The following is a 42,929-nucleotide window of genomic DNA, read 5'->3' as shown; positions in this document are numbered from 1 at the left end:
TTGAGTTCTCAAGGAACGGACGCTTCCTTTGTACTCACCCTCGCGGGTTTTCCTCCGGGCTTTCGTTCTGTTCTTGCGTTTCCGACTCTATCAGACTCTTTCGTGTCCGACTTCCTCGGTGCTTTCCAGGTATTCGCTTTCGCGTTTTCCCTTTCCGGCGGTCCCGACTCTATCAGTGGTTTTCCGTCTCCCTGACCACTCGCCGCATTGCCGAATAGGCATACGAAAAGAGGGAAGAGATCAAGATCGATACTGAAGAGGAGGAGTCCCGTCCATCGGCCGTTCGCGAGAAGTTCACACGAGGCGTCCTGGCGGGAGTCACGACAGTACAGCTCTGGGGGTGCCCAAGCAAATCGATTAAGGCGTATGGTCTAGTCCACCGGTCTAGTCCACTAGTCTCCGTGCCGAAGGGCCAGCCCGGATCGGGACCAACATCGGGCGAACCCAAACATCTTGTGCCATATCCTTCTGAAGAGTACGCCGTTCGCGACAGGTAGTGACGGCGACACGAAGAGCCCCACCCCTGGGAGGCCCCCATGACCAGCGTGACGTCCCCACTTGCCGGGCGCGCCATCGGACTCGCGGCAGTGCCCGATCCGGTGTTCTCCGGCGCGATGGTGGGACCGGGCACCGCTATTGATCCCGTGCGCGAGCCCTCGGAGGCGGTGTCCCCCGTAGATGGTGTGGTCGTCTCCCTGCACCCGCACGCGTACGTAGTCGTCGACGGCGAGGGTCACGGTGTACTCACGCACCTCGGGATCGACACGGTTCAGCTCAACGGCGAGGGCTTCGAGCTCCTCGTGAACAAGGGCGACACCGTGACCCGCGGCCAGACCGTCATCCGCTGGAACCCCGCTGCGGTCGAGGCAGCCGGCAAGTCGCCGATCTGCCCCGTCGTGGCGCTCGAGGCAACGGCCGATTCCCTCTCCGACGTCGTCGAGTCCGGCGACGTGAAGGCTGACGACGCTCTCTTCAGCTGGCAGTGACGCGTCCGCCTGTACGGGCGGGTCGGACATCCACCGCGGCGGCTCGGCCCGCCGCTCAATCGGAGACGGGTGAAATGGAGACAACGCTGCGAGGCGTCGGCGTGAGCCACGGGGTGGCGATCGGCGAGGTGCGGCACATGGGCACGGCGGTTCTGGAGCCGCCGGCCAGGCAGATCACCTCGGATGAGGCGGCGCGCGAACAGGGGCGCGCCCGTCAGGCCGTGAGTGCCGTGGCGGCCGATCTGATCGCGCGTGGCCAGCTGGCCGGTGGCGAGGCCCAGCACGTGCTCGAGGCCCAGGCGATGATCGCCGAGGACCCCGAGCTGATGGCGGACGTCGACCGGCGGATCGCCGTCGGGAGCACCGCCGAACGCGGTGTGTACGACGCGTTCGCCGCGTACCGCGACCTGCTCGCGGGGGCCGGGGAGTACATGGCCGGCCGCGTGGCCGACCTGGACGACGTGCGCAACCGCATCGTGGCGCGGCTGCTGGGTGTCCCGATGCCAGGTGTGCCGGACAGCGACGAGCCGTACGTGCTGATCGCGCGGGACCTGGCGCCCGCCGATACCGCTCTGCTCGACCCGGCGCTGGTCCTCGGTTTCGTGACCGAGGAGGGCGGGCCGACCAGCCACAGCGCGATCCTCGCGCGGGCGCTGGGCGTGCCGGCGATCGTGGCGCTGCCGGGTGCCGGTGAGATCGCCGAGGGCACGGTGATCGCGGTGGACGGCAGCACGGGTGACCTGTTCGTCGAACCGTCTCCGGAGAAGCGGGCCGAGCTGGAGGCCGCGGCCGCCGAGCGCCGGGCGGCGCTGGCCGCCTCGTCCGGTCCCGGTGCGACCTCCGACGGTCACAAGGTGCCGCTGCTGGCCAACGTCGGCGGGCCCGCCGACGTGCCGGCCGCCGTCGAGGCCGGGGCTGAGGGTGTGGGTCTGTTCCGCACCGAGTTCCTGTTCCTGGACGACAGCAAGCAGGCGCCGTCCGAGGAAAAGCAGGTCGAGTCCTACCGCAAGGTGCTCGAGGCCTTCCCCGAGGGCCGTGTCGTCGTCCGGGTGCTCGATGCCGGCGCCGACAAGCCGCTGGACTTCCTGACTCCGGGCGACGAGCCCAACCCGGCGCTGGGCGTGCGCGGGCTGCGCTCGCTGCTGGACCACCCCGACGTGCTGCGGACGCAGCTCACCGCTCTGGCCAAGGCGGCCGAGGGGCTGCCGGTCTACCTCGAGGTCATGGCCCCGATGGTCGCCGACCGCATCGATGCCAAGGCCTTCGCGGACGCCTGCCGGGAGGCCGGTCTGAAGGCGAAGTTCGGGGCGATGGTGGAGATCCCCTCCGCCGCGCTGCGGGCGCGCTCGATCCTCCAGGAAGTCGAGTTCCTGTCGCTGGGTACGAACGACCTGGCCCAGTACGCCTTCGCCGCCGACCGCCAGGTCGGCGCCGTGTCCCGGCTCCAGGATCCGTGGCAGCCGGCGCTGCTCGACCTGATCGCCATGTCGGCGGATGCCGCCAAGGCGGAGGGCAAGAGCTGTGGTGTCTGTGGCGAGGCCGCTTCCGACCCGCTGCTGGCCTGTGTGCTGACCGGTCTGGGTGTCACCTCTCTTTCGATGGGTGCCGCTTCGATTCCCTATGTGCGGGCGACGCTCGCCAAGTACACGCTGGCGCAGTGTGAGCGTGCCGCGGCGGCCGCCCGTGCGGTGGACAGTGCCGAAGAGGCCCGTAAGGCCGCGCAGGCGGTGCTGTCCGGCGAGTAGCCGGGTGGTGCGGTGTCGTTTCGAGGGGCCTTCGCCGGTGGCGAGGGCCCCTCGGTCCGTCCGGGACCGGTCAGTGGTGGGGTCCGGGTGCGTCGACCTCGTACCCGGGGCAGTATTCGACGCCCGGTTCGGGGGCGACGGGGTCTCCGGTGTCGGCGTCGGTGCAGTAGGCGTTGAAGACGGCCGCGGCCGAGAGGGCGGTGAGCCGGCCGCGGTCCAGGCGCCAGCCGTGGACCCGGTCCCGGTGGCCTTCGGCGGTGGTGCGCACCACCAGTCCCCCGGGTCCGCCGAGGGCGAGCCCGGCGGCGAGGACCGTCACGAAGTCGAGGCCTTCCCGTCCCTCGATGCGGGGTGGGGCGTCCGGGTCGTCGGTGGTGTCGGCGTGCAGGACGGCGACGAGTTGCTGTGCCTCGGTCGGGACGCTGCAGACGAAGTGGTGGTGGCCGGGGCCGGCGCCGGCCACGAGGCGTTTGAGGGCGTCGGTGGCGCGTTCGAAGGAGGCCTGGCCGATGTCCTCGCCGCAGTCGGCGCAGCGGCCGACTTCCGCGAGGAGCCCGGTGGCGTACTCCCAGGTGGCCTGGCGGACGGCCTCGTCGACGAGGAGCGGGACGAGCTCGTCGATGGGCTGGCCGGCATAGGGAAGGACGGCGCCGCTGCCGGCCAGTTCGGCGGTGAAACGGGCGCGGGTCTCCACGGTGTCGGGGTCGAGGCCGTGCTCCCCGCAGTACTCGGCGTACTCGTCGGGATCGAAGAGGGCGACGGTGGTGTGGATGCCTTGGGCCGCGAGGGACCGGAGGAGGCCGTCCACGTGGTGGAGGTAGTCCTGGTGGTCGTCGAAGGTGAAGCTGCGGTAGCCGCGCATGGCCGCGAAGTCCCCGGCGTCGGCCAGCAGGCCGATGGTGCCGGGGACCTCGCGGCGCAGTGTGCGGCGCCGGTCGGTGGTGCGGGTCCGGTGCGTACCGGTGGTGTCGTTCCTGCGTGGCATGGCTCCCCCTGAGTGACGCAATCGCTTGCTCACTCAGAGTAGTCAACGCCACTGACAGTGACCTCAGCCGCTGGTGCGGGTGCGGGCCAGCTCCTCGTAGAAGGGGAGGAGGTCGAGGTTGTCGACGGAGCCCGGGTTGACGGCCTTGGCCAGGGGCGCGCCCTGCAGGAGGCGCTTGACCGGGACCTCGATGCGCTTGCCGGTGAGGGTGTGCGGGATGCCCGGGACCTCGATGACCTCGTCGGGGACGTGGCGCGGGGAGAGTTCCTCGCGGATCGTCGCCTTGATGCGGGCGCGCAGGTCGTCGTCGAGGGTGGCGCCGGGGACCAGGTGCACGAAGAGCGGCATCCAGTAGCCGCCGTTCGGCTCCTCCAGGCCGATGACCAGGGATTCCTTGATCTCGGGGAGGCGTTCGACGGCCTCGTAGATGTCAGCGGAGCCCATCCGGACGCCCTGGCGGTTGAGGGTGGAGTCGGAGCGGCCGTGGATGATCACCGAGCCGTGGTCGGTGATCGTGATCCAGTCCCCGTGGCGCCAGACGCCCGGGAACATCTCGAAGTAGCTGTCGCGGTAGCGGCTGCCGTCGGGGTCGTTCCAGAAGTGGATCGGCATGGACGGCATGGGGTTGGTGACGACGAGCTCGCCGACCTCGCCGATGGCGGGCTTGCCGGAGGGGTCCCAGGACTGGAGGTCCGTGCCGAGGCAGGCGGCCTGGAGTTCGCCGATGTGCACCGGGAGGGTGGGGACGGCGCCCGCGAAGCAGCTGCACACGTCGGTGCCGCCGCTGACGGATGCGATCCAGAGGTCCTCGGCGACCTCCTCGTGGAGCCAGCGGAAGCCGTCGGGCGGGAGCGGGGAGCCGGTGGTGGCCACGCACTTCACGGCGGAGAGGTCGAAGTCGCGGGCCGGGTGGACCTCGGCCTTGCGGCAGGCCATGACGTAGGCGGCGGAGGTGCCGTACAAGGTGGCCCGGGTGCGCTCGGCGATGCGCCACTGGGCGCCCGTGTCGGGGTAGCCCGGGCTGCCGTCGTAGAGAACGACGGTCGTACCGGTGAGCAGTCCGGAGACGAGGAAGTTCCACATCATCCAGCCGGTGGAGGTGTACCAGAAGAACCGGTCCTCGGGGCCGAGGTCGCAGTGCAGGCCGAGCTGCTTGAGGTGTTCGAGGAGGATGCCGCCCTGGGACTGGACGATGGCCTTGGGGAGGCCGGTCGTACCGGAGGAGTACAGCACCCAGAGCGGGTGATCGAAGGGGACCGCCTCGAAGACGGGCTCGGTGTCGCCCGAGGTGAGGGCGGACCACTCCAGGGCGTCTTCCGGGGCCGGCGTGCCGAGGAGCGGGATGTGGACGACGGCGCGCAGGGAGGGGAGCTCCGCGCGGAGCTCGGCGACGGTGTCGCGGCGGTCGTGCTCCTTGCCGCCGTAGCGGTAGCCGTCCACGGCGAACAGGACGACCGGCTCGACCTGCTGGAAGCGGTCGAGGACGCTGCGGGCGCCGAAGTCGGGGGCGCAGGAGGTCCAGACACCGCCGACGGCGGCGGTGGCGAGGAGGGCGACGGCGGCCTCGGGGATGTTGGGTAGGTAGCCGCTGATGCGGTCGCCGGGGCGTACGCCGAGGGCGCGCAGTTCGGCGGCGAGCGACCCGACCTGGCGGCGGAGCTCGGCCCAGGTGACGGGGACGGTCTCGTGGGTCTCGTCGACGTACAGCAGGGCGGGGGCGTCGGCGCGGGCCGGGTCCTCGGCGGCGCGCAGCGCGTGCTCGGCGTAGTTGAGGGTGGCTCCGGTGAACCAGCGTGCGCCGGGCATGGAGCGGTCGGCGAGGACGGACTCGTAGGGGGTGGTGAAGCGGACGTCGAACCACTCGGCGACGGCCTGCCAGAAGGTGTCGAGTTCGTCGACGGACCAGCGGTGCAGGGCGGGGTAGCCGCCTTCGGCGGGGGCTCCGTGGCGCTCGGCGGCCCAGGCCTGGAAGGCGGTGATCCGGGCCGCGGCGATCCGGTCGGGGCCCGGCGCCCAGAGGGGTTCCGGCTGCGTGGCTGAGGTCATGGGTGGGCTCCCGGTCAAGTCTGCGGCTCGCGCTTCGTGTGCGTACGGTGCCATCGCGCGGGGGTGTGGGCGCGGCGGCTCACAGGGACCATGCCATGTGATCGTCCGCTGCACCAGGGCTGTCCTGGCGGGTCGGGTGATCGGCGCGGGGGCACCGCTGCCGGGTGAACGGCAGCTGAACGCCGTCCCCTCGGCCGGGGGCCGGTGGCAGGGTGAGCGGCATGAACGGTCGTGATCTGGTACGTGCGGTGAAGGACTTGGGTACGGAGCGCGGGCGGCGCGCCTGGCGCTCGGCGTGGCGCCACCGGCGCGCGGACGCGGTGGGGCTCCAGCGCCGGGGCGCGGAGCGGGCGCGCGTGCCGGGGCTGCTGACCGGTACGGAGGCCCGTCCGGGCGGGGGTGTGCTGCGGTTCGCGCGCTCGGAGCTGCTGGTGCGGGTCACGGTGGGCGGCGCGGTGTTCTGGAGCTGGGACGGGGCCGGGCCGACGCCCTCGTACGCGGTGGTGGGCGACGGGCCCGAGCCGGATCCGCGGGCCGGGCTGGAGCCGGACACCGGGGGCGGCTGGCGGGTGGTGTCGGAGCGGGTGACCGTGGCGGTGTCCCGGCACGGGGCGGTGGAGGTGCGGACGCCGGGCGGGGCGGTGCTGCGGCGGGAGGCGCCACCGCGGTGGTGGGAGCCGGTGGATCCGCGGATGGGCGGGGCGCGGTGGCTGCAGCGGAGCGAGGTGGCGGCGGACGCGCGGTTCTTCGGGCTGGGCGGGCGGGCGGCGGGGCCGCGGCTGCGCGACGGGGCGTACCGGCTGTGGAACACGGATCCCAAGGGGGGTTTCGGGCCGCGGGTCGATCCGCTGTACCTGACGATGCCGGTGCAGATGGTGGTGGCGGACGCGGGGACGCACCTGGTGTTCCACGACAACTCGTGGGACGGGCGGGTGGTGCTGCGCGAGGGTGAGGAGGGCGCCGGTTCGGGCGCGGACCGGCCGGGGACGAGCGTGCTGCGGATGGAGGGCGGGCCGCTGCGGTGCTGGGTGCTGGTCGGTACGCCGGCGCGGGTGCTGCAGGGGTGGTCGGGGCTGACGGGTGCCGCCGCGGTGCCGCCGGAGTGGGCACTGGGTTACCAGCACGCGCGGTGGGGGTTCGGGAGCGCGGACGAGGTGCGGCGGGTGGTGGCGGGGTACGCGTCGCGCGGGCTTGCGCTGTCGGCCGTCCACCTGGACATCGACCACTACGACGGGCACCGGGTCTTCACGGTGGACGAGGAGCGGTTCCCCGATCTGCCGGACCTGGCACGGGAGTTGCAGGAGCTGGGGGTGCGGCTCGTGTCGATCGTGGACCCGGCGGTGAAGGCGGGCGACGGGGTGCACACGTCGGGGCTGGCGGTGGGGACGGGCGGCGCCTTCGTACGGGACGCGCGGGGTCAGGAGGTGCGCGGTGAGGTGTGGCCGGGCGAGTGCGCGTACCCGGACTTCACGGATCCGGCGGTGCGGGAGTGGTGGGGCGGGCTGTACGAGGAACGGCTCGCGCAGGGCTTCGCCGGCTTCTGGCACGACATGAACGAACCCGTGTCCTTCGCGCCGTTCGGGGACAACACGCTGCCGAGGTCCGCGCGGCACGCGCTGGAGGGGGCGGGCGGCGACCACCGCGAGGGGCACAACGTGTACGCGCTGGGGATGGCGCGGGCGGGGTGGGAGGGGCTGGTGCGGCTGCGGCCCGCCGAGCGGCCGTTCCTCTTCTCGCGGTCGGGGTGGGCGGGGGTGCAGCGGTACGGGGGCACATGGTCGGGGGATGTGGAGTCCAGCTGGGAGGGGTTGCGGGTCTCGCTGGCGCTGGTGCTGGGGCTCGGGCTGTGCGGGGTGCCGTACTCGGGCCCGGACGTCGGCGGCTTCGGGGGGTCCCCGTCGCCGGAGTTGTACGTGCGGTGGCTGCAACTGGGGGCCTACCTGCCGCTGTTCCGGACCCACTCGGCGATCTGGGCGGGGCGGCGGGAGCCGTGGGAGTTCGGGCCGGAGGTGGCGGAGCAGGCCGCGGCGGTGATGGCGGAGCGGGAGCGGCTGCGGCCGTATTTCGTGACGCTGGCCCATCTGGCACGGCGGACGGGCGCCCCGTACGTGCGGCCGGTGTGGTGGGGAACGCCGGAGGAGCGGCAGTTGCGGGACTGCGAGGACGCGTTCCTGCTGGGCGATGCGCTGCTGGTGGCGCCGGTGCTGGAGTGCGGGGCGGACCGGCGGGCGGTGCGGCTGCCTCGGGGCCGCTGGTACGACACGGCGACGGGGGCGGCGTACGAGGGCCCGGGCCAGATCCTGCTGGACGCCCCGCAGGGCCGGATCCCGGTGCTGGCACGGGCGGGGGCCCTGCTGCCGGTGCGTGCCGCCTCCGGCGACGGGGTGGAGCTGGAGGTCTGGGCCCCGGCGCGGGGGCGTACGGGGGGCGGGGTGGTGATCCGGGACCCGGGGCCGGGCTTCGGGGCGGGCGAGGTGGAGCGGTACACGGTGCGGTGGGTGGGGGACGCGGTGCTGGTGGAGGACGAGGCGGGCGCGCCGGTGGCGGGGGTCACCGTACGGGGGCTGTAGCGGGACGGGCCCGGGGCCCTGTCCCGCTGCACCGTCGCCGTGCCGGCGTACCCAGCCGATCACGCAACCATTGGTTGCACATCAGTCGGACGTGGGCTAGCTTTATATGCAACCGAAGGTTGCGAAAGATGGAGACGGCCATGGACTACGAGAGCACGGAGTACGGGAGCATCGAGCGCGAGCTGCACATCGACGCCTCGCCCGAGGTGGTGTTCGAGGTGCTCAGCAGCCCCGAGCACATCCGGGAGTGGTGGAGCGCCGAGACCGCCTTCGAGCCGGCCGCAGGTGCGACGGGCCGCCTCACATGGACGGACGCGGAGACCGGCCGGCACGAGACCGCACCGTTCACGGTCGTGGCGGCCGACCCGCCCCGGCTGTTCTCGTTCCGCTGGATCTACGACGAGGCGGAGGCGGCCGCTCCCGGCAACTCGCTGCTGGTGACCTTCGAGCTCGTCCCGGAGGGTGCGGGGACCACGGTCCGCTTCCGCGAGAGCGGTTACCGCGAGCGGGGCTGGGAGGCCGCCGTGCTGGAAGCCCACTACAACGACCACCGGCAGGGCTGGGACCTCTACCTGCCGCGCCTGGTCGCGACCGCAGACCGGCTGGCGGCCGCGCGATGAACACCTCCGTCGACGACGACCTCTGGTCCGCGATAGGGGACCCGACCCGGCGCCGCATGATCGACCTCCTGCTGGCCGAGGGCCAGGGGACCGCGACGACGCTCAGCGCGCAGCTGCCGGTGACCCGGCAGGCCGTGACCAAACACCTGACCGTGCTCGACCGGGTCGGACTCGTCCGGTCCGCGCCGTCGGGACGGGAGAAGCGCTACCGGGTGGACGAGGCCCAGCTGGCCCGTGCCGTGGCACAGCTGAACTCCGTCGGCGAAACGTGGGACGCCCGCCTGCGGCGCGTCAAGAGCCTGGCCGAGGCGATCCAACGAGACAGGAACACGCAGAGGCAATCCGAGGAGTAAGGAGACGGAGATGGTGGACATCCTGCACCGGGTCGGAATCACGGCGAGCCCGGAGAAGGTCTACGAAGCGCTCACCACGGTCGAGGGTCTGGCCGCGTGGTGGACGACCGACACGAGCGGGAACGGCGACGGCGTCCTCGAGTTCCGCTTCGGTGACGTCGGCGGCTTCGACATGAAGGTTCTCGACCTGCGGCCGAACGCCCGGGTGCTGTGGGAGGTGGTCGACGGCCCGGCCGAGTGGGTGGGGACCACGGTGGGATTCGAGCTGGCCCGGGAAGGCGAGTGGACGATCCTCCTGTTCACGCACGCGGGCTGGCGCGAACCGGTCGAGTTCATGAACCACTGCAGCACCAAGTGGGCGGTCTTTCTGATGAGCCTGAAGTCCCTGGTGGAGACGGGCACCGGCGCGCCGCATCCGCGCGATGTACAGATCGGCAACTGGCACTGATCCGGCACCTGCCGCTGTCCCCCTGGCGCCGTCGCCGGACTCAGGCGTACGAGCCCGCGAACCAGGATGCCGCCGCCTGGGTGTGGAGGGGGAAGGCCAGGACGGACGGGGAGCGCAGGATGCGCCAGCCCGTGGTCTCCTCCGTCGGCTTCGAGGCGGGGAGGTCGGCGGCCGGGCGGGGCGGGAGGAGGCCGAAGAGGAGGAGGTGGCCGGCCGGCGAGCTCAGGGCGTCGGCCAGGGTGACCTCCGCGGCCGGGGCGGTGATGCCGGTCTCCTCGAAGAGTTCGCGGACGACCGCGTCGCGCCAGTCCTCGCCGAAGTCGATGAAGCCACCGGGGAGGGCGATACCGCCGAGGGCCGGTTCGATGGTGCGGGTGATGACCACGAGGCCGGTGCCTTCCGCGTCCTCGACGGGGAGGAGGGTGACGGCCACCGGGAGCGGGTTGCGGTAGGCACTCGCCCCGCAGGCCTGGCAGGAACGGGGCCACGTAGGGGTGGAGTACGGCGCTCCGCAGGTGGAGCAGTGCGAGTCCTTCAGGTGTGCCGGCATTCGGCGATGGTATGCCAAGGGATATGCGGATGACGGCTGTTGTGGGGCTGCTCGCGGTGCTGGCCGGCGGGGCGGCGGCGCCGGACGGGTTCGTGGTGCTGCGCGAGGTGGATCCGAGCATCGGGCAGGACATGCGGTACGCCGGAGTGCGGAATTTCACCGGCGGGGTGGTGGACGGGTATGACGAGCCGGAGTGCCTGCTCGCGCGGCCCGCGGCCGAGGCGTTGCGCCGGGCGCAGCGGCGGCTGCTGCGGCGCGGCTACTCACTGCGGGTGTACGACTGCTACCGGCCGCAGCGGGCGGTGGACCGGTTCGTGCGGTGGGCGGGCGCGGCGGACGGTCCGGGCGACCGGGAGGCGAAGGCGGAGTTCCATCCGCACGTGGAGCGCAGTCGGCTGATCCCCGAGGGGTACATCGCGGAGAGGTCCGGGCACAGCCGCGGGAGCACGCTGGATGTGACCCTGGTGGAACTCCCGGGCCGGGAGGTCGACATGGGGACCCCCTTCGACTTCTTCGATCCGCTCTCGCACACCGACGATCCGCGGGTCACGGGCGCCGCCCGCGCCAACCGGCAGTTGCTGAAGCGGGTGCTGGGCGAGCAGGGCTTCGTGAACCTGCCCGAGGAGTGGTGGCATTTCACGTACCGGCCCGAGGCCTATCCCGACACGTATTTCGACTTCCCCGTCGCTGTCGCCGCCGTGCGGCCGTGAGTACCGTGCCCGCATGACTTTCAGCTCGTACGAGGAGTTCTGGCCGTACTACGTCGCGATGCACTCGCGCGCCGCCACCCGCTGGGTCCATCTCACCGGCACGCTCACCGGTCTGGCCGTGACCGCCTACGGGCTGGCGCGCGGCCGCAGGCGCTACCTCGCCGCCCTTCCCCTGATCGGGTACGGGACGGCCTGGCCCGCGCACTTCCTGATCGAGAGGAACAATCCGGCGACCTTCGGCCATCCGGGCTGGTCACTGCGCGGGGACGCGCAGATGATCCGGATGATGCTGGCCGGGCGGGACGCGGAGCTGGGCGTGATCGCCCGGAAGTGGCTGGCGGAGAACGGGTGCCCCTGAGACGCCACCCGTGACAGACTTCTGACGCTCCGTCAGTTGTCTGGCATGGGAGGGATCTTGACACGCACACGTACACCCGTGGTGAGCGGGTGGTTCACCGGGTCCGCCGCGGACGGCGGCTTCCGGCTGCTCGGCACCCGGTGCTCGGCCTGCACCGCGGTGTTCTTCCCGCGCGAGGACGCGCACTGCCGCAATCCGCACTGCGGCGGCGACGGCGAGCTCCTCGAGGTGCCGCTGTCCCCGCGGGGCCGGGTCTGGTCCTACACCGACGGGCGCTACCGGCCGCCCGCGCCGTACGTGTCCGACCCGGCCACGCCCTGGGAGCCGTACACGCTGGTCGCGGTCGAGCTGGCGGCCGAGGGGATCGTGGTGCTGGGGCAGGCCGCGCCCGGGGTGGGCGTCGCCGATCTGGCGGTCGGGATGGAGGTCGAGGTGGTCGGGGGCGTGCTCGGCGAGGACGCCGGGACCGTCTGGACCACCTGGCAGTTCCGGCCGGTGGGAGGCATCGGGTGAGCGCCGACATCGCCGTCCTCGGGGCCGGTATGCACCCCTGGGGCAAATGGGGCCGCCGTTTCGTCGAGTACGGGCGGACCGCCGCGCGGGCGGCACTGGCCGACGCGGGACTGGACTGGACGGACGTGCAGTCGATCGTCGGCGCCGCCACCGTGCGCTCCGGCTACCCGGGCTACGTGGCCGGAGCCACCTTCGCCCAGGCCCTCGGCTGGCAGGGCGCACGGGTGACCAGCGTGTACGCGGCCTGCGCGTCCGGCGCCCAGGCGATCGGGGCGGCCCGCGCGCAGATCCTGGCGGGCCTGGCCGACGTGGTGCTCGTGGTCGGCGCGGACGCCGCCCCCAAGGGGTTCTTCGCACCGGCGGGCGGCGACCGCCCCGACGATCCGGACTGGCTGCGGTTCCGCGTACTGGGTGCCACGAATCCGGCGTACTTCGCGCTCTACGCCCGTCGCCGGATGGCGCTGCACGGGGACACCCTGGAGGACTTCGCCCGGGTCAAGGTGAAGAACGCGGCGGCCGGGCTCCTCAATCCGCATGCCCGCTACCGCAAGAGCGTCACCGCCGAGGAGGTCGCGGCCTCGGCCGTGGTCGCCGATCCGCTCCGGCTGCTCGACATCTGCGCGACCTCCGACGGGGGCGCGGCGCTGGTGCTCACCAGCATGGACTTCGCGCGGGCGCGCGGGGTGGCCGATCCGGTGCGGATCCGGGCCGTGTCGACGGTGACGCCCACGTATCCGCGGACGGTGCTGGACCTGCCGGACATCGCCACCGACTCGGCGGTGGCCGTGGCGCCGGCGGCCGGGTCCTTCCGGTCCTCGATCGCACGCGCCGCCTACGAGGAGGCGGGGCTCGGCCCGGACGACCTCTCGCTCGCCGAGGTGTACGACCTGTCCACCGCCCTGGAACTGGAGTGGTACGAGGACATCGGGCTGTGCGGGGAGGGTGAGGGGGCCAAGCTCGTCCGGGAGGGGGCGACGGCCCTCGGCGGCCGGATCCCGGTCAACACCAGTGGCGGGCTGGCCTCCTTCGGGGAGGCGGTGCCGGCGCAGGCGATCGCTCAGGTGTGTGAGCTGACCTGGCAGTTGCGCGGTTCGGCCGGGGACCGGCAGGTGCCCGGCGCGCGGGCCGGGATCACCGCCAACCAGGGGTTGTTCGGGCACGGGTCGGCCGTCGTCGCCGTGCGCTGAACAGCCGGTGTCGTCCGAACGCTTGACGGCCCCCGGCGGCAGGTTCACACTCGCTCCACAGTCCCGCGCCGCGACCGGGACCCGAGACCCCCCGTGAGAGCTGCGGCCCGTACCCCAGTCGGCGGGGGTACGGGTCGCCTCCATGTCGGGCCCGCTGTACGGGCCCTCGTACTCGGCCGCCCACGGGGCGCGGGGTCAGGCCCCCGCCGAGAGGCTGCGGCGCCGCTCGCGCGCCAGGGACATCGCGTGCTCCACGACCCCCACCAGCACGTCCTTCACGGATTCCCGGTCCCGCGCGTCGCACAGCAGCACCGGTACCCCGGGATCGAGGTCGAGTGCCGTCCGTACGGTCACCACGGGGTGCCGGTCGGCTCCGTCGAAGCAGTTGACCGCGACCACGAACGGGATCGCGCGCCGTTCGAAGTAGTCGATGGCGGCGAAACAGTCGGCGAGGCGACGGGTGTCCGCGAGGACGACGGCGCCGAGCGAACCCTGCGCCAGCTCGTCCCACAGGAACCAGAAGCGGTCCTGTCCGGGCGTGCCGAACAGGTACAGCACCAGGTCCTCGCGGAGCGTGATGCGCCCGAAGTCCATGGCCACGGTGGTGGTGCTCTTGCCCTCCACTCCCCCGGTGTCGTCGACACCGACACCCGGCTCGGAGAGCCGTTCCTCGGTGCGCAGGGGTCTGATTTCGCTCACCGCACTGACCAGGGTGGTCTTGCCCACCCCGAAGCCGCCCGCGACCAGGATCTTCAAGGTCAGCGGTTCGACCGGCGACACCGCGTGCATGGCACCGGTGCGGCTAAAGCGCCCGAAGGCCATCGATCACCTCACGCAGAATGGATTCATCAGGCAGTTCGGCCGGCGGTACCGGCCTGGTCACGTGGACCAGTTCCTCGTCGGCCAGGTCGCCGATCAGGACGCGGACGACCCCGACGGCGAGGTCGAGATCGGCCGCGAGTTCGGCGACCGACTGTGGTCGGCCCCGGCACAGCCCGAGGATGTGGGCGTGTTCCGGGGAGAGGGTCATGTCCCAGACCGGATCGTCGGCCGCCGGTTCGGCGACGACGAGCGCGATCAGGTCGAGGCGGTGCTGGCCCGCGTGGCTGGTCCGGCCGCGGGTCATGGCGTACGGGCGGACGACGGGCCCCGCGTCGTCGTCGAACCAGTGCGCGTGGTCGGGGTCCAGCTGGTCGGGGTCGGAGTAGGACGGGTCGACGGGGAAACCGGCGGGGATGTCCGTGGGGTGGTCCTGGCCTGAATCACTCATGCCCTACGACTCACCCTCCGGCTGGCAGCCCGGTGCGCGGGGCGGTCGCCAGGTGGTCGCCGACGCGCTTGACCATCAGCGTCATCTCGTAGGCCACCTGACCGACGTCGGAGTCGGCGTCGGCCAGAACGGCCAGGCAGCTGCCGTCGCCCGCGGCCATGACGAAGAGGAAGGCCTCGTCGAGCTCGACCACGGTCTGGCGGACCCGGCCGGAGTCGAAGTGCCGGCCGACGCCCTTGGCCAGGCTGTGGAAGCCGGAGGCGACCGCCGCCAGGTGCTCGCTGTCCTCGCGGGTCAGGTCCTTGGAGCTGCCGGTGGGCAGGCCGTCGCCGGAGAGGACCACCGCCTTGCGGATGGAGCCGACCCGGTCGACGAGCTCGTCGAGGAGCCAGTTGAGCGGGCCGGAGCCGCGGCCCCTGGTGTCGTTGCCGGTCTGCGGTGCGGTCATCGACCGTCCCCTTCGTTCTCGTTCGCGGGACCGCCGGCGGCGGATGTGCCTGCCCCGGTCTCGGACTTCTGCTGTGCGTGCTGGTTGCGGCCCGCGGTCCAGCCACGCTGGAGTGCGGACATGCGCGTACGTACGTCTTCCGCGTCGCGGTCGGCCACCTGGTCGGGGGCGGCTTCGGCGGGGGCGGCCGACTGGGTCTTCTTGAGCTGGGGCGCCAGGCTGGCCTGGCGGACCCGGCGGGGCAGCCCGCCGATGCCGGGGCCGGGTGCGGCGCCGGTGTCATCGGATCCGGCCGCGGAGGCCGGGGAGGGCTGCGGGACCACGGACACCGGGCGCTCCACCCGGCGGCCGTGATCGGCCACCAGGGTCGGGGTCGTGCGGCGCCGCGGCAGCGGTACGGCTCCCTGGGAGCGGGCGCCGTCCGGCCGTGAGGCCTCCACCCGCTGGGTGTCGAGCCGGACCGGCCCGGTGGGGGCGTGCGACTCGCGGTCGCGGTCCCCCTTGCGGGAGTCGTCGCGCGAGCCGCTGCGGGAACCGCCGCGCTCCGCGTGCCGGTCGGTGTGCGGCCGGTCCGCCGGGCGCAGGCCCAGGAGGGCACTGCGGGGGGTGCCGTTCGGCGGGGTCTCGTCGTCGAGGGTCGCCATGACGGGGCGGCCGGCGGCCCCGGTGCGGCTCGTGATCGCCGTGGGGGCGTCCTCGCGCACCGTGGGGTCGTCGAGGCCGTCCAGCCGGTCCAGGCCGCCGCCCACGAGCGGGGCCTCCAGTTCGACCGGGCCGCGCAGTTCGGCGACGGGCAGCGGGCGTCCGGACGGCGCACGCTCCATGACGGCGGGCGAGGGCCGCTCGGACGCGGTCCTGCCGAAGTGGCCGGGCTTGTCGGACCTGCCGGGCTTGACGGCGGCCCGGGCTCCGTCGAACCGTGCGCCCGAGCCGTTGGTCTCGGGAGCCTCGGTCAGCAGGGTCACGGGGAGGAAGACCACCGCGGTGGTGCCCCCGTACGGGCTGGGCTGCAGGACGACCTTGACGCCGTGGCGCTGCGCGAGGCGGCTGACGACGAACAGGCCGAGCCGGTCGGTGTCGGAGAGTTCGAACTCGGGGGTCTCGGCGAGCCGGAGGTTCGCGTCGAGCAGCGCTTCCGGGGTCATGCCGAGGCCGCGGTCGTGGATCTCCAGGGTGAAGCCGTTGGCGACGCGCTCGCCGTGCACCTGGACCGCGGTGTGCGGCGGCGAGAACACGGTGGCGTTCTCCAGGAGTTCGGCGATGAGGTGGGTGATGTCGGCGACGGCCGGGCCGACGATGCCCAGGCGCGTGAGGCGGCGTACCTCGATGCGCTCGTAGTCCTCGACCTCGGCGACGGCGGCGCGTACGACGTCCATCAGCTGGACGGGCTTGCGCCACTGGCGGGAGGGCGCGGCGCCGGACAGGATCACCAGGCCTTCGGCGTGCCGGCGCATGCGGGTGGTCATGTGGTCGAGGCGGAAGAGGTCGGCCAGCTCCTCGGTGTCCTCGGTGCGGCGTTCCATGGTGTCGAGGAGGGTCAGCTGGCGGTGCAGCAGCACCTGGTTGCGGCGGGCCAGGTTGACGAACACCTCGGAGACGCCGCGGCGCAGGTCGGCCTGCTTGACGGCGGCCTCGACGGCGGCGCGCTGGAGGGTGTTGAGGGCCTGGCCGACCTGGCCGACCTCGTCCTTCTCGTACTCGAGGTGGGGCGCCTCGGTCTCCACGTCCACGTGCTCGCCGGCGGCGAGGCGGCGCATCACGCTGGGCAGCCGGACGCCGGAGGCCTCGTGGGCATCCTTGCGGAGCCGGGACAGGTCGCGGACCAGGTCGCGGCCGATGCGCACGGAGAGGATCAGGGACACGATCAGGGCGAGGAAGCCGAGGACACCGGCGGCGGCGGCCTGGACCATGACGTTCCGGGCGACGGGCTCGATGCGCTCCTGGTAGCGGTCGCCGGCGGCGGTGTTCATGGCCGCCAGGTCGTCGAGGACCTTGGCGGAGGCCTCGTCCCACTGGGCAGCGGTGACGCTGCGCGGCTTGTTGACCGCGCCGCCGGCTATGAACCGGTCCTCGGCGTCGCGCAGGGGCTTGGTCTCGGGGTCCTTCCAGTACTGCTCGAAGCGCTCGCGGTCGTCGGCGGGGAGGGTCACGAGGTTGAACTCGTAGAGCAGCGTGCGGTTGGCGACGAAGTCGGAGACGTGGCGGACGTCGGGAGCGGTGACGTTGCGCGCGGCGAGGGCGGAGGCGACGACGGCGTCCTCGCGGGAGAGCAGTTCGCGGGCGCGGCTGATGCCGACGAGGGCGCGGCCTTCCTTGTCCACCTCCACGTTGTCGAGACCGTGGAGGTTCATGAGGAAGTCGTAGCAGGGGTCGACCAGCCGGTTGTAGAGCTCCAGGGCCTGGGTGGGGTCCACGGCGTTCTGGTCGACGGAGCGGCGCATGGAGCCGATGCCGTGGAAGGCGGAGACGATCGAGCGCAGGCGCTGGGCGCTCTGCGGGCTCAGCTCGTCGATGACCTTGGGGTCACGGGCACTGACGCTGATCTGCTCGACGGCCTCGTCGGTTTCGGCGCGCCGCTTGGTGAGTTCGGCCGTGGCCGTGGCGGCCCGGGGGTCGCCGAGGACGACGAGGGTCTGGCGCCGCTCCTTCTGGATGACGCGGACGACGTCCTCCACGGGGTAGCCGACCTTGTCGATGATGTAGGCCACGTCGAAGAGCTGAACGGCCTCACGGCCGGTGATGACTGTGGCGAAGCCCCAGAGGGCGGTCAGGGAGACGAGCGGCACAAGGAGCAACGCCACGATCTTCCGGCGGATGGACTTCCCGCGAAAGCGCATGGCCTCCCCAGCCTCCCCCAGGTCAACCCCGTTACCGGGGGTCGGTGTTCCGTCATTTAAACGGCGTGAGCCTACTACTGCTCCGGAGCAGCTTCGAAGGGGTGTCCGGACGTTTTCGGCCTGACCCCGGTGCGAAGATCACCAGTTGTCCGACACTTCCGGTCAAGAGCGGCCCGATATGTGGCAGATGACACTTGGTGGGGCGTCAGTTCCTGCAACCCGATGGATGGCTGGAATTATTCGTTCCGCGATCGTTCCGGCCCTGTGAAGGTATCCGCGATTCGGGAATCTCCGGGCGCCGCCGAACGTCTGTCTGTTCGAGGGGGCACGTCGGAGCGGGCGTTGTGGGTAGACGTGATGCGTGGACGTGGTGAGTGGACGTGACGAGCGGGGACGGCGGACCGCGCGGTGGGGAGTGAGCGGACCATGAGCAGTGATGCAGGCGGCGCAGGTGTGAGTGCGGGTGCGGGTGCGGGTGCGGATGCCGACACGGGGGACCGGGGACTGTGGGTCGAGGAGCCGGCCCGGCGGCGCCGGATGCCGGACCCGGTGCGGACGTCCGCGGTGCGGGCGATGCTGATCGTGGCCGTGACCCTGACGCAGGCGACGATCACGTTCTTCCTGACCCTGAGCGGGTCCTGGCTGGCCCTCCCGATGGGACTCGGGGCGATCGCCGGGACGATCGTGGCCACCTGGGGCGTGCTGGACGTGTGGATCACCCGGCAGACCTGGAACCAGCGGTACGGGGTCCTGTCGGAGCCGAGCAGCACGGCGCGCAGGCGGCGCCGTGAGGCCCGCCGGGCGGCCCGTACGGCCCGGACCGCCCGGGAGCCCGCCGCGGGCCGAATACCCCGCGAGGACGGCCCTCTGGCGGCCTCCGGCCGGTACTCCACGCGCTGACGCCCCCGGGGCGGTGCCGGGCGGCGTCAGGCACCGACCCGGGGGGTGCCGGGCGTCAGGAGACGGCGCTGCGGCGGAACATACGGGTGGCCGTGATCTCGCCGTGGATCGTCTCCGCCTCCGCTGACTGCTGCGGCAGCCCCGGGCGCAGGTGTTCCTCGACGCTGATGTACTTCAGGCCCGCCCGCAGGTCCGCATCGTTGCGCAGCCGGATCACCAGCGGGAACTCGGCGAGCGCCGTGGTGTCGAAGAGGCCCGTCGTGTAGAGCAGTTGGACGCCGAGCGCGTCGGAGACGGCTCGCTGGAGCTCCAGCAGGTACGTGGCGTTCGCGCGGCCGATCGGGTTGTCGAGGAACAGCGTGCCCGCGTGCCGGTGCTTGTCGCGGCCGCGGTCGTTGCTGCGCAGCGCCGCCATCGTGCAGTACAGCGCGATCGCGGCGGTCAGCAGCTGCCCGCCGGAGAACACGTCGCCCATCTGCCCCACCGGCACCCGCTCGGCGCGCAGCACCGCGTCCGGCTTGAGGATCTCCACCGAGATGCCCTTGGGCTCCAGGGCCGCCTGGACACCCCGCAGCAGCAGGGACATGCCGTCACGGCGGCCCTCGCCGAAGGAGGCCGTGCTGTTCTTCTTCACGGCCGCGCGGGTCGCCTCGTCGATGACCTCGCCGAGCCGCTCGGTGAGCGTGGCCTGGTCGGGCTCCTCGAAGCGGATCCGCAGGAACTCCTGGCCCGACCATTCGCCCAGGCCCTCCGGGAGCTGCGAGAGCCGCTGCGCGGAGCGGAGCGTGGCCAGGGCCGATTCGACGAGCCCGCGCAGGCGGTCGACGATGCTGTCGCGGTTGCGCTCCAGCTGCGCCAGCTCGTCGGTCAGGACGCGCAGCCGGGGTGCGAAGGCCGCGGCCCAGGCCGCCGCGTGCTCGGGCAGGGCGGAGGCGGGCAGTTCGCGGATCTGCTGGCGTGCGGGGGTGCGTACCTGCTCGTAGCGGGTGGCATTGGCGTGGCGGACCAGGATGTCGCTCGCCTCGCGCACCGCGGACTCGGCCGCCGAGAGGTCGGCCGCGCAGCCGCGCAGGGAGCGGCGGGCCTCGGTGGCCGACTGGCGGGCCTCCTCCAGGGTGCCCTGGTGGGGCACCGGCTCCTGCTCGTCCTCGGCGTGCGCGTGGTCGCGCAGCAGGTCCCGCAGCAGCGCCGCGGTCTCGTCGAAGCCGCCGGCCCCGTCCTCGGCGGTGCGGTGGGCGCGCAGCAGGTCCGCGTGGGCGGCCCGGGCGCTCTCCACGGCGGCGGTGTGCGCGCCGAGCTGGGCGGTGGCCGTCCGCAGCAGGGCCTGGGCCTGCTCGACGTCCTCGGGGACGAGCTCCTCGGGGAGTTCGGTGTGCGCCTCCCCCTCCGCGGGGGCGTGCCGTTCGGCCTCGCCGCGCAGTCGGCCGAGCTGCTCGCTGGCGGTGGACGCGCGGGTCTCCAGCATCTGCACGAGGGCCTCGGCCCGGGCGGCCGCGGCCTGCCGGGAGGGGCCGTCGGCGCCGTCGGTGCCCTCGAGGAGCTGGGCGGCCCGGGTACGGACCTTGTTGGTGAGGCGGTCGAGTTCGGCCAGGGCAGCGCTCTCGTCGCTCTCGGCGCGAGCCTGTTCGGCGCGCAGGTCGGCGCCGACGCCCACCTTCTCGTAGAGCTGAGAGGCCGCCCGGTAGGCCTCGCGCAGGTCGGGCAGCGGAGCACGCGGGCCGTCGCCGTCGGGCAGCTGGTCGGGGGCGCCCGCGATCTCGGCGCGTTCGGCGCGCAGGGCGCGCGCGGTGCGGCGGGCGTCGTCGGCGGCGCGCTGGGCGGCGCGGCGGTCCTCGTCGGCGGCGCGGGCCCGGTCCAGGCACACCTCGGCACGGGCCTCGGACTCGGCGGCGTCGTCGGCGAGTTCGCGGAGCTTGGCCTGCCAGCCGGCGCGCTCGCGCAGCCGGAAGGCGAGCCCGGCGAGGGCGTCGGCGACCCGGCGGGCGCGCTGGGCGGTGTCCTGGCGCTCCTCGCGGACGCGGGCCGCGTCGGCGGCGGCCTCGTCGGCCTCGGCGCGTGCGGTACGGGCCTCCGCGAGCTCGGCGTCGGTCTCCTCGGCGAACATCCGGGCGGCGGCGGCCTGTTCCGCGAGCTCGGTGAGGCGGCCGGGCGGGCAGCCGGTGCGCCAGGAGGCAAGGCGGGCGGCGAGCTCGCGGTCCCCGGCGAGGCGGGCCGCGAGGTCGCGGATCTCGGTGTCGCGGGCGGCGGCGCGGCCACGCAGCGCCTGGCGCTCCTCGTCGGCGGCGTGCTCGTCGTGCATGGCCGGGTTCGGCGGTACGAGGAACACCCCGGAGTCCGTGTCGGCGCCGGCCGGCGGCAGCGGGGCCAGCAGGGCGGCGGCCGTGCCGACGGCGACGGTGGAGCGGGGCAGCAGGGCCGCACCGGTGAGGACCTCGCGGGCCCGGCCGTGGGTGTCGGGGTCGGTGATGACGACGCCGTCGACGAGTTCGGGACGCGCGGCGAGGACGGCGGCGTGGTCGGCGGGGTCCACGGACTGGGCGAGGTAGCGCCAGCCGGGGAGGGCGGGAATGCCGTGTTCGCCGAGGTACTCGACGGTGGCGAGGACGTCCGGGCCCGGCGGCAGCAGGCCGCCGTCGCCGAGGGCGCCGAGGATGCGGGCGTCGTCGGCGGCCGCGGTGCGCAGCTCGAAGAGCTGGCGTTCGGCGGCGGCGACGCCGTCGGTGAGCAGGGTGCGCAGGTCGTCGGCGCCGCGGTCGAGGTCGGCGACGGTCAGGCCGCCGGCCGTGGCGGTCCCGGTGTGGCCGGCGTCGATGGAGCCGGTGGTTCCGCCGTGCCCGGCTGCGCCGGAGGCGGTGGCTGCGACGGCCGCGTCGGCCTGCGCACCCGCGCGCGGGTGCGGGAGGAAGGCGTCGGGGACCGCCGGGAGGCCCAGCAGGGCCGCCAGGCGGGGGGATTCGGCGAGGGAGGCCGCGGCCCGGTGCTCCGCGTCGTGGGCGGCCTCGGCCGCATCGGCGGCGTCCGCCGCCCGGGCGGCGGTCAGCTCGGCGCGGGATTCCGCGGCGGCGGCCTCGCGGGCAGCCTCGGCGGCGGCCCGGGCGGCTTCCCGGGACTCGTCCCAGGCGGCCACGGCCGTCTTCTCGGCGTCGGTGGCGGCGAGGGCCGCGCGGGCCGGGTCGGCGTCGGGGGCGGTGTCGTCGAGCCAGCCGGCGCGGACGGCCTCGGCGGTCTCCTGCTGGACCTCGGCGAGCCGCGAGCGCAGGTGCTCGGCCTCGCTGCGGGCCCGCTGGGCGGCCGTGGCGGCGGCGGTGGCGTCGCGGTGGGCGGCCTCGCCGGTGTCCTGGAGGGCGGCGGAACGCTCCTCCTCCTCGTTGGCGAGCCGCTCGCCATGCTCGGCGGCGGTGTGCAGGGCCCGGACGAGCTCGCCGGCCGCCGTGGCGCGGGCGGCCAGCGCCGGGGCGGCGTCCCGTTCGGCCTCGAGGATCGCGGCGGCGACCCGGGCGGAGCGGTCGGCGGCGGCCCGGTGGCGCAGCACGTTCTCGGCGGCCTGCCACGCGGAGTGCAGCGTGCGGGCTTCGAGGAGTTCGCGGCGCTGGGCGGCGGCCGCCTTGTCGGCGACGGTCAGGGCCAGCGAGGCGTGCCGGTAGGCGAGTTCGGCGGAGACGGCGGCGCTGCGGGCGCGCGCGGACTCCGCGGCGGTGACCTGGTGGGCGGCGCCGGTGACCTGCTGGGCGAGGTCGGCGGCCCGGCCGCGCTCCTCGGCGGCGCGGGCGGACAGCCGCCGGGCGAGGGTGCGCGTACGGCGCTCGGCGCCCGCGTGGACGTCGCGCAGCCGGGCGCGGGCCTGGGCGGCCTCGACGATGCGGGTGAGCAGGTCCACCGAGCCAGCGGTGAAGTCCCGTTCGGCCATCAGCTCGGCGCGGCGGCCGAGCTTGTTGCCGAAGCCGTGGACGAGGTCGGCGAGGCCGTCCGTGTCGCGGGTGTCGGTGACGGCGCGCAGCAGGAGGTCGGTGAAGTCGGAGTCCTTCTTGACCGCGAAGAGGCCCGCGGCCTCGCCCTCGTCGGCGTTCATCTCGCGCTGGTAGCGGAAGAGTTCGGGGTCGAGGCCGAGCTCGGTGAGGTGCTCGTTCCAGCGGTCGTGGATCTCCTCGAAGTACACCTCGAGGTGCGGGTACGCCTTGCCCGCCTCGGTGAGGGCGTCGCGGAAGCCCTTCATCGTGCGGCGGCGGCCCTGGGCGCCGGAGACGCCTTCGACGGGCGGCCGTACGGAGGTGGCCTCGGCGACGGGCAGGCTGTCGAGGCTCAGTCCCGGGCCGGGGCGGAAGGAGTACCAGGCCTCGGCGAACTTGCGCGGGTCGTTGGAGACCTGGCGGCCGCGCCATTCGCTGACCTTGCCGACGACCACGCACTCGCCGGTCTGGGTGTGCTGCCACTCCAGGGCGACGTGGCCGCAGTCGTCGGCGAGCAGGAACTTGCGCAGGACGCCGGAGCTGGCGCCGCCGAGGGTGTTGCGGTGGCCCGGGAGCATCACCGAGAAGATCAGCTTGAGGAGGACGGACTTGCCGCCGCCGTTCTCCAGGAAGAGCACACCGGCGGGCGCGGGGCGGCGCGGCGGACCGGTGGGCTCGTCCTCGAAGAACTCCGCCTGGGCCGGCGCCGGGTGGGGCACCGGCTCGCCGACTCCGCGCAGGTCGAGCACGGTGTCGGCGTAGCGCGCACCGGCGGGCCCGATGGAGTAGAGGCGGATCCGGGACAGCTCGTACATGGCGGCGGACTCTCGTGGTGTCTGGGTGAGGCAGGGCGTACGGGGACGGGGGCTCGGGCTCGGGGCTCAGGCGTGGAACGGGAGCCCGGCGTCGGCGGCCAGGTCCAGGTCGTCGCCCTCGGGCGGCGGCAGCAGGGTGGCGCAGCCGTCGCCGACGGGGACCACGCCGAGCTCCAGGAGCTCGCCCATGGCCGCGCTGCCCGCCATGTCACGGACCTGGAGCTGGTAGCGGGGGGTGGTGCGGTAGGTGCCGCCGGCCTCGTCCCCGGTGCGCTGGAGGAAACCGGAGTCGGTGAGGAAGGCGGCCGCCTTTCCGACGATGCCGGTGGTGGAGCCTGCGAGGCGGCGGGCGTCCTTGGTGGCGCCGGTCGCGCTGCGGCGGGCGTAGACGCGCCAGGCGGCTTCCAGGCCGGGGGCGTCGGAGGCCGGGTCGGTGTTCTCGCCGAGCTCCTCGGCGCGCTCCTCCAGGCGGCGGCAGGTCTGCCGGACGAAGGCGTCGACGCCGTTGACGGTGATGCGGCCGATGTAGCCGTCGTCGGCGAGGTCCTCGGGGCGCGGAAAGGCCAGGGCGGCGACGGCGAGGTGGGCGAGGCCGTGCAGGAAGCGGTCGGCGGAGTCGGCGGCGGTGCGGCGGGCGTAGTCGCCCATACGGACGGCGAAGACGGAGTCCTCGCCGGCGGCCACGGCCATGCCGGCGCGCGGGGACACCTCCAGGACGACGAGGCCGAGGCCGGTGGCGACGGCATCGGCGAGGCGGCCGAAGGCGGGGTCCTCGCGGTAGCGGCGGAGCAGCTCCGTGTACTCGGCGTCCCGGGCGGGGAGCAGCTTGGGCTGCAGCCCGAAGGCGACGAGCCGGGCCGCGTCGGCGGCGTCGGCGGGGGTCACCGCCGGGCTCGCGGCCGCGACGGGGGCGGTGGTGAGGGAGGCGGGAGCCGCGGGCTCGCTCCACGCGGGGGGCTCGGCGTGGTGGTCGCTCACGGGTGGGTCTCCTCGGCGGTACGGGTACGACGGGCGGTGCCAGCGGTGCGGGCGGGGTCGGCGGTGCGGACGGTGCCGGCGGTGCCAGCGGTGCGGGCGGGGTCGGCGGTGCGGACGGTGCCGGCGGTGCGGGTGGGGTCGACGGGTCGGCTGCGGCGCGCTGCGGCGGCGGCGCTGGTCGGGTCCGCCCGATTCAGCCCCGCCGGCGTTTGAGGCGCGGGTCCGGGCAGAGCCCGGTGCCCGGCGGAGCCGGGTTTCCCGGGGCGCCGCCCCAGACCCCGCGCCCCAAACGCCGGCGGGGCTGAATCCGGAGCCGGCGGGGCTGAAATGGCCCGGTGCGGCAGCGCAGCCGCGTGCGCGCGCATCCCGCGCCAGGCCGAGGCGACGCCGGTCACGACGCCTCCGCGCGGTCCGCCGCCATGCCGGCGGCGTCCAGGAGGGCGGTGCCGACGATGAGGTCCGCGCCGCCGAACTCGGGGTCCTCGAGCTGGGTACCGTCGTCGACCGCGAACAGCAGCCGCTCCTCCCCCTGCCGGTAGGCCGTCCCGACGGCCGGGCTCGCCGCGTGGACGGCCAGCAGGGCCACCAGGTACGGCAGGTCCGGATCGCTGCGGCGGGCCTCCGCCAGGAGGCCGGACAGCCGGCGCGGTGCGTCGTGCGGGAGGTCCAGGAGCCCCATCGCGGCGGCGAGCTGCTCCTCGCTGAAGCGGCTGTCGTCCGGCGTGGCGATGAGGTCCGGCTCCGGCATCTCCGCGCCGAGGTGCTCGCGCTCCACCGGCGGGGTCAGCAGGATCTCGACCAGGTCCGCGACCCGCACCGAGACGGGCGTGCGCAGCCCCGCGCCGGAGGCGAAGAAAGCGGTGGTCACCCGGCTCGCCTGCGCCACGGGGAGCGGCAGGAGCGGGGCGACGAGCTGTCCGTACAGGTCGATGCCGGAGCGCGGGGCGGGGGCCGCGAAGGCCTGGCGGTCCTGTTCGGCGCGGAACAGCGGGCCGGCGTCCAGCAGCCTGGACTGGAGCTGGGTGTGGCGGCGGATGCAGTCCTTGACGATGTCGACGAGCTCGGCCGCACGCCGCTTGTTCTCCGGCTCCTCCGCCTCGTCGCGCGCCTTGCGGATGTTGGTGAGGATCGCGTTCTCGTGCCGGTAGCGGTCGGCGACGTGGTCCAGCGCCTCGGCGATCATGTCGGGCACGGCCTGGAGCCAGTCCACCGCCCGGACGTTGCGGCGCGTCGCGTCCAGCGTGCGGCGCAGGGTCTCGGCGTACTGGACGGTCCGGTAGCGGGCCTGCTCGGCGGCGAGCTGGGCGTCCGCCAGCCGCCCGCGGCTGATCAGCACCTCCAGCTTCACCTCGGCGGCGATCTGGGCGCTGGTGACGTCGGTGTCGAGCGCGCCGACCAGGACGTTGACGGCCTCGTCGGTGGTGCGCAGGTAGACCGCGCCGCCGTAGCCGGGGACCTCTTCGATCAGCTTGAAGTCGTAGTCCCGGCGCACGTAGACGCCGTCGGGGCCGAAGGTGCCGTAGATCGCGCGGAAGCCGCGGTCCACGCTGCCGACGTTGATCAGGTTCTCCAGCACCCAGCGGGCCACCCGCTCGTGCTCGGCCGCCGGGCGGGACGGGGCCTGGGCCGCGACGCGCGGCAGCAGCCTGGCCACTATCTGTTCGTGGTCGGCGCCCGTGTCGAAGTCCATGTTGAGTGTGACCAGGTCGATCGCGGCCAGCGCGACCTCCGCCATCGCGTAGACCCCGTACTCGCCCGCCAGATTGGCCTTGCGTACGTCGAGGTCGTGCAGCGGGGCGGTGCAGGCGAGGGCGCGCAGCCGCCGGGCCAGGCCCTCGTCGGCGGCCGGGCCCGGCGCCGGGGAGGGAAGGGTCTTCGCCGGGGCGGGGAGAGTCACGGACAAAGACTAGGTCCTGTTGCTGACAACATCCCAAACGGCATGGTTCGGCCGGATCGTCCCCGACCCGGACCCCGAGGCGCACCCGGCCCGGACCCGGTGGCTCCGCCGGCCCGCTGCTCTACGCTCAGCGCATGGATTCCATGATCGCATCCACTCCGGTGATCGACCTCAACGCCGACCTCGGCGAGGGCTTCGGGCGCTGGACGCTCACCGACGACGAGGCCCTGCTCTCCGTCGTGACGAGCGCCAATGTGGCCTGCGGCTTCCACGCCGGGGACCCGTCCATCATGCGCCGGGTCTGCGAGCTGGCAGTGGAGCGTGGCGTACGGATCGGCGCGCAGGTGTCCTACCGCGATCTGGCCGGCTTCGGCCGGCGCTCCATGGACGTGCCGCCCGGTGAGCTCGCCGACGAGGTGGCCTACCAGATCGGGGCGCTGGAGGTGTTCGCGCGGGCGGCCGGCTCCCGGGTGTCCTACGTGAAACCGCACGGCGCGCTCTACAACCGCACCGTGCACGACGCCGGCCAGGCCGCCGCCGTGGTCGCGGGCGTCCGGCTGGCCGCCGGATCCGGTGCCACCGGGGGCCTGCCCGTGCTCGGGCTGCCCGGGTCCCTGCTGCTGGCGGCGGCCGAGGAGGCCGGGCTGACCCCCGTACCGGAGGCCTTCGCCGACCGCGCCTACACGCCCGCCGGGACGCTGGTCCCGCGCGGCGAGCCGGGTGCGGTGCTGCACGACCCGGACGTGGTGGTGGCGCGGGCCGTCCGGATGGCGGCCGAGGGGGCGGTGACGGCCGCCGACGGGGCCGCGGTCCCCGTGGCCGCGCGCTCCCTGTGCCTGCACGGGGACACCCCGGGCGCGGCCGGGATCGCCCGCCGGGTCCGGGAGGCGCTGGCCGCGGCCGGGGTCCGGGTGGAGGCCTTCGCGTGAGGGCGCTCGTGGTGGGCGGTGACGGGCTGCTGCTCGAGCTGGACTCGGCGGAGGAGGTGGCCGCGCTCCACGCCGAGCTGCTGCGCCGCCGGGACACGGGCGAGCTGGGGCGCGTACGGGACCTCGTACCGGCCGCGCGGACCGTCCTGCTGGACGGCGTACAGGACCCGGCCGCCCTCGGTGCCCGGATCGCACGGTGGGAGGTGCCGCCGCTCGCGCGGACGGAGGGGCCGCAGGTCACCGTCCCGGTGCGGTACGACGGCCCGGACCTGGCGGAGGTGGCCCGGCTGTGGGGGGTCACCGCCCGGGAGGTCCCGGAGATCGTCGGGGCGACCGTCTTCCGGGTGGCCTTCTGCGGGTTCGCACCGGGCTTCGGCTACCTGACGGGGCTGCCGGAGCGGTTCCACCTCCCCCGCCGCGAAACGCCCCGTACGACGGTCCCGGCGGGCTCGCTGGCCCTGGCCGGGGAGTACGCGGGGGTGTACCCGCGCTCCTCCCCCGGCGGCTGGCAGCTGATCGGCTCCACGGACGCGGTGCTCTGGGACGCGCAGCGGGAACCGGCGGCGCTCTTCGCGCCCGGGGTCCGGGTGCGGTTCACGGAGGACGGCCGTGACTGAGCTGCTGGTGGTGCGGCCGGGGGCGCTGACCACGGTCCAGGACCGGGGGCGCCCGGGATACGCGCACCTGGGGGTCCCGCGCTCGGGAGCGCTCGACACGGCGGCGTACGCGCTGGCCAACCGGCTGCTGGGCAACCCGCCGGGCGCGGCGGCGCTGGAGACGACCCTGGACGGGGTCGGGCTGCGGGCCCTGGCTGCGACCGGCGTGGCGGTCACGGGCGCGCCCTGTGAGGTACGGATCTCCGGTCGCCCGGTGGCCTGGGGAGCGCCGGTCCGGCTCCCGGCCGGGGCGGAGCTGGAGGTGGGCCGGGCGGAGTCGGGAGTGCGCAGCTACGTCGCGGTGCGGGGAGGCCTGGGCGTTCCGCCGGTCCTGGGCAGTCGCTCGACGGACCTGCTGTCGGGGCTCGGGCCGCCGGTCCTGTCGGCCGGGATGCTGCTGCCGCTGGCTCCCGCCGGTCCGGAGCCGTACCCGGCCCTCGGGGCGGACGCCTGCGGCCTGCCCGGGGCGCCTTCGGAGCTGGTGCTCCCGCTGCGGCCGGGGCCGCGGGCGGACTGGTTCACGGAGGCTTCGCTGGCCGGGCTGTGGCGGGCGGCGTTCCGGGTGTCGGCGGAGTCGAACCGGATCGGGCTGCGCACGGAGGCGGGCTCCGCGCTGGTCCGCGCCCGGGTGGGCGAACTGCCGAGCGAGGGCATGGTGCTGGGCGCGGTCCAGGTGCCGCCGGACGGGCTGCCGGTGGTGTTCCTGGCGGATCACCCGGTGACGGGCGGCTACCCGGTGGTGGGCGTGGTCCCGCCGGGCCCGGCCCTGGACGCGGCGGCGCAGGCCCGGCCGGGGGTTCCGGTGAGGTTCGTGAGGGCCGGATGAAACGTTCGGGGCGGCTTCGGCCAAGTACGGGGTGAGGGGGCCGCCCGGGTCCCCGCCTCAGGGGAGGAACCGGGTGCGCAGCCCACGACAGGAGACCGGTCCGCCGGATCTCACCACGCCCGAGGGATTCGGCGCGTTCTACGAGGAACACGTCGACGCCGTGCTCGGCTTCGTCACCCGCCGGGTCGCCGATCCGCACCTGGCGGCGGATCTGACGGCGGACATCTTCCTCGCGGCGATGGGATCGGCCAAGGGCTACCGGCAGCACAGGGGAGTGCCGGTCGCCTGGCTGTTCGGGATCGCCCGGAACGTCCTCGCCGGCCACGCCCGCGGGCGGGCCCGGGAGAGCGGCGCGCTGGCGCGCCTCAGCGGGCGCCGGCTCCTCGACGACGAGGACGTGGCCGCGCTGGAGGAGCGGATCGACGCCCAGCGGGCCTTCAGGGACCTGGCCGAGCGTCATGCCGCGCTGTCCGAACCGCTGCGGGCGGCGCTCGACCTGGTCGTGGTCGACGAGCTCACCCCGGCCGAGGCCGCGCAGGCGCTCGGCGTCACCCAGGCGACGATACGCGTCCGCCTGCACCGGGCCCGCCGCGCGCTGCGCGGAGCCGGGCCCGCCGCCGTTACCGAACCGCATGTGGAGGCAGCCCGATGAGCACCAGGCCCAGCGGGTTCGAGAACCGGCTCAAGGCCGCGCTCCTGGCCCGCCTCCCGGAAGTGACACCGGCCCCCGCCCCCACGCGTGCCCGCCGGTACGGCATCCCGCTCGCCGTGGGCATCGCCACGGCCGTGGTGGTCGCCGTGATGGCCCTGCCGGGCAGCACCCACCACGGCTCCCGGCCCGCGGACGGCCCGACGAAGCGGCCGGCGAACGAGCCGGAGATCAAGAAGGACCCGGACGGTTCCCTGCGCTTCAAAATGCCCGAGCACGACCAGATCCCGTCGCTGGTGGACCAGCTGAAGGCCCGGGGGGTCTCCGTCGCGCTGGTCCCGATGCGTCCGCGCTCGCAGTGCTCCGAGCTCGGCGGCGGGTACCGCGGTCCGCAGGCCGACCGCGAGGCCGAGGTCCTCCAGCACAACGACGACGAGTTCGTCTTGAAGGTGAATGCGAAGACGGTCCCGCCGGGCCACACGCTCACGATCCGGTGGTCGGACTACTACCCGCTGGGTGAGCAGGGGTTCGGCTTCGGCGTGGTCGAGTCCTCCAAGGTGCCGTCCTGCTCGATCGACTACTCCGAGGGGCTGGAGGAACTGCTGAGATCGGGGGCCGCGAGCAAGGACCCGGGCCCGACCGTCGAGGTCCCCGTGCCCACGGCTGCCGAACTGCCCGAGGTGGTCAGAACGCTCCAGGCGCAGGGGGTCAGCGTCATGGTGACCGAGAAGAAGCCCAAGTCGGAGTGCACGCACGAGGGTGGCGGGTACCGCGGCCCCCAGGCCGATCCCGAGGCCGAGATCAGCGGCAGGCGGCCCGAGGGACCGCTGAGGATCAACTCGAAGACGGTCCCGCCGGGATACACCCTCGTGTTCACGAAGTGGGCGCGTGCGTCGGGCCCCGGCGTCGGGTACGGCGTGAAGGAGACCTCGAAGGTCACGCCCTGCGAGATCGACTACTTCGCCGGTGACGGGGCGCCGCCCGCTCCGCCGTCCCAGTAGGTCCCGCACCTCCGCCCCGGCCCCCTCAGGGCCGGGGCGCCCGTGCGTCAAGCAGAAACGACGCCCGTGGCCGTGGGGCGCAGGGGGCGCCCGTGCCGCTTCGGCCACGGGCGTCGCCCGTGCGTGCGTGGACCGTACGGCGGCCCGTCGGCTACACCGCGGACTCCGGGGCGATGCGGCTGCGGACGGCCGACTGGACGTCCTCCTCCTCCGCCGGATCGGTGGCCAGGCGGCGCAGTCTGGGCGCGACGCGGGCGTCGGCCGTCTCGGCGTGGCGGGCCGCCACCTCGCGGGTGGTCTCCTCGCAGTCCCACAGGCACTCGACGGCGAAGCCCGCCGCGAAGGAGGGGTCGGTGCTGGCCAGGGCCCGTGCGGTCCGGCCGCGCAGGTGGGACGAGGCCGTCTCGCGGTAGATGTGGCGCAGCACGGGGGCCGCGCAGCCGATGGCGAGGCGGCCGGCCCCGTCCACCAGGGTGAACAGGCGCCGGGTGTCCGGGCCGGAGCCGCGGACCGTGGAACGAAGGGCGCCCAGGACCAGGCTCGCGTCCTCGGCCCCGCCGCGGGCGGCCAGGGTGGCCGCGGCGGCCTCGCCCAGCGCGTCGGGGCGGTGGACCCAGCTCCGGGCCCGTTCGACGGCCCCGGGTCCGCACATGCGCTCGAAGGCGGCCACGGCGGGCTCGTCGGCGGCGATTTCGATGAGGTCGAGGACGGCCGGGTTGTCCGGTTCGGCAACGACCAGGTGGTGCAGGGCGGTGGCCCGGGCGGCCTCGCCGTCGGCGCCGGCGGCGGCCGCGAGGATGGCGGAGCGGTCCTCGGGCTGGGCCACTGCGGCCAGGCAGCGGGCTGCGGGGACGTGCAGCGGGGTGCCGCGGCGCAGTCCGTCGGCGGCCCAGTCGAAGACGGCCTGGACTCCCCAGCCGGGCCGGGGCCCGCTCGGGGTCATCTGCCGCTGCCAGCGGTCGAAGGAGCCCTGCTGACGGGCGGCGCGCAGGCGCTCCCCGTACTGCGGGGTCTCCTCCCACAGGCACCACGGGCGGGGCTCGTAGGCATCGCGGACGGCGGCGGCCAGCCGCGCCTCGCCCTCCGCCGTGGCGGGAAAGCGGGCGAGGACGGCCGCGGCCAGGGACCGCAGGCCTTCGTCGTCGTCGCGCAGTGCCAGCTCGTCGAGTGCCCAGGCCCAGTTCGCCCCGGAGGCCGCGTAGCGGCGCAGCAGCATGAGCGCGTCGTCGCGGCCGTACGAGGCCAGGTGGCCCAGGACGGACAGGGCGAGGCCCGTGCGGTGGTCCTCCTCGTCGACGAGGTCGTCGGCGCTGAAGAGGTGGGCCTCGATCTCGCCCAGGGGACCGCTGAGGTCCAGGTACAGCCGGGCGTAGTACAAGGAGCGGTTCTCGACCTGCCAGTCCTGGCGCGGATCGCGGAGCACGCACTGGTTGAGGGCCTCGAGGGCCTCCGCCCTGGGTGCCGCGAGTGCGTGCAGCGTGCCGTCGCCGCGGCCCCGCTGAAGGAGCCCGAGCAGGGTACCGCTCGGCGCTATGACTGGTTCGAACATGGGAATGGCCTCAAATCAAGCTGGGGACGCAACCGGGAATCGGGATTCACAGGGCCGCGTAACAGCATGTGAGGACGTCCGCCGTCATGTTCCGCTCGATGTAGACCATTGCCTTCTCACTCTCGTCGGTGCTTCGTGACCATGGAGGCCGGGCCGGCCGGTACACCCTTCGTGTCTCGCCCGCTTCTGCCCGTCCCCCGTGCTCGCGAATCGAATCCGACGCCATGATGACCCAGCCGGTTTGTGCGCCGCGACCACATTTATGGCTGCCGTGACCAACCTGTGAGGTCGGGATGTGCCCGGGCCGGTCCGGATCCCAGGCAAAACCGGACTACTTGGCTCCGAAAAGTTCCAGCAGGTCTGCCTTGGCGAACATCCGCGCCGTGTCCACGGCGGACGGGGTTCCGGCCTCCGGATCGGCCCCTCCGGCGAGCAGGGCACGGATGACGGCCTCCTCGCCCTTGAAGACCGCACCGGCGAGCGGGGTCTGGCCGCGGTCGTTGGCGCGGTCGGCCTCGGCGCCGCGGGCCAGCAGGGCCGAGACCGCGTCGGCGTGGCCGTGGTAGGCGGCGAGCATGACCAGGGTGTCACCGCGGTCGTTGGTGAGGTTCGCGGGGACACCGGCGTCCAGGTAGGCGGTGAGCGTCTCGGTCTCACCCTGGCGCGCGAGGTCGAAGATCTTGGTGGCCAGCTCGATGACGTCCTCGTCGGGGACGTCCTGGGAACCGGAGCCGGAGCCCTCTGCGGCGTGCTCGCTCATCGTTCGTAACCGCCTTTCACTCGAATTTCACTCGTTGCCGACATGGTCCACCCGCCGTCACGCCACCGAGTCCCGCTCGGGGCCGAGCGGGCAGGGGGGTGCACGGCGCTGCGTCCGTACGGGTGAATCGCCAGAGTAGCGCCCTGGCCTGCACATGTCCGGGCCGGGCCGAGGCAATGATCACCCTCGGCCCTCCGGCTCGCCGGGCGGGCCGGGCACGCCAGCCGGGCTGAGCCGGTCAAGTGAAAAACTCCTGGATTCACCCGTATGCACCTTTTGTCGCATTGATACTTCCTGTGAGCCTGGAAGAACTGATGGCGACTGTCCCCACCAACCAGGAGAAAACCTCATGGTCCTGTCCATCTCAGGCGTGGTCCTGCTCGGCATCATCTGCTTCCTCTTCTTCAAGAAGGACGGGATGAAGCTGTCGCACGCGTTCGTCTGCGCGCTCTTCGGTTTCTTCCTCGCCGGCTCCGCCATCGCCCCCAGCATCACGGCGAGCACGGCGAGCCTCGCGAGCCTGCTGGGCGGGATCAAGCTCTAGCCCGGCCATCACCCAGCGACACCAGCGGCACCCGAAACACCGTCACACCCACAACTCCAGGAGACGCCCGTGGTCCGGCGCCCACTTCCCCGCATCCTCAGCAGCGGCACCGCGTCGCTGACCCGGGGCCGCGACCTCGCTCGCACGGCCGCCGACAGTGCCACGGACGTCCTCCATCCGCTCCTCGTCATCGGACGCGGCCTGCGCATCCTGGCCGCGTCCGGGCGGCGCCGGTGGTCGCAGACCCCCAAGGACAAGCGTGGTCCCGCGCTGTTCCTGGGAGCCGCCTGCGTCCTGGTGGTCGCACTCGTGCCCTACGGCCCGCTCCTCGCCCTGTTCACCCTCATGGCGGCGGCGGCCTGGCACGGACGCGACCGCACCCCGGCGAAGACCGGACCCAGCGATGCCGAGACCGAACGGCTCGGCTCCCTCTACGAAGCCCTCGTGCCGTACTTCTCCGTTCCGGAGGACCCAAGTCCGCTCTTCGCCCACGGCGGGGACTGGGACACGGCCTTCAGCGGCTACGAGTTCGACGAGGCGGGCCGCATCACCCGGCTCCACATCCGCTACCCGGCCTATTTCACCGACGGCGAGGCCACCTCACGGGCCCGGATCGAGGCACTGCTGCACGCCAAGTCCGGGCGCGGACGGGAGTATCTCTTCGACTGGGACGAGGAGGGCAACCAGCTCGACCTGAGGGTGCTGGCGGCGCTGCCGACGGGCATCGCCGCCCAGCAGTTCGTCACCTCCCCCGGCGAGACCGTCCTCGGCTTCACCGACGCCGGCAGTGTCCAGCGCACCCTGCCCGTCCTGGAGGGCGACGAGCCGCGGGACGTGCCACCGGTCATCTGGCGCACCGGGCCCCGCTCCACCGAGCCCCACCTGCTCGCCGTCGGCCAGCCCGGCAGCGGCACCTCCACCCTGCTGCGCTCCGTCGCCCTGCAGGCCCTGCGGCACGGGGGCCACGTAATGATCGTGGACGGCGGCGGCAGCGGCGAGTACTCCTGCCTGTCCGGCCGCAGCGGCGTCCTCGCCGTGGAGTGCGGGCCGACCGGGGCGCTGGCCACCCTGGAATGGGCCGCACGGGAGACCGAACGGCGGCTCATCGCCACCCACCGGGCACGCGAGGTCGGACGGCCCGCGCCCGAGGACACCCGGCGGCCCCTGTGGATCCTGCTGGACCAGCCGAGCGTGCTGGCCCACCTCGCCGTCGCCGAGGGCGGCCCCGACCCGCTGGCCCAGCTGCAGGTGCCGCTGCGGCACGGCCGGCCCGCGCACGTCACGGTGGTGGTGGCCGAGCAGTTCGGGCACCTGGAACTGCTGAACGACGCCGTCTGGCAGCACACCCGCGCCCGCGTCGTGCTCGGGCCCGCCGCCATCCAGCAGATCGCCGACGTCCTGGGGCTGCCGCCGCACACCACCCCGACGGCGCAGGTACCGCCGGGGCGCGGGTACGCCCGGCTCGGCACCGGGCCCGTACACCGGCTGCAGGTGCCCGCCACCCCGGACCCGTACGACGAAGCCACCCACCCGGCGTACCGCCAGGCCGTGCTCGAGCTGCTGCCGGAGCGGCAGCAGGGCGGCCCGGGCGCCGGCGGCCAGGACCCCACGGCGCTCACCAAGCCGCTCCAGGGGCTGCCGCCGGCCCAGGGGCAGGGCCCGGCCGCCGACGCGGCGGGGATCCCGGAGGCCGCGGAGGCCCCGGAGGTCGCCGCCGAGGCGCCCTGACCCGCGGCGGGGGCCAGGTCGCCGCCGAGGCGCCCTGACCCGCGGCGGGGGCCGTCGGCTCCGCTACGCCACGAACGTGCGCGGCGGCTCCGCCCCGCTGCCGCCCGCACCCGTGCCGACCAGCCGGGCCGCCGCCGCCAGCCGGGAGGCGGCCTCCTCGGCCACCGGCCCGCCCACGGTGAACGGCAGCCGGACATAGCCCTCGAAGGCGCCGTCGACGCCGAACCGCGGCCCCGAGGGCACCCGTACGCCGACCCGCTCCCCCACCTCGGCCAGCCGGGAGCCGGAGAGCCCGCCCGCACGGGCCCACAGGGTCAGCCCGCCCCGGGGGACGTCGAACTCCCAGTCCGGCAGTTCCCGGCGCACCGCCGCGACCAGCGCGTCGCGGTTCTCCCGGGCCTGCCGGCGGCGGATCCCGACCGCCTCCTGCCAGCCCCCGGTGCGCATCAGCCAGTTCACCGCGAGCTGTTCCAGCACCGGCGTGCCCAGGTCGGCGTAGGCGCGGGCGGCGACCAGGCTGCGGATCACGTCGGGGGCGGCGCGGACCCAGCCGATCCGCATGCCCGCCCAGAAGGCCTTGCTCGCGGAACCCACGGTGATCACCGTGCTGCCGGCCGGGTCGAAGGAACACACCGGGCGAGGCATCTCCAGGTCCGGGTCCAGCTGGAGCTCCACCATCGTCTCGTCGGCCACCAGGACGGTGCCGGCCGACCGGGCGGCCTCCACCATGGCGCGGCGCTGGTCCTCGGAGGCCAGGGCCCCGGTGGGGTTGTGGAAGTCGGCGACCACGTAGGCGAGACGGGGGGCCGAATCGCGCAGCACCTGCCGCCAGACGTCCATGTCCCAGCCGCCGAGGCCGCCGGCCATGGCCACGGGGACGAGCCGGACCCCGGCGGCGCGCATGAGCTGGAGGATGTTGGCGTAGGAGGGGGACTCGACGGCGATCCGCTCCCCGCGCCCGGCGAAGAGGCTGCAGATGGCGTCGATGGCGCCCATCGCGCCGGTGGTGACCATGATCTGCTCGGGCATCGTCGGAATGCCCTGCTCCGTATAGCGGTCGGCAAGCATCCGGCGCAGCGCCGGCAGGCCCGCCGGGTAGTCGCCGTGGGTGTGTGCGTACGGCGGCAGCTCCTCCAGGGCGCCCTGGACGGCCTTGGTGAGCCACGGCTCGGGGGCGGGGAGGGCGGCGCAGCCGAGGTCGATCATCGAACCGAGGGACTCGGGCGGCAGCGGCTCCAGGCCACGGGCGGGCAGCGGGTTCCCGGCCGGGACGGAGGTCCAGCTGCCGGCGCCCCGGCGGGACTCCAGGAACCCCTCGCCGCGCAGGGCCTCGTACGCCGCGGCGACGGTGGTGCGGCTGAGGGAGAGGGCGACGGCCAGCTCCCGCTCGGCGGGCAGCCGGGCGGCGACCGGGACGCGGCCTTCGAGGACAAGGAGGCGGATGCCGTCGGCGAGGGTCCGGTAGGCGGGCAGCTTCCGCGCCCCGGGGACGCTGGGCCGCTCCTGCTGCGAGGTGATGAGGCGGGCGAGCTGTGCGGCACCGACCGCTGAGGTCCATTCGGCCATGCTGTCCGGTCCACCTTCGTCGAATTGGCCTCGCCTGCGGGCGGGCGCGGCCCGCATTGGATTGCTTCCGCCCCCACACCCTGTCACGTCGGGGTCCACCGGGACCAGTGGCGGGGGGTACGGGACGGCGCGACAGCGGGGGGCCGTGCGGCCGAGACGGCGCGCCCGTTCACCACGCAGCCATCCGGCCGCACCCGCCCCACGGGTCACAGGGGGCATACTGCCGCCGTGACGCACGTACGCCTTCGCCATCCGTATCTGGACCACCCGGCTCCGATCCCCTTCGCGCACCGGGGCGGTGCCGCGGACGGGCTGGAGAACACCGCCGCCGCCTTCCGCCGGGCATCCGAAGCGGGCTACCGGTACTTCGAGACCGATGTGCACGCCACGGCCGACGGCAAGCTCGTCGCCTTCCACGACTCGACGCTGGACCGGGTCACCGACGGCCGGGGCCGGATCGCCGAGCTGCCCTGGAAGCAGGTCCGCGAGGCCCGGGTGGCGGGCACCGAGCCGCTGCCGCTCTTCGAGGAACTGCTGGAGGAGTTCCCGGACGCCCGCTGGAACATCGACGTCAAGGCCGAGTCGGCGCTGCACCCGCTGGTCAACCTGATCGCGCGGACCGGGATCTGGGACCGGGTCTGCGTGGGGTCCTTCTCGGAGAGCCGGGTGGCCCGCGCCCAGAAGATCGCCGGCCCCCGGCTGGCGACCTCCTACGGCGTGCGCGGGGTGGTCGGCCTGCGGCTGCGCTCGTACGCCATTCCCGCGGCGCTGCGGGTGGGTGCGGTGGCGGCGCAGGTTCCGGAGATCCAGTCCGGCATCCGCGTGGTCGACCGCCGGTTCGTACGCACCGCGCACGAACGGGGACTCCAGGTACACGTCTGGACCGTGAACGAACCGGAACGCATGGAGGCTCTCCTCGACCTGGGTGTCGATGGCATCATGACCGACCGGATCGACATCTTGCGCACGGTGCTGGACCGGCGCGGGGCCTGGGCCTGACTCGCCCTTCACCCCTCGCGCGGGCCCGGCGGCCGCTGCGGTACGGGACCAGCGAGGGGGACACCGCATGACTGCGGAAGACAGCAGCAGGACCGAGGAAGCGGAACCCGGGGCGGAGGACGGGAGAACGGCGGCCGCCACCGCGGCGACAGTCGCGACCGCCGAGCGCAAGCGCGAGCAGCGCGGCTGGTACTTCTACGACTTCGCCGTCTCGGTCTACTCGGCGAGCGTGCTGACCGTCTTCCTCGGCCCCTACCTGACCGAGCTGGCCAAGAGCGCCGCGGACCCCGAGGGCTTCGTCCACCCGCTGGGAATCCCGGTGCGGGCCGGTTCCTTCTTCGCCTACTCGGTCTCGGCCTCGGTGATCCTGGCCGTCCTGCTGATGCCGATGGTGGGAGCCGTCGCCGACCGGACGGGGCGCAAGAAGCCGCTGCTGGCGGCCGCCGCGTACGTCGGCGCCACGGCGACGACCGGGATGTTCTTCCTGAGCGGCGACCGCTACCTGCTGGGCGGCCTGCTGCTCGTCGTGGCGAACGCCTCGCTGTCCGTCTCGATGGTGCTCTACAACGCCTACCTGCCGCAGATCTCCACACCCGACGAGCGCGACGCCGTCTCCTCACGGGGCTGGGCCTTCGGCTACACCGCCGGCTCCCTGATGCTGGTGGTGAACCTGGTCCTCTTCCTGGGCCACGACTCCTTCGGCCTCACGAAGAGCGACGCGGTACGGATCTGCCTGGCCTCGGCGGGCCTGTGGTGGGGGGCCTTCGCGCTGATCCCGCTGCGCCGGCTGCGGGACCGGGCCGTGGTCCGGGATCCGGGGGCCGCTCCCGCCGTCAGCGGGTGGAAGCAGCTCATCGCCACCCTGAAGGACATGCGGCGCTACCCGCTGACCCTGTCGTTCCTGCTCGCGTACCTGATCTACAACGACGGCGTGCAGACGGTGATCTCTCAGGCCTCCATCTACGGCAAGGAGGAGCTCCAGCTGGAGCAGTCCACGCTGATCGGGGCGGTGCTGCTGGTCCAGATCCTGGCCGTGGCCGGCGCCCTGGGCATGGGCCGCCTCGCCCGCGTCTACGGGGCCAAGCGGACGATCCTGGGCTCCCTGGCCGCCTGGGCGGTGACGCTGGCGGCGGGATACTTCCTGCCGGCCCGGACTCCGGTGTGGTTCTACGCACTCGCGGCGATGATCGGACTGGTGCTGGGCGGGAGCCAGGCGCTGTCGCGCTCGCTGTTCTCGCACCTGGTGCCGGCGGGCAAGGAGGCGGAGTACTTCTCCGCGTACGAGATGAGCGACCGCGGGCTGAGCTGGGTGGGGCCGCTCGTGTTCGGCCTGACCTACCAGCTCACGGGCAGCTACCGGGACGCGATCATCTCGCTGGTGGTCTTCTTCGCACTGGGATTCGTGCTCCTGGCGCGAGTGCCGGTGCGGCGCGCGGTGGAGGCGGCAGGCAATCCTGTACCGGAGCGGATCTGAACGCGGGTCCGCGAGTGCGCCCCGCCCGGATCCACGAACGAATTCCGAACGAATTTAGACGTTCAAGCAAAGGGCCGGTAGTGTACGCCTTTGGCCTGCCAGGCGGACCGTTACTGCGCGCTCAAGAAGCGTGGACGTTGGGTGACATCTGCTGCCAGATGTGACAAAACGGGCACTGGTGGGTACAACAAGGGGCGGCACGACGGGCGACGCACGACCCGGAGCGGGAATCTATACCGCCGACCGGACGTTGACCGGATGACGACGACAGCGACACCTGTCCTGTGGGCGACAAGCCCGGGAGGCACGATTCATGAGTGAGCGAGCTCTCCGCGGTACGCGCCTCGTGGTTACCAGCTACGAGACGGACCGCGGCATCGATCTGGCCCCGCGCCAGGCGGTGGAGTACGCATGCCAGAACGGACATCGATTTGAGATGCCGTTCTCGGTTGAGGCAGAAATTCCGCCGGAGTGGGAGTGCAAGGCGTGCGGCGCCATGGCACTCCTGGTGGACGGGGATGGGCCCGAAGAGAAGAAGGGCAAGCCTGCGCGAACGCACTGGGACATGCTCATGGAGCGACGCACCCGCGAGGAGCTGGAGGAAGTGCTGGCCGAAAGGCTTGCAGTCCTGCGTTCCGGCGCCATGAACATTGCCGTGCATCCGCGGGACAGCCGCAAGTCCGCCTGACAGCCGGACGGATACACAAGCCGAGGGGCCCCGCCACACACTGTGTGGCGGGGCCCCTCGGCTATTCACGTGCCACGAATCCCCCTGGCCTCCTGGGCCCTGGTCCGGGCGATCTTCGCGGCCCCCCGAAGCTCGCCCGGCCAGGGCCTAGGGTGCCAGCGGCGGGCGGTACGCCGGGTCGGGGCCGTCCTGCTGCCCCGGCCGGTCCTCGCGGATGACCTCGCCCTGGACGACCTTGCCGTCGGGCTGGTGGATACGGGCCTGCTGGAAGGCGTCACCGAAACTGCCGGCCGGGGCCGAGGCCATCTTCCGCTCCAGCGAGCGGGCCGCCCTGCGGCCGATCCAGGCCCGGACGGGCGGCAGCAGCAGGACCAGGCCCGCCACGTCGGAGAGCAGCCCCGGCAGCATCAGGAGCAGGCCCGCCAGCATGGTGAGGCCATTGCCCTGGCCGGGCTGCTGCGGGGTGGGCTGCTGCCCCTGCTGGGCCTGCTGGAAGGTGTTCGCCAGGTTCTTGAAGGCACGCCGCCCGGCCCGCTTGATGACCACCGCACCGAGGACGATGCCGCCCGCGAGCAGCGCGGCCAAGGCCGGCCCGCCGGCCACGTCCGCCACCACGGTGAGCAGCCAGATCTCCAGGATCAGCCAGGCGGCGACCGCCAGGGGGAGGAACGTACGGGCGGGCGAACGCCGCCGGGGGGCCGTGGGGGTGCCGGTCGTCATGCCCTCCAGTGTGCCTGGGGACGCGTAAGAGCGAGCTCAGCCGGAGGTACCGGGCATCCCCTAGGGGGCGTCGTGCCGGTCAGGCCCCGCCGCCCGGCTTGCCGGTCCCCTTGCCGCCGTCCCTGCCCAGCAGCCTGGACGCCTGGGCCTTGATGCCCCACTGGGTGACCCGCCACAGGGCCTCGACCAGGATGTCCTTGCTCATCTTGCTGTCGCCGAACTCTCGCTCGACGAAGGTGATGGGCACCTCCACCACGCGGAAGCCCTTCTGCACGGCCCTGCGGGCCAGGTCGACCTGGAAGCAGTAGCCCGCGGAGGCCACCTCGTCCAGGCCCAGGCCCTCCAGGGTCTCGCGGCGGAAGGCGCGGTAGCCGCCGGTCACGTCGCGCATCGGAAGGTTCAGCATCAGCCGCGAGTAGGTCGAACCACCGCGCGAGATGAACTCCCGGCTCTTGGGCCAGTTCACGACGCGGCCGCCGGGCACCCAGCGCGAGCCCAGCACCAGGTCGGCGCCGGCCAGCGCGGTCAGCAGGCGGGGCAGCTCCTCGGGCTGGTGGGAGCCGTCGGCGTCCATTTCGACGATCACTCCGTAGCCGTGCTCCAGGGCCCAGAGGAAGCCCGCCAGGTAGGCGGCGCCCAGCCCCTCCTTGCCCTTGCGGTGCAGGACGTGCACGTGGTCGTCACCGATCGCGAGCTCGTCGGCGAGCTTGCCGGTGCCGTCCGGGCTGTTGTCGTCCGCGACGAGGATGTGGGCCTCGGGCACCGCCGCGCGCACGCGCCCGACGATCAGCCCGATGTTCTCCGCCTCGTTGTAGGTCGGAATGATCACCAAGGCTGTGCCGAGCGGCCCGTAGGTCCGCTGTCCGCCGTCGCTCACTGAGTCCCCTTTGTGCTCTTGCACGTCCTGTACGACTGGTCGCAGAGGATGACTTTAGAACAGGGATCGGGGCCCGCGGTCCTTCGGGCCGGTCAGACGCCCGCTGGCTGCGGGCCGCCGTGACCGTTGTCTACTGGACCGCCGGGCCCCGACCTGGGGCCACCCGCCGCCCGGCGAAACCTTCCCTCGCCCCCGAGGCGCGGGCGCGCTGCGCAGACGGAGTCGTCCGGCACGGACTTCCTGCTTGGTGGACCCGGCCGAACCTATCCGGGTCCGGCCGCCGGTACCGAACCGAGGCCCGCCGGATCACCCCTGTGGGCGTACGAATACCTCCCGCCCGCCGACGACGGTGGCGAGGCACACCGGCAGTTCGGAACCGGGGGTCAGGTCGGGCAGTCCGGGGGTGCCCGAGCGGGGGTCGGTGGACCAGCGGGCGACCCGGTCGTCGGGGGCCTGGACCACCAGGTCGCCCGTCTGCCAGACCGCGTAGTCGGCGGGCGCGCCGGGGACGAGGGTGCCCGCGTCGTCGCGGCCCAGCGCCCGCCAGCCGCCCCGGGTGTGGGCGGTGAAGGCGGCCCGTACGGAAATCCGGTGCTCGGGGGTCCGGTGGAAGGCGGCCGCGCGGACGGTGCCCCACGGGTCGAGCGGGGTGACCGGCGCGTCCGAGCCGAAGGCCAGCGGGACACCGGCCTTGAGCATGGCCGCGTACGGGTTGAGGGTGCGGGCGCGCTCGGCGCCGAGCCGGTCGGCGTACATGCCGTCCTCACCGCCCCAGGCCGCGTCGAAGGCGGGCTGCACGGAGGCGGTGAGGCCCAGCTCCGCGAACGCGGCGATGGTGGCCGGGGTCATCATCTCCGCGTGCTCCACCCGGTGCCGGGCGGCGCGGACGCGCGCCAGACCGACCTTCTCGGCGGCCGCCCGGACGCCCTCGACGACTGCGGTGACGGCGGCGTCGCCGATGGCGTGGAAACCGGCCTGGAGCCCCTCCTCGGTGCAGGCGGCCACGTGTTCGGTGACGGCGTGCACGTCGAGGTATTCGGTGCCGGTGTGCGCGGCGTCCGCGTAGGGGTCGTGCAGGCAGGCGGTGTGCGAGCCCAGGGCGCCGTCCACGAACAGGTCGCCGGCGGCTCCGACGGCCCCGAGCTCCCGGGCCAGTTCGAGGTCCCGGTCGGCCCAGTACCCGAAGACGCGCGGCCCGGGCCGCCCGGCGGCCAGGGCCAGCAGAGCGGTGAAGTCCTCGGCGGAGGAGATCTCGGGCCCGCCGCACTCGTGGACGGAGCCGATTCCGAGGGAGGCGGCCCGGTCGAGAGCGGCCCGCTGGGCCTCGGCGCGCTGGGCGGGGGTGACGGCCGCCAGCGCGGCCCGCCGTACGGCGTGGTGGTCGTCACCGGTCAGCGGCCGGTCACCGGCGGTCCCCACCCCCGGGACGAGGGCGAGCAGGGCCGTGGTGACCACGGCCGAGTGCACGTCGACGCGGCTGAGGTAGAGCGGGCGGCCGCCGGTGGCCTCGTCGAGCTCGGCGCGGTGCGGCGCCCGGCGCTCGGGCCAGCGGGCGGCGTCCCAGCCGTGCCCGAGGAGCACCCGGTCGGCCGGACGGCCCGCGGCGTACGCCCGTACGAGGTCCAGCGCGGCGGACAGGGAGCGCGCTCCGCTCAGGTCCAGCCCGGTGAGGGCGAGGCCCGTGGAGGTGGTGTGCACGTGGGCGTCGGTGAAGGCGGGCGTGACGAGCGCGCCGCCGAGGTCGACGACCTCGTCCACGCCCTGCGCGAAGGCGTCGGCGGCACCCTCGGAACCGACCCA

Annotated in this window: 38 protein-coding genes (1 of these 38 running past the window's edge); 22 read left to right on the top strand and 16 right to left on the bottom strand. The window is 73.7% G+C overall.

Going from position 1 to position 42,929, the window contains the following annotated elements; genetic code table 11:
* The 3 genes from ACGFZK_RS22685 to ptsP all read left to right on the top strand — a co-directional run.
* Positions 1-195: hypothetical protein (locus ACGFZK_RS22685; RefSeq protein WP_393850682.1), on the top strand; the 195-nt coding region annotated here is incomplete at its 5' end.
* Positions 196-536: 341 nt separating this feature from the next.
* Entirely contained in the window at positions 537-986 is a 450-nt protein-coding gene (locus tag ACGFZK_RS22680) for a PTS glucose transporter subunit IIA (RefSeq protein ID WP_393850681.1), read from the top strand.
* 74 nt (positions 987-1,060) lie between these two features.
* Positions 1,061-2,731, top strand: a complete 1,671-nt coding sequence (ptsP, locus tag ACGFZK_RS22675; protein WP_393850680.1) for a phosphoenolpyruvate--protein phosphotransferase — start codon at positions 1,061-1,063, stop codon at positions 2,729-2,731.
* A 70-nt stretch (positions 2,732-2,801) separates the two neighbouring features.
* On the opposite strand, the gene ACGFZK_RS22670 is transcribed toward ptsP, so the two are convergent.
* Positions 2,802-3,716, bottom strand: a complete 915-nt coding sequence (locus tag ACGFZK_RS22670) for a hypothetical protein (RefSeq protein WP_393850679.1) — start codon at positions 3,714-3,716, stop codon at positions 2,802-2,804.
* A 63-nt stretch (positions 3,717-3,779) separates the two neighbouring features.
* Positions 3,780-5,762: an acetoacetate--CoA ligase gene (locus tag ACGFZK_RS22665; RefSeq protein ID WP_393850678.1), complete on the bottom strand. Its 1,983-nt coding sequence runs from the start codon at positions 5,760-5,762 to the stop codon at positions 3,780-3,782.
* A gap of 221 nt (positions 5,763-5,983) precedes the next feature.
* Between ACGFZK_RS22665 and ACGFZK_RS22660 the strand changes: the two genes are divergently transcribed.
* From ACGFZK_RS22660 to ACGFZK_RS22645, 4 genes are all read left to right on the top strand, one after another.
* Positions 5,984-8,332: a TIM-barrel domain-containing protein gene (locus ACGFZK_RS22660; RefSeq protein ID WP_393850677.1), complete on the top strand. Its 2,349-nt coding sequence runs from the start codon at positions 5,984-5,986 to the stop codon at positions 8,330-8,332.
* A gap of 128 nt (positions 8,333-8,460) precedes the next feature.
* A complete protein-coding gene (locus tag ACGFZK_RS22655) occupies positions 8,461-8,952 on the top strand; it encodes an SRPBCC family protein (RefSeq protein ID WP_393850676.1) in 492 nt (163 codons plus the stop codon).
* A complete protein-coding gene (locus ACGFZK_RS22650) occupies positions 8,949-9,305 on the top strand; it encodes an ArsR/SmtB family transcription factor (RefSeq protein ID WP_393850675.1) in 357 nt (118 codons plus the stop codon). The genes ACGFZK_RS22655 and ACGFZK_RS22650 overlap by 4 nt, the downstream gene beginning before the upstream one ends.
* A gap of 10 nt (positions 9,306-9,315) precedes the next feature.
* On the top strand, positions 9,316-9,753 hold the full coding sequence (locus ACGFZK_RS22645) for an SRPBCC domain-containing protein (protein WP_393850674.1): 438 nt from the start codon (positions 9,316-9,318) through the stop codon (positions 9,751-9,753).
* Between the two features lie 40 nt (positions 9,754-9,793).
* Here ACGFZK_RS22645 and ACGFZK_RS22640 read toward each other — a convergent pair whose 3' ends face one another.
* Positions 9,794-10,303, bottom strand: coding sequence for an NUDIX domain-containing protein (locus tag ACGFZK_RS22640; protein WP_393850673.1), 510 nt, complete (start codon positions 10,301-10,303; stop codon positions 9,794-9,796).
* A gap of 29 nt (positions 10,304-10,332) precedes the next feature.
* Between ACGFZK_RS22640 and ACGFZK_RS22635 the strand changes: the two genes are divergently transcribed.
* From ACGFZK_RS22635 to ACGFZK_RS22620, 4 genes are read left to right on the top strand one after another with little or no spacing between them, the layout of a single operon-like run.
* Positions 10,333-11,013 carry a M15 family metallopeptidase gene (locus ACGFZK_RS22635; RefSeq protein WP_393850672.1) on the top strand — a complete coding sequence of 227 codons (681 nt, stop codon included), beginning with the start codon at positions 10,333-10,335 and terminating at the stop codon, positions 11,011-11,013.
* 13 nt (positions 11,014-11,026) lie between these two features.
* Positions 11,027-11,371, top strand: coding sequence for an Mpo1-like protein (locus ACGFZK_RS22630; protein WP_393850671.1), 345 nt, complete (start codon positions 11,027-11,029; stop codon positions 11,369-11,371).
* A 57-nt stretch (positions 11,372-11,428) separates the two neighbouring features.
* A complete protein-coding gene (locus ACGFZK_RS22625) occupies positions 11,429-11,884 on the top strand; it encodes a Zn-ribbon domain-containing OB-fold protein (RefSeq protein WP_393850670.1) in 456 nt (151 codons plus the stop codon).
* Positions 11,881-13,071 carry a lipid-transfer protein gene (locus ACGFZK_RS22620; protein WP_393850669.1) on the top strand — a complete coding sequence of 397 codons (1,191 nt, stop codon included), beginning with the start codon at positions 11,881-11,883 and terminating at the stop codon, positions 13,069-13,071. Before ACGFZK_RS22625 ends, ACGFZK_RS22620 begins: the two co-directional genes overlap by 4 nt.
* A 195-nt stretch (positions 13,072-13,266) precedes the next feature.
* Here ACGFZK_RS22620 and ACGFZK_RS22615 read toward each other — a convergent pair whose 3' ends face one another.
* Genes ACGFZK_RS22615 through ACGFZK_RS22600 form a run of 4 tightly spaced genes read right to left on the bottom strand, consistent with a single transcriptional unit; the run spans position 13,267 to position 17,626 of the window.
* The gene (locus ACGFZK_RS22615; RefSeq protein WP_030016310.1) at positions 13,267-13,893 is read right to left on the bottom strand and encodes an ATP/GTP-binding protein; all 627 of its coding nucleotides are present in this window, start codon (positions 13,891-13,893) and stop codon (positions 13,267-13,269) included.
* The gene (locus tag ACGFZK_RS22610) at positions 13,874-14,308 is read right to left on the bottom strand and encodes a DUF742 domain-containing protein (RefSeq protein ID WP_393850688.1); all 435 of its coding nucleotides are present in this window, start codon (positions 14,306-14,308) and stop codon (positions 13,874-13,876) included. The genes ACGFZK_RS22615 and ACGFZK_RS22610 overlap by 20 nt, the downstream gene beginning before the upstream one ends.
* 43 nt (positions 14,309-14,351) lie before the next feature.
* A complete protein-coding gene (locus tag ACGFZK_RS22605; RefSeq protein ID WP_030016314.1) occupies positions 14,352-14,789 on the bottom strand; it encodes a roadblock/LC7 domain-containing protein in 438 nt (145 codons plus the stop codon).
* A complete protein-coding gene (locus ACGFZK_RS22600; RefSeq protein WP_393850668.1) occupies positions 14,786-17,626 on the bottom strand; it encodes a nitrate- and nitrite sensing domain-containing protein in 2,841 nt (946 codons plus the stop codon). Before ACGFZK_RS22600 ends, ACGFZK_RS22605 begins: the two co-directional genes overlap by 4 nt.
* Before the next feature lie 426 nt (positions 17,627-18,052).
* On the opposite strand from ACGFZK_RS22600, the gene ACGFZK_RS22595 reads away from it, so the two are divergent.
* Positions 18,053-18,526: a hypothetical protein gene (locus ACGFZK_RS22595; protein ID WP_393850667.1), complete on the top strand. Its 474-nt coding sequence runs from the start codon at positions 18,053-18,055 to the stop codon at positions 18,524-18,526.
* Between the two features lie 55 nt (positions 18,527-18,581).
* Here the strand turns inward: ACGFZK_RS22595 and ACGFZK_RS22590 are convergent, their stop codons facing one another.
* The 3 genes from ACGFZK_RS22590 to ACGFZK_RS22580 all read right to left on the bottom strand — a co-directional run bounded on the left by ACGFZK_RS22590 (position 18,582) and on the right by ACGFZK_RS22580 (position 26,163).
* On the bottom strand, positions 18,582-23,288 hold the full coding sequence (locus ACGFZK_RS22590) for a hypothetical protein (protein WP_393850666.1): 4,707 nt from the start codon (positions 23,286-23,288) through the stop codon (positions 18,582-18,584).
* 66 nt (positions 23,289-23,354) lie between these two features.
* A complete protein-coding gene (locus ACGFZK_RS22585) occupies positions 23,355-24,266 on the bottom strand; it encodes a hypothetical protein (RefSeq protein ID WP_393850665.1) in 912 nt (303 codons plus the stop codon).
* Positions 24,267-24,657: 391 nt separating this feature from the next.
* Positions 24,658-26,163 (bottom strand): hypothetical protein, encoded by a 1,506-nt coding sequence (locus ACGFZK_RS22580; RefSeq protein ID WP_393850664.1) that lies wholly within the window; start codon positions 26,161-26,163, stop codon positions 24,658-24,660.
* Positions 26,164-26,324: 161 nt separating this feature from the next.
* Between ACGFZK_RS22580 and ACGFZK_RS22575 the strand changes: the two genes are divergently transcribed.
* The 5 genes from ACGFZK_RS22575 to ACGFZK_RS22555 all read left to right on the top strand — a co-directional run bounded on the left by ACGFZK_RS22575 (position 26,325) and on the right by ACGFZK_RS22555 (position 30,224).
* Positions 26,325-27,092 carry a LamB/YcsF family protein gene (locus tag ACGFZK_RS22575; RefSeq protein WP_393850687.1) on the top strand — a complete coding sequence of 256 codons (768 nt, stop codon included), beginning with the start codon at positions 26,325-26,327 and terminating at the stop codon, positions 27,090-27,092.
* A complete protein-coding gene (locus tag ACGFZK_RS22570) occupies positions 27,089-27,709 on the top strand; it encodes an allophanate hydrolase subunit 1 (RefSeq protein WP_393850663.1) in 621 nt (206 codons plus the stop codon). The genes ACGFZK_RS22575 and ACGFZK_RS22570 overlap by 4 nt, the downstream gene beginning before the upstream one ends.
* The gene (locus ACGFZK_RS22565) at positions 27,702-28,574 is read left to right on the top strand and encodes a biotin-dependent carboxyltransferase family protein (RefSeq protein ID WP_393850662.1); all 873 of its coding nucleotides are present in this window, start codon (positions 27,702-27,704) and stop codon (positions 28,572-28,574) included. Before ACGFZK_RS22570 ends, ACGFZK_RS22565 begins: the two co-directional genes overlap by 8 nt.
* Positions 28,575-28,647: 73 nt before the next feature.
* Positions 28,648-29,226 carry an RNA polymerase sigma factor gene (locus ACGFZK_RS22560; protein ID WP_393850661.1) on the top strand — a complete coding sequence of 193 codons (579 nt, stop codon included), beginning with the start codon at positions 28,648-28,650 and terminating at the stop codon, positions 29,224-29,226.
* Positions 29,223-30,224 carry a hypothetical protein gene (locus tag ACGFZK_RS22555; protein WP_393850660.1) on the top strand — a complete coding sequence of 334 codons (1,002 nt, stop codon included), beginning with the start codon at positions 29,223-29,225 and terminating at the stop codon, positions 30,222-30,224. Before ACGFZK_RS22560 ends, ACGFZK_RS22555 begins: the two co-directional genes overlap by 4 nt.
* A 151-nt stretch (positions 30,225-30,375) precedes the next feature.
* Here ACGFZK_RS22555 and ACGFZK_RS22550 read toward each other — a convergent pair whose 3' ends face one another.
* Together ACGFZK_RS22550 and ACGFZK_RS22545 are read right to left on the bottom strand one after the other, a co-directional pair.
* Positions 30,376-31,773 (bottom strand): HEAT repeat domain-containing protein, encoded by a 1,398-nt coding sequence (locus tag ACGFZK_RS22550; RefSeq protein ID WP_393850659.1) that lies wholly within the window; start codon positions 31,771-31,773, stop codon positions 30,376-30,378.
* Positions 31,774-32,104: 331 nt separating this feature from the next.
* Positions 32,105-32,533 (bottom strand): ankyrin repeat domain-containing protein, encoded by a 429-nt coding sequence (locus ACGFZK_RS22545; protein ID WP_393850658.1) that lies wholly within the window; start codon positions 32,531-32,533, stop codon positions 32,105-32,107.
* Between the two features lie 349 nt (positions 32,534-32,882).
* Between ACGFZK_RS22545 and ACGFZK_RS22540 the strand changes: the two genes are divergently transcribed.
* Both ACGFZK_RS22540 and ACGFZK_RS22535 read left to right on the top strand, forming a co-directional pair.
* Positions 32,883-33,077, top strand: coding sequence for a hypothetical protein (locus tag ACGFZK_RS22540; RefSeq protein WP_008743136.1), 195 nt, complete (start codon positions 32,883-32,885; stop codon positions 33,075-33,077).
* 69 nt (positions 33,078-33,146) lie between these two features.
* Positions 33,147-34,805, top strand: a complete 1,659-nt coding sequence (locus ACGFZK_RS22535) for a hypothetical protein (protein WP_393850657.1) — start codon at positions 33,147-33,149, stop codon at positions 34,803-34,805.
* Positions 34,806-34,868: 63 nt separating this feature from the next.
* Here ACGFZK_RS22535 and ACGFZK_RS22530 read toward each other — a convergent pair whose 3' ends face one another.
* The gene (locus ACGFZK_RS22530) at positions 34,869-36,371 is read right to left on the bottom strand and encodes a PLP-dependent aminotransferase family protein (RefSeq protein WP_393850656.1); all 1,503 of its coding nucleotides are present in this window, start codon (positions 36,369-36,371) and stop codon (positions 34,869-34,871) included.
* A 228-nt stretch (positions 36,372-36,599) separates the two neighbouring features.
* Here ACGFZK_RS22530 and ACGFZK_RS22525 point away from each other — a divergent pair, with 228 nt between their 5' ends.
* The 3 genes from ACGFZK_RS22525 (at position 36,600) to ACGFZK_RS22515 (ending at position 39,532) form a co-directional block, all read left to right on the top strand.
* On the top strand, positions 36,600-37,370 hold the full coding sequence (locus ACGFZK_RS22525; protein ID WP_393850655.1) for a glycerophosphodiester phosphodiesterase: 771 nt from the start codon (positions 36,600-36,602) through the stop codon (positions 37,368-37,370).
* A 67-nt stretch (positions 37,371-37,437) separates the two neighbouring features.
* The gene (locus tag ACGFZK_RS22520) at positions 37,438-38,844 is read left to right on the top strand and encodes an MFS transporter (RefSeq protein ID WP_393850654.1); all 1,407 of its coding nucleotides are present in this window, start codon (positions 37,438-37,440) and stop codon (positions 38,842-38,844) included.
* 313 nt (positions 38,845-39,157) lie between these two features.
* Positions 39,158-39,532 carry an RNA polymerase-binding protein RbpA gene (locus tag ACGFZK_RS22515; protein ID WP_007262928.1) on the top strand — a complete coding sequence of 125 codons (375 nt, stop codon included), beginning with the start codon at positions 39,158-39,160 and terminating at the stop codon, positions 39,530-39,532.
* Between the two features lie 147 nt (positions 39,533-39,679).
* Here ACGFZK_RS22515 and fxsA read toward each other — a convergent pair whose 3' ends face one another.
* From fxsA to ACGFZK_RS22500, 3 genes are all read right to left on the bottom strand, one after another.
* The gene (fxsA, locus tag ACGFZK_RS22510) at positions 39,680-40,252 is read right to left on the bottom strand and encodes an FxsA family membrane protein (RefSeq protein WP_393850653.1); all 573 of its coding nucleotides are present in this window, start codon (positions 40,250-40,252) and stop codon (positions 39,680-39,682) included.
* Positions 40,253-40,331: 79 nt separating this feature from the next.
* Positions 40,332-41,129 carry a polyprenol monophosphomannose synthase gene (locus ACGFZK_RS22505; RefSeq protein ID WP_393850652.1) on the bottom strand — a complete coding sequence of 266 codons (798 nt, stop codon included), beginning with the start codon at positions 41,127-41,129 and terminating at the stop codon, positions 40,332-40,334.
* Positions 41,130-41,435: 306 nt separating this feature from the next.
* Positions 41,436-42,929, bottom strand: the 3' portion of a protein-coding gene (locus ACGFZK_RS22500; RefSeq protein WP_393850651.1) for an amidohydrolase. The gene runs 135 nt beyond the window's last position; 1,494 of the gene's 1,629 nt are visible here — the last part of the coding sequence; the start codon falls outside the window, past its right edge; it ends in the stop codon at positions 41,436-41,438.

It is taken from the genome of Streptomyces sp. NPDC048257, from assembly GCF_043201855.1.
Taxonomy (GTDB): Bacteria; Actinomycetota; Actinomycetes; order Streptomycetales; family Streptomycetaceae; genus Streptomyces.
The sequence above is the reverse complement of the archived record's forward strand: the minus strand, read 5'-3'. Positions and strand labels throughout refer to the sequence as shown.

Coding starts and splice junctions, on each gene's coding strand:
- ACGFZK_RS22680 (WP_393850681.1), top strand. CDS start 537: ATGACCAGCGTGACGTCCCCACTTGCCGGGCGCGCCATCGGACTCGCG.
- ptsP (WP_393850680.1), top strand. CDS start 1,061: ATGGAGACAACGCTGCGAGGCGTCGGCGTGAGCCACGGGGTGGCGATC.
- ACGFZK_RS22670 (WP_393850679.1), bottom strand. CDS start 3,716: ATGCCACGCAGGAACGACACCACCGGTACGCACCGGACCCGCACCACC.
- ACGFZK_RS22665 (WP_393850678.1), bottom strand. CDS start 5,762: ATGACCTCAGCCACGCAGCCGGAACCCCTCTGGGCGCCGGGCCCCGAC.
- ACGFZK_RS22660 (WP_393850677.1), top strand. CDS start 5,984: ATGAACGGTCGTGATCTGGTACGTGCGGTGAAGGACTTGGGTACGGAG.
- ACGFZK_RS22655 (WP_393850676.1), top strand. CDS start 8,461: ATGGAGACGGCCATGGACTACGAGAGCACGGAGTACGGGAGCATCGAG.
- ACGFZK_RS22650 (WP_393850675.1), top strand. CDS start 8,949: ATGAACACCTCCGTCGACGACGACCTCTGGTCCGCGATAGGGGACCCG.
- ACGFZK_RS22645 (WP_393850674.1), top strand. CDS start 9,316: ATGGTGGACATCCTGCACCGGGTCGGAATCACGGCGAGCCCGGAGAAG.
- ACGFZK_RS22640 (WP_393850673.1), bottom strand. CDS start 10,303: ATGCCGGCACACCTGAAGGACTCGCACTGCTCCACCTGCGGAGCGCCG.
- ACGFZK_RS22635 (WP_393850672.1), top strand. CDS start 10,333: ATGACGGCTGTTGTGGGGCTGCTCGCGGTGCTGGCCGGCGGGGCGGCG.
- ACGFZK_RS22630 (WP_393850671.1), top strand. CDS start 11,027: ATGACTTTCAGCTCGTACGAGGAGTTCTGGCCGTACTACGTCGCGATG.
- ACGFZK_RS22615 (WP_030016310.1), bottom strand. CDS start 13,893: ATGGCCTTCGGGCGCTTTAGCCGCACCGGTGCCATGCACGCGGTGTCG.
- ACGFZK_RS22605 (WP_030016314.1), bottom strand. CDS start 14,789: ATGACCGCACCGCAGACCGGCAACGACACCAGGGGCCGCGGCTCCGGC.
- ACGFZK_RS22600 (WP_393850668.1), bottom strand. CDS start 17,626: ATGCGCTTTCGCGGGAAGTCCATCCGCCGGAAGATCGTGGCGTTGCTC.
- ACGFZK_RS22595 (WP_393850667.1), top strand. CDS start 18,053: ATGAGCAGTGATGCAGGCGGCGCAGGTGTGAGTGCGGGTGCGGGTGCG.
- ACGFZK_RS22590 (WP_393850666.1), bottom strand. CDS start 23,288: ATGTACGAGCTGTCCCGGATCCGCCTCTACTCCATCGGGCCCGCCGGT.
- ACGFZK_RS22555 (WP_393850660.1), top strand. CDS start 29,223: ATGAGCACCAGGCCCAGCGGGTTCGAGAACCGGCTCAAGGCCGCGCTC.
- ACGFZK_RS22550 (WP_393850659.1), bottom strand. CDS start 31,773: ATGTTCGAACCAGTCATAGCGCCGAGCGGTACCCTGCTCGGGCTCCTT.
- ACGFZK_RS22545 (WP_393850658.1), bottom strand. CDS start 32,533: ATGAGCGAGCACGCCGCAGAGGGCTCCGGCTCCGGTTCCCAGGACGTC.
- ACGFZK_RS22540 (WP_008743136.1), top strand. CDS start 32,883: ATGGTCCTGTCCATCTCAGGCGTGGTCCTGCTCGGCATCATCTGCTTC.
- ACGFZK_RS22530 (WP_393850656.1), bottom strand. CDS start 36,371: ATGGCCGAATGGACCTCAGCGGTCGGTGCCGCACAGCTCGCCCGCCTC.
- ACGFZK_RS22520 (WP_393850654.1), top strand. CDS start 37,438: ATGACTGCGGAAGACAGCAGCAGGACCGAGGAAGCGGAACCCGGGGCG.
- ACGFZK_RS22515 (WP_007262928.1), top strand. CDS start 39,158: ATGAGTGAGCGAGCTCTCCGCGGTACGCGCCTCGTGGTTACCAGCTAC.
- fxsA (WP_393850653.1), bottom strand. CDS start 40,252: ATGACGACCGGCACCCCCACGGCCCCCCGGCGGCGTTCGCCCGCCCGT.